Genomic DNA, 56,112 nt, shown 5'->3' with positions numbered 1-56,112 from the left:
AAGGCGCTGGTCAGCGTCAAGAACAATTACCAGGCACTGTACGACAATAACCCGACCATGGTATTCAACTTGGACATGGAGGGGCAGATTATCTCGGTAAACCGTTTCGGCGCCCGCCAATTGGGGCTGGGCGTCGAAGAATTGCAAGGCTGCTCGATATTCAACTTCGCCCATCCGGAGGACCTCGGCAATTGCAATCAATTTCTGCAAATATGCCGCAACCATCCAGAACAGGTGCACAAATTGGAAAGCCGTATCGTCTGCCGCAACGGCAATACGATTTGGGTCAGAGAAACCGCACGCCTAGTCAAGGACGAAAACAATCTGCCGCATTTACTGCTGGTGTGCGAAGACATTACCGAAACCCGCCGGCTGTCGGAAAAAATCGCCTATCAGGCCAGCCACGACGAATTGACCGGCCTAGTCAACCGCCGCCAATTCGATATCCATATTCAGAACCTGGTACTACAGGCCCAAGCCGACAATAGCAACCATGTCCTGTGTTACCTCGACCTGGACCAGTTCAAAATCGTCAACGACACCTGCGGCCATTTGGCCGGCGACGAACTGCTGCGGCAACTCGGTGAAGTGTTGCGGCAACAGGTGCGGAAGATGGATATCCTGGCGCGGCTGGGCGGCGACGAGTTCGGCATCCTGATGTCTTATTGCTCGCTGGAGCAGGCCGTGGTCACCGGCGAAAAACTGCGCAACGCGATTTGCGATTTTCAGTTCGCCTGGGAAAACCGTAGTTTCAGCATCGGCGTCAGTATCGGCGTGGCGCCGATCAACCGCTCCAGCGGCAACGCGGTGGACGTGCTGAAAGAAGCCGACGCCGCCTGCTATGCCGCGAAGGAGAAAGGCCGCAACCGGGTGCACGTGTTCAGCCCGGACGACGAGGAATTGACCTTGCGCCAGGGCGAAATGCAATGGGTGGAAAAAATTCGGCTGGGTATCGAACAAAACCGCTTCCAGCTATTCGGCCAATTGATCGTGCCGGTGACCCATAACCACGAGGCCTTGCATTTCGAAACGCTGATCCGCTACCGCGACGACCAGGGCAAAATCATCCCTCCGGGCGCGTTTTTACCCGCCGCGGAACGCTACAACATGGCACCGCCGTTGGACCGCTGGGTCATCGCCACCTTGTTCGAGTATTTGGCAACCACGCCCGATTTACTGCGCCGCCTGGAAATGTGTTCGGTCAATCTGTCCGGCCTGTCGCTATCCGACCAAACCATGCTCGGATTCATCGGCGAACAATTCCAAAAATGGCGGATCCCGACCGAGAAGATCTGTTTCGAGATCACCGAGACCGCGGCGATCAGCAACCTGTCCTACGCTCGACAATTCATGGAGTCGCTGCGCGGCAAAGGTTGTTCGTTCTCGCTGGACGATTTCGGCAGCGGCTTATCGTCGTTCGCTTATTTGAAAAACCTGCCGGTCGATTATCTGAAAATCGACGGCTTATTCGTCAAAGATATCCTGGAAGACCGGGTGGATCTGACCATGGTCAAGTCGATCAACGAAGTCGCCCACGTGATGGGCAAGAAAACAATTGCCGAGTTTGTCGAAAACGAGTCTATCTTTGATCTACTGCAAACCCTGGGCGTCAATTACGCACAAGGTTACGGCATCGCCAAGCCGGTGCCTTTACGGGAACTATGAGATTACTTATGTCGGGTGTTTTAAGGAAACGGCTGTTCAAACCGGGTTTGTGGCTGACGTTGATCGGCCAGGCAGCGCAGGCGGAGCAAAGCCTGAACGAATTGCTGGATATGTCGCCGGCGGAGTTGGCCAATATCTCGGTAGCGATCGCCTCGGGCACGTCCAGACCCATCGCCCAGTCCGCAGCCGTGACCAGTGTCATCACCGCCGAACAAATTGCGGCGATGGGCGCCACCGAATTGCACGAAGTGCTGGAAACCGTGCCCGGCATGCACGTCACGATCCAACCGGTGACCAACGATTACAGCTATACCATGCGCGGCATCCGCAACGAAACCAATTCCGAGGTGTTGCTGATGATCAACGGCACCCGTTTTTCGGTACCTTACCAAGGTACGCACATGGCCGGCATGATCATGCCGGTGGAAAACATCCAGCGCGTCGAAGTAATTCGCGGCCCCGGTTCGGCACTTTATGGCGCCGACGCCTTTGCCGGCGTAATCAATATTGTCACCAAAAAAGCCGCCGATATCGATGGATTCAACGTCGGCGCGCGCGGCGGCAATGCCGATACCAAAAGCGCCTGGGGCCAATACGGCGGCAAATGGCAGGGTTGGGACGTGGCCGGTAGCTTGCAGTACAGCCACAACGGCGCCGACCCGGACCGGATTATCCAAGCGGACGCGCAAAGCCAGATCGACCAACTGCTCGCTACGCACGCGTCACTGGCGCCGGGACCGATGCAGACCCAAAACAAACGCTGGAACGGCCATCTGAATCTGCAACGCAAACACTGGGACTTGGGATTCTGGGCCTTTAACGAATCGGATTACAGCTTTAGATCGGGCGCTTTCGGCGCATTGGACAATAAAGGCAAAGGCAACGGCAGCAACTATCTTGCAGACATTCGTTATTCTACCGAGGATGATATCCAGGATTGGGAATTGCAAGCCCACGCCAGCTTCTTGCATACCGATGTTGCGGCCGACATCTACGGCTTTCCGCCGGGATCTATCCTGCCGCTGGATGCCAGTGGCAACGTCACCGGCCAACCGGCTTTGATTAACGCCTTCGTGCCGTTTCCGAACGGCTTACGTTTCGTTGCCGGTTTCAAAAACACGGTACCCAGTTTCGAACTCACCAGCATATATAAAGGTTTTTCCAACCATATCATCAGGATGATCGCCGGCTTCCGCTACGAGGAACTCAACACCCGGGAAGCCCGTAATTACGGTGTCGGCATTACCAATCTCGGCGGTCCGCCGCAAAATCTGACGGGGACGCCTTTCACTTTTCTGGACGACCACCACCGCGACATCTGGTCCGCCGCGTTTCAAGACGAATGGCAATTCGCCACTGATTGGCATTTGACGACCGGCTTGCGTTTCGACCACTATTCCGACTTCGGCAGCACGCTAAACCCTAGGGCAGCGCTGGTTTGGGATGTCAACGAACAATTCACCAGCAAATTGCTTTACGGCCAAGCTTACCGGGCGCCGAGCTTTTTGGAGCAATACCAACAAAACAGCACGCTATTTCTAGGCAATCCGAGTTTGAGTCCGGAAACCATCGCCACCACGGAATTGGCGTTCGATTATCATCCGAGCAAAACGCTCAGAACGGCATTGAATTTGTACCATTATGAAATCCACGACCTGATCAGCGGCCCGATCGCCAGTTCGGCCACGTTGACCGAGCAAAACACTTCCGGCCAGGACGGCTACGGCAGCGAGTTCGAGTGGGATTGGAAATTTCTGCCGGATTGGAATTTACGCGGCAACTATGCCTGGCAGTTTGCCCGCAACGAGGCGACCCACACTCGAGTCAGCAACGTTCCGGAACACCATGTGTATTCGGCATTGGCCTGGAATTTTTTACCGAAATGGCAAATTCAGACCCAGATCAACTGGATCGGCCACAGGCTGAGCAACCCCGGCGATAGCAGACAGTTAAAAGATTACGAAACGGTGGATCTGACGCTGAACGCGAAAAAATTGCTGGGGTATCTGGATTTGACAGCCTCTGCCCGCAATTTGCTGGATGCTCGCGGCACGGAACCGGCCACTGCCAGCTATCCTAATAACCTACCAATCAGTGGCCAGACGTTTTACTTCGAGGTAGGTTTACACTATTGATTTACAACACATCCTGGCCGGCATAGTTTTTATGGACGGCATCCAATAAACTGGCAACGAGTTTGCGACTCAACCAAGCTTCACCGGCGGCGACAGCCCGAATCATGCGATTGATATAAACCGCAAGGCTGCCGCTGTTTTGGTAGCCCTTAGCGCCGGCCATGATGCAGTTCACCACTATATCGTTCGCTAGATCCTCCCCGATAATCACGATATTGCTGGCCGGACTGGCGTTTAGCAACAATCCGGTGTATTCCGCGGTATCTGCGCCGCGTAGCGAATAATTCAACAAAATCAGCCCGGGCTTATCCAGTTCCGCGGCATTTAGTGCCTGTATTTCGTCGATATAAAACGCCACTTCGGCTTCGGCCATCAGCAGCAACGGCTCGATTTGTCCGGCATTGTCGATTACGTGTATTTTCATGGCGATTAGTACTAGCGTTGTGCCGATGTAGGCGCCGAGTTTGTTACTCAACCGGTCCAATGGAGGTTCGCAACGGGCCTAACTCCCTTTACTCGTTATCGGTTGACGATATCGACATGAATCCGTGCATTCCGCGCTTCGAATCGGCCGCCAACCAATCTTTTAAGTATTGCAGTTCTTCGGTAGATTGCAATTCGTCAAGGCTTTTTTTATTTCTGAGCAATCGGAATGCGGCGGAAAGCACTTTGTATCGATCGCCGACGATACCAGCACGCCGCAAGCCGACGATATTCAACCGGTAATGCTTGGCCGGTCGGCCACCAATCAACGTGAACGGTATCACATCCATATTGATGCCGGTCGTACCCTGCACAATGGCGTACGCTCCGACCCGGCAAAACTGGTGGACCACCACGGCGCCGCCCATGAATACGTTAGACCCAACCTCCACGTGGCCGCCAATCGCGACATTGTTAGCGAAAATGGTTTTATCGCCAATCCGACAATCGTGAGCGACGTGGCTGTTATTCATGAAGTAGCAGCCTGATCCGATTACAGTGGCCGCGCCGGGCTTTGTGGCTCTGTGGGCGGTGAAGCCCTCCCGAAACACATTACCATCGCCGATTTCCAACCATGATTCGGTCTCGGCACGGAAGCCGGTATCTTGCGGCAACCCACCCAGCACCGCATGAGGATGCAAAATGTTATCCGCCCCCATTTTGACTTGAGCATGCACTACGGCATGAGCGCCGATTCGACTTCCGGAACCGATACGAGCGCCGGCTTCGACCACCGCAAACGGTCCGACGCAGACGTTTTCCGCTAAAATCGCGCCGCTTTCGACGTAGGCCGTTGGATGGATCAAATTAGTCATGTTTAACCTCTGGGATGGTGTTGGCGATGAAGTTCTTTCAAGCGCTGCTGAGCGATATGCGTATAAATCTGCGTCGTCGACAGATCGGAATGGCCGAGCAACAACTGCACCACGCGTAAATCGGCACCGTGGTTCAACAAGTGCGTCGCAAAGGCATGGCGCAGGGTATGCGGCGACAACTGTTTATCGATCCCCGCCTGCTTGGCATAACGTTTGATAATATGCCAAAAAGCTTGCCGTGTCATGGCACCGCCGCGTGCGGTAACGAATAAATAATCGCTTTGCCGCCCGCCCAATAACGCCTGCCTGGCGCCGCTGATGTAACGCTCCACCCAATCCATCGCTTCTTCGCCGACCGGGACTAAACGCTCTTTATCGCCTTTGCCGATAACCCGCAAACATCCCTGGCGAAAATTGATCTGCGAAAAACTCAAACCAACCAGTTCTGACACGCGCAGCCCGGTCGCATACAAGATCTCCAGCATGGCTCTATCCCGAAACCCCAGATTGTTCGCGATTTCAGGAGCTTGCAGCAATGCTTCAACATCGTTCTCGGACAACGAACCCGGCAAATACCGGCCTAATTGCGGCGCGTCCACCAATTGGGTCGGGTCGGCGGCGATCGTTGCCTCACGCAACAAATAACCGTAGAACCGTTTCAAACAAGATAATTTGCGCGCCGTCGAGCGGCTCGAAATACCGGCTTGCCGTTGGCTGGCCAGAAAGGCGCGGACATCGCTATCGTCTGCCGCCGGCAATTCCTTATGCTTCAACCACGCGGCAAATTGTTTCAAGTCGCTGCCGTAGGCGGCCAGCGTGTTATCGCTCAAACCGAATTCCAACCACAACGCATTCAAGAAAGCTTCTATGGTCTGGGCCGAATTCATAGTTTCGAATCGCACAAACGGCTTTCGTAATCGAGCAACCGGCTTTTTAACGCGACGAATTCGCCATCGGCTTGGCCCATAAATCCGCCAATTCCGTTACTGGCGACGACACGGTGGCAAGGAATAATGCCGGCATAGGGATTCCGTCTACAACCCGCAGCAACGGCACGAGGCGCCGAGTCCAAACGTTTTGCCAACTCGGCATAAGTTAAAGTCCGGCCGACCGGTATTGCCGACAAGGCATGCCAGACACTGTTGCTAAACTCGCTACCCTGGCTTAATAATTCGAGCTGCAATTCGGTGCCGTCGGGATCCAGCAGATATTGCTGAACCCGCTGCGCTAGACAGGTGGTATCTTTGCTCGCCGCAAGCGGCTCCAAACACCAGGAGGCGTCGACGATAACCGAACCGCGCAGGGTTAACGCCAATTCGACATCGAACACAGGAACGCCTATTTTGCAAGGCTCCCCGTTTGCAATTGACTGCCAAACAATGTGCAAGGTCATGGTTCACTCGAAATGGACGGCAAAAAAAAGGCGGCTTGGTAGCCGCCTTTTCTGCAACCGATCCGATTGCCAGCAATCGGATAGCAACGGCTTAAGAAAGTCTTTCTTTAATCCGCGCGGCTTTACCGGCCAGATCGCGCAGATAATACAACTTGGCACGGCGCACATCGCCGCGGCGTTTGACTTCGATGCTGCCAACCGCTGGGCTGTGGGTCTGAAACACACGCTCGACACCCACGCCGTGGGAAATTTTTCTGACGGTAAATGCGGAGTTCAAACCGCGATTACGCTTGGCGATAACGATGCCTTCAAAAGCCTGCAATCGCTCGCGGCTACCTTCGGTCACCCTGACTTGAACAACCACGGTATCGCCCGGACCGAATTCAGGGACGTCTTTTTTCAGCTGTTCCGCTTCCAATTCTTCGATAATTTTACTCATAACCACACCCTATTAAACAACTTCGTTTCTAAATTCTTTCAGCAAAGCATCCTGCTCTGCGGTCAATTTCAGTTTTTCCAGCAAATCCGGCCGCCGTAACCAAGTTCTGCCCAAGGCTTGCTTCATTCGCCAACGCCGGATTGCCGCATGGTTGCCGCCCAGTAACACCTCGGGAACATCGCCAAGTTCGCCTCGTTCCGGACGCGTGTAATGCGGACAATCCAATAAGCCATCGGCATGGGAATCCTGCTTGGCCGACTCTTCATCCCCAAGCACTCCAGGTATCAAACGGCTAATTGCATCTATCACAATCAACGCCGCCAGTTCGCCGCCGCTGATTACGTAATCGCCGAGCGACCATTCATCGTCGCACACGCTTTCGATAAAACGTTCGTCAACACCCTCGTAGCGTCCGGCAACCAGAATTAAGCGTCGACTCAAGCTGGCTTCCTGCAACAGGGGCTGCGTTATCAGGCGCCCTTGGGGGCTCAAATAAACGACTTTGGCGTCGTCAGCCGGCAGACTGCGTTTTGCATCGTTTACCGCATCCAACAAGGGCTGGTACTTCATTACCATGCCGGGACCACCGCCGTATGGCCTGTCATCCACCGTTTTGTGCCGGTCGTGCGCGTAATCGCGCGGATTCCAAACCGATAAACCAACCAAACCTTTTTCTATGGCTTTACCGGTCACACCATAGCCGGCCGCGCCGAAAACCATGTCCGGAAAAAGGCTCACAACATCGAAATGCATGTCGGCCTAAAAATCGGGGTCCCAATCGGCGACGATCAACCCGGCAGCCAAGTCGACTTTCAAAATCGTAGCAGGTTGCAGAAACGGTATTAGCCGTTCGGTTTGGCCGTCGACGACGACCAATACGTCGTTTGCTCCGGTCTCGAGCAAATGATCGACGCTACCTAACCTGTAGCCTGCTTGGTTTTCTACTGATAGGCCTATCAAATCGGCCCAGTAGAATTCACCCGCTTCAGGCTCAGGCAATTGCTGCTTGCGAATCAAAATTTCCGAGCCCATCCACTCGGCGGCAGCATCTCTGTCGCCAATATTTTCCAGCTGGGCAACAATCAAATTGCCTTGGCGGCGACCGCCAACGACTTTCAATTCATGGCGTTGGCCGTTTTTTTGTAACAGCCATGGCGAATATTTCAGGATATTTTCGCGGGGATCGGTAAAAGAAAACACTTTTACCCAGCCCTTTACACCAAAAACGCCGGATATTTGTCCGACGTTCAGATACTCCCCTGACTGCAAGGTTTAAGCGTTACGCGGCGGCTTTGGCAGCGTCTTTGATCAGTCTGGCAACGCGGTCGGTCGGCTGAGCACCATTGGCTTTCCAATATTGAACCCGCTCAGTATCCAAAACCAAACGTTGCTCTCCGCCACGCGCCAACGGGTTAAAAAAACCGACCCGCTCGATATAGCGGCCATCACGGCTGCTTCTGCTGTCGGTTACGACAACATGATAAAAAGGACGATTCTTTGCGCCGCCTCTGGACAAACGAATGCTTACCATTTGAATACCTTAAAAAACATTGAATCAAAAAATTTAATCAAACTATTCTACGCGATTTTACGAATAAGTGAAGGACAAATTGCGAAGATCACATTCTCAGGCCGCGCATGTTGCTTTTCAAACCGCGCATCATGTTGGCGATATTGCCTTTGCTGAACTTCTTCATCATCTTTTCCATCATTTGATGCTGTTTCAGCACGCGGTTTACCGCCTGCAAATCCAAACCGCAACCGTCGGCAATACGCTGCTTGCGAGTACCCTTAATCAAATCGGGAAAACGCCGCTCCTGTTTGGTCATCGAATTGATCACAGCAATCTGATGCGCCAAATCCTTGTCGTTGACCTTTTCTCTGATGTCTTTCGGCACACTATTCATGCCCGGCAATTTGTCCATCATCGCCCCTAAACCGCCCATATTTTGCATCTGCACTAACTGCTCCTTCAAATCATCCAAATCGAAGCTTTTGCCTTTCTGCAGTTTCTTGGCCAATTGCTCGGCTTTTTTCTTGTCGACTTTTTGCTCGATATCTTCGATCAGCGACAACACGTCACCCATACCCAAGATACGCGATGCCAACCGGTCCGGATAAAACGGCTCCAATGCATCGGTCTTTTCGCCGACACCGATGAACTTGATCGGTTTGCCGGTGATGTGACGTATGGACAATGCCGCACCGCCACGAGCATCGCCGTCAGCCTTGGTAAGGATTACACCAGTTAAAGGCAGCGCATCATGGAAGGCTTTTGCAGTATTGGCCGCGTCTTGACCGGTCATGCTGTCGACGACAAACAAGGTTTCGATCGGCTTGATCGCAGCATGCAAAGCCTTAATCTCGGCCATCATCTCGTCGTCGACATGCAGACGGCCAGCCGTGTCTACGATCAAGACGTCGACGAATTGGCGCTTGGCTGCATCCAATGCGCGATTGACGATATCGACCGGATTCTCACTGGCTTCGCTGTCGAAAAACTTCAGACCGATGTCATCGGCCAGGGTTTGCAACTGTTTGATCGCCGCCGGCCGGTAAACGTCGACGCTAACCACGCCGACTTTTTTCTTTTTCTTTTCCTTAAGGTGACGGCCCAGTTTGGCGACCGTCGTAGTTTTACCTGCGCCCTGCAAGCCTGCCATCAACACGATGGCCGGCGGATTGGTGCGCAGGTTCAGCTCCTCATTGGCAGCCCCCATCACTTTGACCAGCTCCGATTGCACCACCTTGATCAGAGCCTGGCCCGGCGTCAAGCTGGCTTGCACTTCTTGTCCGAGCGCGCGCTGAGTAACCTGCTCGATAAAATCGGTCACTACCGGCAGAGCGACATCCGCTTCCAGCAAAGCCATCCGCACCTCGCGCATGGTTTCCTGAATATTGCTCTCGGTCAGTCGGCCTTGGCCTTTTATTTTTTTTAGTGCGCCACTCAGGCGATCGGATAAATTATCGAACATAGATACGTCTTGTTTAGCTGGTTAATTACGACTCGTTCCGGCTCAAGCGGAGTTAGAACAATACTCGAGCTTAGTTTAACATAAGGCCTACGCAACGCCTTTTGATAATTGTTTCTCGCGGAACTCATGAATATCGCAATCGCCGGCATCTTCTCGGTTTTATGTTATCTAACCTCGGCCACCTTGATCGGCAAGGACCTTTTTGCCAGACAAGACCGCCGACCGCTGCCAATCCGCTTGGCGTGGATCGCCACGGCTTTGCACACGGTTTATGCCGCGACGATTTTTCTGGGGGAACAGCCTTTTAACTTCGGTTTTTTCAATGCAGCCACTTTAGTTGCTTTGGTAATTTCCTGGTTTTTGCTGTTTGCTGCGTTAGATAAGCCGGTCGAAAATCTCGGCGTTGCTGTGTTCCCGTTAGCGGCCGCATTGATCGGCCTGGATATGATTTTTCCGGAAACGAATCATCCGTTAGTGACGCACAACTGGCAGATGGGCGTGCATATTCTGACTTCGATCGTCGCCTTCAGCCTGCTGAACATCGCGGCGATTCAAGCCATCCTGCTGGCGATCCAGGACCAGCAATTGCGCAGCCATAACCCCAAAAAACTGATGCTGGCGCTACCCCCCTTGCAGGCCATGGAAACGTTGCTGTTTCAGATGATAGGCACCGGCCTGTTTTTCCTGACTGCAGCATTATTGAGCGGTTTCGTTTTTATTGAAGACATCTTTGCCCAGCATCTGGCCCATAAAACCATCCTATCGATTTGCGCCTGGCTAATCTTTTCCGGACTGTTGCTCGGGCGACTGCGTTACGGCTGGCGCGGCAGTACCGCGATCCAGTGGACACTGGCCGGCTTCGTGCTGCTGTTGCTGGCCTATTTCGGCAGCAAACTAGTGTTGGAATTGATATTGAAAAAAATCTGAGCGCCGCAAGCGAACATCAAGCGTAAGTATCGATTCTGCCTGAAGTCTGCACGGCGACTGAATCAATCAACTTCAGCGCTGCTTCTCCCTGTGCCGCCTGGACTTCCTGACCTTTTTTGACGACCGCTACCGCTAGATTTTGTTTGGCCGAGGCCTCCTGTAGCACCGCTGCAAGCAAGCCTGATTTGTTAACACCGGTTACCGAATCGACCATCTGACACCACCACGAGCACTGTTGATATGCCAAGGTTATCGCCCGATTGCGGCGTTTCTTTAATCCGGACCGGTCGCTCTTAGCTCCGCCAACCGTTGCTTCAACGCCAGCGCCGGCTCATGGCCCGGTTGTTGTTGCAACACATAATCCAGCATTAGGTCCGCGCCGTCGTAAATACGGCATTCTCCATACAGCGCCGCCAGTTTCATCTGCACCAGCACGTCTTGCGGAAACTGCTCGATATACGCTGCGTACGAATCGATGGCAGCAACCACGTCATGCTGTAAACGTTGGATTTCCGCATAAAGCGGCAAATACACCGGATTCAATTGCGACAAACACTCCAAAGCCAACCTTGCCGTTTGGTCATCTTCGTGGTTCACGCCGATCGCAGCAATCCTGGCCAAAGCTTCTTCCAATAATCCGCCCCCCAAATCGACTAGCCGCTGGTAGGCATCCAAAGCATCTTCGGGTCTATCTTGCAACTCCGCCAAATAGCCTTCGATCAGAAAGCGGTAACAATCTGCCTCCTGTTGCCGTTCGTGTTTGCCCAGCGCGGCAAGCAAATCCTGCAACTCCGCCAGTTTGCGGTGTTTGAACAGCAAGCCGGCCCGATGCTTTACAGCAGCCAGATTACTGTGGCTTTTAGCCCGCGCCATATGTTTGGTATTGCGATCGGTCAACACTTCCATATAACGCCGTTCCATCTCGGCGAATGCATCCGCAAACTCGGCTGACAACAATCCGCCGCCGAATTTTCGGCGCCACAATTTAACTCGACCGTAGCTCCGGTCTTTTTTCGCCTGTTCGAGCATCAGGGCGAAATCGGGATGCTCTGACTGCTCTTGCCGGCGAGCCGACACCCGGTCGATCGCAGCATCGATTAAATTCAACAATTTATTGGCGCCTTCGGCATAGGCGTCGTAATAGACGTTGCCCAATTGCCTGGCTTCCTCGGCACTCCATTCCTCATCGTCGAACGGTTTGGCCAATTTGATAAAACTGCGGATACCGAATTTTTTGACCAACCGGCTATATTGCCGGTGCTCGCGTTTAAATTTTTTCTCTATTTGGTCGAGGCTTTTCTTGTCTTTGAAACTAACGACCGTACCCTCGCTTTGATACATCGCGTCATTAATTTGGCGGGCATTAGCAGCCAGCTTGGCTATAGCCCTGACTTGGTGTTGCGCCCGTTTCAATTCGGCATGAACCTTATCCAAGTCCCGATTTAGATCCGAGATCAGCGCCAGCCTTTCCGCCAGCACGGCGCCGACATCGACCGGTTCGGCGTCCAGTTGCAACAAATCTAACGGCCGATACTCCACGGCCTCTATTTTCGCGGCGCCTTCGGCCACATTGACGATGCGGCAACCGTTACGGCTCAGTAAATGAGCCTGCCGTCCCAACGATTGGATCGCCTGGGCAAAATCGCAACTGGTCGGAGCCAGATAGCCGCCGTTGGTTTCGACTTGCAACGAGGTCAAATTAAAGCGAGGCCCGGCCAATTGCTCGTCGCTGCCTCGGGCATGGGTGAAGCCTTCGCGGGTGAAGCATAGGTCGACGCCACACAAAATAATCTGACTGAATCCGAACTCGTAAGCCATGTTCAACGCAGTATTGGTCACGGTAGGCCCGGCGCTGCTCAGATTATTGGAATTCAAATCGCTCTGCCAAGGGAATCTGGCGCCCAAGTAAAGCATGATGCCAGCCCACTGACTAACCAACGTCGGCACGGTATGGTAGGAACAAACGAATACGGTTTTTTCGCTGAAGTTCAGCATTTCCTTGCTGATATCGAAACTCAGATCGGTGGGGTCGACGGAAAACACGAAGTCCGGCTCGATGCCGGCGGCCAGCAGTTGCCTGGAAATGCGGGAGACGGCAAATACCACGCACTGCTGCCGATGTTGGATAACCCAGGGCAGAGCCTGATCGAGCGACGGTCCGCCGGCAAGAATTGCCACCGTTTTGCCGCTGAACGCCTTTGCCATCAATTTTGCCGGCAGGCGGTTGTCAGGCGCATTGGCGATTTGGCGAGCGATGAACGCCTCGGAGCCCAGTTCAGCACTGTAGCGCCAGTTGAATTGCGACAGCACCTCAGCGACGTGCCAACTCAATTCGGCATACTCGTCGATAAAATCGTCTTGCGCGCACAGCGCATTGACCGATTTGACCGCATCGATATAAAAATAATCGGCGGCTTTGAATTTTTGCAACATCCGCAGCCACTCTTCTGGACCGGCGCAAGCAATGCGCTCGTTCGCCTCGCCGAGCAGATCGTGAATGCGCAAGGCCTGCAACACGCGATCAGGCTCGATGAAGAGGTATCGCGTGCCCTTGGGCAAGGGCTTGCTAAGCAAGTACCGCAACAACAGGCCAGAATCGGTACCGACAATGATGTTGAGTTCGTTTTCCCTGAACAACAGATCGCCGAACTTGGTCTCGAATAATGCCGCCGCGCCAAGCTTATCGAACGCGTGGCGATTCAGATTGAAAAAATACCTGTCGCCGAACGCATTCGCCACCAACGGCCCCAGCGCTTGTTCATCCGCCAAATCGATCGTCTCTGTCATGCCTCACTGCCTGGTGGACCCGGTTTATTGCAACAATTTCAAGACCCCTTGCGAGACCTGATTCGCCTGCGCCAACATCGCCGTGCCGGCTTGTTGCAGAATTTGGCTACGGGTCAGGTTCGAAGTTTCCGAAGCGAAGTCGGCATCCATGATTCTGGACCGCGCCGCGCTTTGGTTTTCGATAGACGATTGTAGATTAGCAATCGTCGTCGTGAAACGGTTTTGAATCGCACCGAGGTTGGAACGAAAAATATCGATCTTGCCGATGGCAGTATCGATCGCGTCGATCGCGGAACGAACGAATTCCGAAGTGGCGTCGCTGCCGATGGAACGATTGGTGCCGAATAATTCGTTGACGCCGGAAATACTCAGCAAATTGGATACGGTAACCGAAATCTGGTTGTCGGAAGCGGTGTTGGCCCCGATTTGGAAGTTGGCGCCTTGCAATGAACCGTTCAATATTTTCTTACCGTTAAACTCGGTATTGGTGATGATCCGTTGCAATTCGTCGCCCAATTGTTTGAACTCGGTTTGCAGTTTTTGCCGGTCGCTACTGCTGACCGCCGCCCGGTTCGCCGCCTGAATCGCCAAATCGCGCATCCGCTGCAGGGTTTCCGTCAGCGTACCCATACCCGCCTCGGCGGTTTGCGCCATGGAAATGCCGTCGTTGGCGTTGCGCATGGCAACCGTCATACCGCGGATCTGAGAAGTCATCCGATCGGCGATCGCGAGTCCGGCCGCGTCGTCCTTTGCACTGTTGACCCGCATACCCGATGACAGGCGCTCCATTGATGTTTGCAAAGTATCGTTGGTCCTGCTCAGATACTTCTGACTGGTTAACGAAGCGATATTTGTATTTATGACCATTGATGATGGCATGATCGTTCTCCCGATAAGTCTCTAATGAGTTTGGCATTATTGCCGCCTACCAGGATTATTCACCTTCCATGCCAAAAAGTTTTTATATAAAAATAACAATAACTTAAATTAAATTTACAAAACACCATCCCGCCCAACTCAGACTAAAGCGCAATTTCTTGCCGCCTCCGGCCGGCTTGTCAGTCAGATTCTTGACGCTATCCGTACCGGCAACAATTTGCCGAAGACCGAAAACGCGGCAAAGGGTCGAGACGTAAAGTAATGGACGAGATCAAACACTCTCAATCGTCGCAAGGCAACCGCCGGATCACCCACTCCGCCAATGCCGCCCCTTGCAGTTAGGCACTGGATTGCAACCCGGCAATCACGCCAGACCGGTTGGCAACATTCTGGTTTTGGCTAACTTACCTTCCGCCAGCGCAAATTTGCCGAGGAAGTATTCATACACCCGACCCACCACGTCCTCATGCTGACTGTTGATGGTTTGGATGTTGTTGATTTGATCCAGCAACGCAGATAATTTGCTTACTTCCAAATCCAGCCGGGAAAAGTAGTTATCTGGCAAAGCGCCTGTCAGGGCTTTGTTTTTCTTTTCGATGTCGTGCAACGCGGTATCGATTTTGACGGCAATATCTTCCTGCTTGGCGTATTTGAGGATGTAGCTCCAGCGCGAATCTTCCGGCAGATAGAACACGCTTTTCATGGTGTAAAACGCATCGTTATCCACGTATTGTTCCCCAAATTCGGCAATGATTTCCTTGCGCCGCGCTTCAAAAGTATCGCTGACGAATTTCAGGAAGATCAAACTCAGCACAACGTGCTTGTATCTAAGACTGAAGCGGAAATTGGATAACCGTCGCCCCATTCCGTAGCGCGTCCAGATAGTCCGCCCAAGTCTGCATCATCCGCCGGCGTTCGTCCAGATATTGCGCCCGGTTATAGGCGGCCCTGACTTGGTCGCGCGGCGAGTGTGCCAATTGCCTTTCTATTGCATCCGGCGACCAGCCCTGTTCGTTTAGCAGCGTCGATGCGGTGGTTCTGAAGCCGTGGGCTGTCATGACGTCGGAATCGTAGCCAAGCGATTTCAAGGCGGTGCGTATGGTGTTATCCGACATCGGCCGACCGTCGCCGCGGCTGGATGGAAAGACATAGTTACCGCTGCCGGTTAATGGCCGCACGCTTTCCAGGATTTCGACGGCTTGCCTGGATAACGGCACGATGTGGTGAAAGTCGGTTTTTGATATGTACGGCCGCCATTCTCGCGTGGCTAAGTCCACGTCCTCCCAAAGCATCTGCCTGATTTCCCCCGGACGCTGAAATAGCAACGGCGACAGCCTAAAGGCCGCATGAACGGCGAATGTGCCGCGATAGTTGCCGATGTCCCGCAACACGAACTGCTTGGGATCGATGATCGCGGCCCGGTGGACGACTTTTTGCGCCGGTATTTGTTTGGCAACCGGTTGGGCCGGATCGTATTCGGCGTAATTGTGGACAATGGCATAGGCAAAGATCGAGCTGATTTCCGCATGCAAGCGGTGAGCGGTTTCGAGCTGCTGCTTGTCGATTAGCGGCTTTAAAACGGCAAGGATGTTGGCCGGCTTTACGTCGCCGACCGCTTTATCCCCTAACAGCGGAAATGCCAGGCGCTCTATTCGGCTGGTTTTCTTTTTGTGCGTGGTGGCGCTGGTGAGATGGGCAATCGATGCCAACCAATGGCGGGTGATGTCGGCGAAGCTGTCGAGGATGGGCAGCCCTTGCTTAACGCGATCGCGGTTTTGCTTTTGCAATTGCTTGGCGGCTTTCGCCTCGTCCCGTAGTGCAGCCGGGTTGATACCGCTGGCGATTTGGATTCGTGCTTCTTCTGATTTGCGCCTAGCGGCTTCCAGGGTAACGCCAGAATATATGCCTAGCGACAAACGGTTCCGTTTGCCATCGAATGAAATGACGAAATGCCACAGTTTGGTACCGCTAGTTTTAACCAACAGGAACAAGCCGCCGCCATCGTTGATGAAATAGTCCTTTTCCTTCGGCTTGGCTGCCCTGTAGACCGCGGCTTTATTGAGTTTTTCAGCGATAGTGTGTCATCGAGCGTGTCATCGGAAAAGGCATTTTTCAGAGTGATACACTGGATGACACACTTTTGAGTGTATGCCGCCGCATTTCGTTGTACTTCGTTGAACAATAAAAAACCCGCGAACCCAGAAGATTCGCGGGTTTTTGTACTTCGTTGCATTCTATTGAATGCTCAAATGGTACCGACGGCCGGACTTGAACCGGCACGACTTGCGTCACCACCCCCTCAAGATGGCGTGTCTACCAATTTCACCACGTCGGCATTAACACTTATTGCGCGGCCGGTTTTTCGACTTCTTTGATCGCCGGCGCTTCGGGGATTTTGGCGTCGACTACGCCCGGCACTGCAGCCGGAACCTCGGCAGCGCTCTGCGGTAACGGCAGTTCCGACTTAGCGGGTTCTGCCGCTGCCGGAGCCGACTCCAGGACGATGTCGGTCTTTTTGCCTTGATAACCGCCCATCACCGCCAGACCCAAGCTGGTTATGAAAAACAGGGTCGCGAAAATTGCAGTGGTTCTGGACAGGAACGATGCAGAACCCTGGGCGCCAAACACCGAACCGGATGCGCCGCCGCCGAAAGTTGCTCCTGCATCCGCGCCTTTTCCTTGCTGCATCAACACCAAACCAACGATGCCTATGCCCAGGAAGATATGAATAATTATTATAATTTGGTACAACATAAAGACCTTAATCGGATGGAACTAAACCGAATGGCAAATTTGCAGGAAGCCTTTGGCATCGAGAGATGCGCCGCCCACCAAACCGCCATCAATGTCCGGCTGCGCAAACAAACCTTTGGCATTATCAGGTTTGACGCTACCGCCGTATAAAATTTGTACTTTCTCGGCAATGGCAGCATTTCTGTCCGCGATGCGTTTGCGAATGTACTGGTGCACTTCTTGCGCTTGCTCATCGGTAGCGACTTTGCCGGTACCGATCGCCCACACCGGTTCGTAAGCGATGACCGCTTTTTCAAACGCTTCGATGCCGGCTTCGGCAATCACTGCGTCCAATTGTTCGTCGACGACTTGGAAGGTTTTGTCTTGCTCGCGCTCTTCCAGGGTTTCACCCACGCACAATACCGGCACCACGCCTTTGCTCAAGGCTTGAGCGAAACGCTTGGCGACGGATTCGTTGGTGTCGCCGTAGTAGCTGCGGCGCTCGGAGTGGCCGACCAGGGCGTATTTGCAACCGACATCGGCCAGCATCGCCGCGGACACTTCGCCGGTGTAGGCGCCGGCCGCTTGGTCAGCGACATTTTGCGCACCCAATGCGATTGGCGAGGATGCCAACACCGTGCGGATATCTGACAGGTAGACGAATGGAACGCACACGGCAACTTCTTGCTCGACGTTACCGAGGCCGTCGGCCAAGGCTTGCGCCAGCTTTTGCCCCTCTTCCCGAGAGCCGTTCATTTTCCAATTCCCCATAATCAAAGATCGACGCATTGCACCCTCCAAGCTAAATAAGACCGCATATCATATCGGGATAAGCCCGCTTATTCAAGCCGCAATGGCCTTCTTCACGTCTGCCGCCAACTGGTTGGCGTAACGGGTGACATCGTCTTCGTCGACACCTTCCACCATCACCCGGACTAGTGGTTCGGTGCCGGACGAACGCAACAACACACGGCCTTTGTCGCCGAGTTTTTTCTCGACCGCCTCGACCGCTTTCTTGATGCTGTCGATTTCCTCGATTTTGACTTTTTTCTCGGTTCTGACGTTGACCAGTACTTGCGGGTACTTCTTCATACCGGATTTGAGGTCGTGCAGGCTTTTGCCGGTACGCTGCATTTCCGCCAACACCTGCAACGCCGCAACGATGCCGTCCCCGGTCGTGGTTTTGTCCAGACAAATGATATGACCGGAACCTTCGCCGCCCAACATGCCATTGTTCTCCGTCAGCATTTCCATTACATAACGATCGCCAACCTTGGCCCGCAGCAGTTGCAGGTTCAGCGCATTCAAGGCGTGTTCCATGCCCAGATTGGACATCAGAGTACCGACTACCGGCCCAAGCAATTTGCCTTCGTCGAGGCGGGATTTGGCAATGATGTAGATCAGTTCGTCGCCGTCGACGATCTCGCCCTTATGGTCGATCATGATGACGCGGTCGCCGTCGCCGTCCAGCGCGATACCCAAGTCGGCTCGGTACTCGAGCACCTTGGCAGCCAGATACTCCGGTTTGGTAGCGCCACACTCGTCGTTGATATTCAAGCCGTCCGGCTCGGCGCCTATCGTCACCACCTCAGCCCCGACCTCGCTGAACACATGCGGGGCGATATGGTAAGTGGCGCCGTTGGCGCAATCGATGACGATGCGCATACCTTTGAAGTCCAGATGCGGCGGCACCGTAGCCTTGCAAAATTCGATGTAACGTCCGGCCGCGTCGCTGATGCGCTTGACCTTACCCAGTTTCGCCGACTCAACGGTCGTGATCGGCGCGTCCAGATATTGCTCGATTTGGTGCTCGACTTCGTCCGGCAATTTGGCGCCGTCGACCGAGAAGAACTTGATGCCGTTGTCGTAGTAAGGATTATGCGAAGCGCTGATCACGATGCCGGCTCTGGCCCGCAGCGTTCTGGTCAAATAGGCGATACCCGGCGTCGGCATCGGCCCCAACATCCGGGTATCGACGCCTGCCGCCGACAAACCGGCTTCGAGCGCCGATTCGAACATATATCCGGAAATCCGGGTGTCTTTGCCTACCAAGACGAAGCCGCTGCCTTCCCGAGCGAACACCCTGCCGGTGGCCCAGCCCAGTTTCAACATGAAGTCGGCGGTTATCGGGTACTCGCCGACCTTACCCCGAATACCGTCGGTACCGAAATATTTTTTTGCCATTCTCAAATCTACCTTATTTAAACCAAAAAAAAGAGAGGCCGGAGCCTCTCTTGTTATTCCATGCGGAGTTATCAGCCCTGCTCGGCCGCACCGCCAATCGATTCATCGCCGCTTTTTTGATCCCAATGGTCGTTTTTCCGCTCATCGCTGGGCGACGGCGTATCGTCCCAACCTTTGGGTTCGCGGACCGGTTTTCTCGACATCAAGTCGTCGATTTGGTATTTGTCGATGGTTTCGTACTTCATCAACGCCTCTGCCATCGCGTGCAGGATATCCATGTTTTCTTTCAGAATCGTTTCGGCACGCTCGTAATTGCGGTCGATGATCGAGCGAATCTCTTCATCGATGGTATGCGAGGTTTCCTCGGCAACCGATTTATGCTGAGTCACCGAACGGCCCAAGAATATTTCGCCCTCTTCTTCGCTATAAGCCAACGGCCCCAAGCGCTGCGACAAACCCCATTTGGTCACCATGTTACGGGCCAGTTCGGTCGCACGCTCGATATCGTTGGACGCACCAGTGGACACTTCTTCCCAGCCGAAGATCAGTTCTTCGGCGATACGTCCGCCGTACAGGCTGGAAATCATACTATCCAACTTACGTTTGCTGGCGCTGTACTGGTCGCGTTCCGGCAGGAACATGGTCACGCCCAAAGCCCGGCCGCGCGGCATGATGCTGACTTTATAGACAGGGTCGTGGTCCGGCACCAAACGCCCAACGATAGCATGGCCTGCTTCGTGGTAGGCGGTCATTTTCTTCTCCTTCTCATCCATGACCATCGAGCGACGTTCCGCGCCCATGATCAATTTGTCCTTGGCTTTTTCCAAATCGACCATGCTGACCAAGCGCTTGTTGAAGCGGGCGGCAAACAACGCCGCTTCGTTGACCAGGTTGGCCAGATCGGCACCGGAAAAGCCCGGCGTACCTTGGGCGATGTATTTGACTTTGACGTCGTCCGCCATCGGCACTTTTTTCAAATGCACATTCAGAATCTGCTCGCGACCGCGCACGTCGGGCAAGCCGACGACCACTTGGCGGTCGAAGCGGCCGGGACGCAACAAGGCTTTATCCAATACGTCGGAGCGGTTGGTCGCTGCGATGACGATAATGCCTTCGTGGCCTTCGAAACCGTCCATTTCGACCAGCAACTGGTTCAAAGTTTGTTCGCGCTCGTCGTTGCCGCCGCCCAGGCCGGCACCGCGGGAACGACCTACCGCATCGATCTCGTCGATGAAGATAATGCACGGAGCATGTTTTTTTGCTTGCTCGAACATGTCGCGCACCCTGGAAGCACCGACACCGACGAACATTTCGACGAAATCCGAACCGGAAATGGTGAAGAACGGCACTTTAGCTTCGCCGGCAATTGCCCGGGCCAACAAGGTTTTACCGGTACCCGGAGGTCCGACCATCAGCGCACCGCGGGGTACTTTACCGCCCAAGCGCTGGTATTTGGCCGGATCTTTCAAGAAGTCGACCATTTCCTGAACTTCTTCCTTGGCCTCGTCGCAGCCGGCAACATCGGCAAAGGTCACTTTGTTCTGATCCTGGTCCAGCATTCGGGCCTTGCTTTTACCGAAGCCCATCGCGCCGCCGCGGCCGCCGACGCCACCGCCCTGCATCTGCCGCATGAAGAAAACCCAGACGGCAATCAACAGCAGAATCGGGCCGAACGACACGAATATCTGCATCAACATCGACGGTTCTTCGGGCGGCTGCACGGTGATTTCGACCCCGTTCGCCAACAAATCGTCGATCAAATGCGGGTCGTTCGGCATGTAAGTCTTGAACTTATCGCCGGTATGCATGCGGCCTTTGACCGTATTATCGGAAATCGCTACCTGTTGAACTTGGCCGGCTTTGACCGCGTCGATCAGTTGCGAATACGACAAATTGGCGTCGCTACGAACCGCCCGCGCCCCGAAATTGTTGAATACGGCCATCAATACCACCGCGATGACCACCCACAAAACCAAATTTTTAATCATATCGCTCAAGTTACGCGCTCCAGCCAGGAATGGCCAACATATTTAAAAACCGAGTAATTGTATCAGGAGTACTCGCACCCTACCGGCTCGAACTGCCTGGAATCAAGGCCTTTAGCCGGCTTATTTAAAACCTTTCGCCAGAATGTAGACTTCGTTGCTCCGCGCCCGCGAAGCCTTGGGTTTTCTGATGGCGACATTGTTGAATTGCTGTCGCACTTGATTATAGTACTCGTCGAAACCGGCGCCCTGGAACATTTTTATCAAGAACGTCCCGCCCTTTACCAAAATCCGCTGGGCGGCGTCCAATGCCAATTCCCCGAGATAGATGGAGCGCGGCTGATCCATTTCCCGGCTACCACTCATATTGGGGGCCATATCCGACAATAACAAGTGCACCGGCTCGCCATCAAGCACTTTGTACAATTTTTCCAGGACTTCGTCTTCCCGAAAGTCACCTTGAATAAATTCGACACCCTCGATCGGTTCGATCGGCAACAAATCCAGGGCAATCACTTTACTTTTCTTGCCGACAATCTTGCTGGCGTACTCCGACCAACCGCCGGGCGCCGCACCGAGGTCGACTATATTAATACCAGGCTTGATGATTTTGTCTTTTTCCTGAATTTCGATCAGCTTGAATACCGCCCGCGAACGGTAGCCCAGGGCCTGGGCTTTCTTGACATATTCGTCCTGGAAATGTTCCTGCATCCACTGCTGGCTACTTTTGCTGCGTGCCATATTTTCTATTCGTGTAAAATCGCTCGGTTTTAGAAGTCAAGGAAACTGCGTGAATCCCATCCAAAAGAAAAAACTCAAAGCCCAGGCGCATGCCCTGAATCCGGTGGTGATCGTCGGTCAAGCCGGCCTGACCGAAGCAGTGCTGAAAGAAATCAATGTCGCGCTAGATGCACACGAACTGATCAAAATTAAAATTCGCGCCGACCGGGATGAGCGCGCAGCGATCTCCGAACAAATTTGCGCTGAAACCCAAGCCGAGCTGATTCAATCTATCGGCCAAATTGCTGTGGTCTACCGGCAAAATCCGAAAAAATAGCCATCCGGGGAGGCAGCGCCTCCCCGTTCGACCCGGCTAAATATATTTGACCGAAATTATCTCGTACTCGACATCGCCGCCCGGAGCCTTAACCGTCACGACATCTTCGACTTCCTTACCGATCAACGCCCGCGCGATCGGCGATCCCACCGAAATCCTGCCTTCCTTAATATTCGCTTCGTCCTCGCCGACGATTTGGTAAGTCACAACCTTACCCGAATCCAGATCCTCGATTTCGACCGTCGCGCCGAATACAACTTTGCCGTTGGCGTCGGTTTTGGTCACGTCAATGATATTGGCGTTGGACAATTTGCCTTCGATTTCGGCAATCCGCCCTTCCGCAAAACTTTGTTGCTCCCGAGCCGCATGGTACTCGGCATTTTCTTTCAAATCGCCGTGCTCGCGGGCCTCGGCAATGGCCTGGATAATCCGCGGCCGAATCACGGTTTTCAATTCCTCCAGCTCGGCGCGCAGTTTATTGGCGCCAGCCACCGTCAGCGGAAATTTTTGCATCTACTGCTCCCCTTTTTCTTCATCCGTTAAAAGTGTTATGCAAATCTTGCAGGCAATTGACGTCGCCGGCATCGAGTTCGCCCAACGCGTAACAAGCCGCTCTGGCGCCAGCCATAGTCGTGTAATAGGTCACCTTGCGCTGCAGCGCTTCGCGCCGCATCGTGAACGAATCCGCAACCGCTTTCGCGCCGTCGGTCGTGTTGATGACCATCTGGATTTCGCCGTTCTTGATCATATCCACGGTATGCGGCCGGCCTTGATTGACCTTGAATACGTCTTTACAAGCGATACCGGCCTCGCGCAATACGCGGGCGGTACCCGGCGTCGCGACGATTTCGTAATTTTTGGCGATCAGCATATTCGCCAATTCCGGCAATTTGGGCTTATCGGCGTCGCGAATACTGATCAACACCTTGCCGCTATGGCTCAAATCCACGCCGCAAGCACGTTGCGACTTGGCGAAGGCTTCGCCGAAGGTTTTGCCGACGCCCATCACCTCGCCGGTCGATTTCATCTCCGGCCCCAACAATGGATCGACGCCCGGAAACTTGATGAATGGGAACACCGCTTCCTTGACCGAGAAATACTCGGGGATGCGTTCTTCGGTCACGCCCTGTTCCTTCAAGGACTTGCCGACCATGCAACGCGCGGCGATTTTCGCCAGCGGATAGCCGGTGGCTTTGGAGACGAACGGTGCGGTCCGCGACGCGCGCGGGTTGACTTCCAATACGTAAACAGTCTCGCCCTGAATCGCAAACTGGGTATTCATCAACCCGCGCACACCCAAGGCTTCGGCCATCTTCGTCACCTGCGCCCGCAACTGGTCTTGCAAATGGGCCGGTAAATCGTAGGGCGGAATCGAACAGGCCGAGTCGCCGGAATGCACACCAGCTTGTTCGATGTGCTCCATCAAACCGCCGATCAACACGGTTTCGCCGTCGTAAATCGCGTCGACGTCCATTTCCACCGCGTCGTCCAGGAAGCGGTCAAGCAGTACCGGCGAATCGTTGGACACACTGACCGCCTCTTTCATGTAGCGGCGCAAACCTTCTTCGTTGAACACGATTTCCATCGCCCGCCCGCCCAGCACGTAAGACGGCCGTACCACCAGTGGATAGCCGATTTCCTTGGCGCAATTGACCGCCTGCTCGACCGAACGCGCGGTCGCGTTGGGCGGCTGCAACAGATTCAAGCGTTCCAGCAGTTTCTGGAAGCGCTCGCGGTCTTCAGCCAAATCGATCGAATCCGGCGAGGTGCCGATGATAGGCGCACCGGCAGCTTCCAGTGCACGCGCCAGTTTCAGCGGGGTTTGGCCGCCGTATTGGACGATAACGCCCTTGGGCTTTTCCAGATCGATAATTTCCAGCACGTCTTCCAACGTCAGCGGCTCGAAATACAGGCGGTCCGAAGTGTCGAAATCGGTCGATACGGTCTCCGGATTGCAGTTGACCATGATGGTCTCGTAGCCGTCTTCGCGTAGCGCCAAGGCCGCATGCACACAGCAATAGTCGAACTCGATGCCTTGGCCAATCCGGTTCGGACCGCCGCCCAAGATCACGATTTTTTCCCGGTCCGACGGCTTGGCTTCGCATTCCTGCTCGTAGGTGGAATACAGGTAAGCCGTATCGGAAGCAAATTCGGCCGCGCATGAGTCGATGCGCTTGAACACCGGCCGAATGCCTTTTTTGTGGCGGACGTTGCGTACTTCCGACTCTTTGGTCTCCAACAATTTCGCCAGACGCTTGTCCGAGAAACCTTTGCGTTTCAGCCGCAGTAATTCGCCCGGCTCCAAGGTTGCCAGAGTCTTGGTGGACAGCGCCTTTTCGGTGGCGATCAAATCCTCGACCTGGGCCAGAAACCAGGGCTCGATTTTGCAGGCCTGGTGGATTTCTGCGAAACTCAAACCGCTGCGGAATGCGTCGGCCAGATACCACAAACGTTGCGGGCCGGGGTAGCGTAATTCGCGCAGGATAATGTCCTGTGCGTTCGGATCGGTCAAATCGGCCACTTCGTCCAGGCCATCGACGCCGACTTCCAGCCCGCGCAAGGCTTTTTGCAGAGATTCCTGAAAGGTGCGGCCGATTGCCATCACTTCGCCGACCGACTTCATTTGCGTGGTCAGCCTATCGTTGGCCTGCGGGAATTTCTCAAACGCGAACCGCGGCACCTTGGTGACGACGTAATCGATGGTCGGCTCGAACGAAGCCGGCGTCGCTCCGCCGGTGATTTCGTTGCGCAGTTCGTCCAACGTAAAACCGACCGCCAATTTCGCCGCGACTTTGGCGATCGGGAAACCGGTGGCTTTGGAGGCCAAGGCCGACGAACGGCTGACCCGCGGATTCATCTCGATCACGATCAAGCGGCCGTTATCCGGATTGACCGCAAACTGCACGTTGGAGCCGCCGGTATCGACGCCGATTTCGCGCAACACCGCCAGCGAGGCATTACGCATGATTTGGTATTCCTTGTCGGTCAAGGTTTGCGCCGGGGCGACGGTGATCGAGTCGCCGGTGTGCACTCCCATCGGATCGAAGTTTTCGATCGAGCAAACGATGATGCAGTTGTCGTTGCGGTCGCGCACCACCTCCATTTCGAATTCCTTCCAACCCAGAATCGATTCCTCGATCAATAGCTCGTTGGTCGGCGACAAATCCAGCCCGCGCTCGCAAATCTCGATGAACTCCTCGCGGTTATAGGCGATACCGCCGCCGCTGCCGCCCATCGTGAATGAGGGGCGGATGATGGTTGGATAACCGACCTCTTCCTGCGCGGCAAAGGCTTCTTCCATGCTGTGGGCGACCTTGGATTTGGCCACTTCCAGGCCGATCTTGCGCATGGCCTGATTGAACAGGTCGCGGTCCTCGGCTTTGTTGATGGCTTCCTTGGTGGCGCCGATCATTTCCACGCCGTATTTTGCCAGCACGCCGTGCTTGTCCAGCGCCAGTGCGCAGTTAAGCGCGGTCTGGCCGCCCATGGTCGGCAAAATCGCATCCGGGCGTTCTTTTTCGATAATTTTTTCGACGGTTTGCCAGTCGATCGGCTCGATGTAAATCGCATCGGCCATGTCCGGGTCGGTCATGATCGTCGCCGGATTGGAGTTGACCAGAATCACCCGGTAGCCTTCTTCGCGCAGGGCTTTGCAGGCCTGGGTGCCGGAATAGTCGAACTCGCAGGCCTGGCCGATGACGATCGGTCCGGCGCCCAGTAATAAAATCGATTTTATGTCGGTTCTTTTTGGCATATCACTCTATAAAAAACTGGGCTTAACGGGACTGGTCCATCAGCACGATGAAATCGTCAAACAAGGACTCGACATCGTGCGGCCCCGGACTGGCTTCCGGGTGGCCTTGAAAACTGAAGGCCGGTACGTCGGTGCGTGCAATACCCTGCAAGCTGCCGTCGAACAGCGACACGTGGGTGGCTTGCAGATTGGCCGGCAGACTATCCGGACTGACCGCAAATCCATGGTTTTGGCTGCTGATCATGACCCGGCCGCTAGCCAAGTCCTGGACCGGGTGGTTGGCGCCATGGTGGCCGAATTTCATTTTCTCGGTTTTCGCGCCGCTGGCCAGCGCCAACAATTGATGGCCCAGGCAAATGCCGAACACCGGTACTTTTTTCTCCAAAATAGCTTTGATCGCCTCGATCGCGTAATCGCACGGCTCCGGATCGCCCGGGCCGTTGGATAGAAACACACCGTCCGGATTCAGTGCCAACACCTCGGCCGCCGGAGTTTTCGCCGGCACTACCGTGACCCGGCAACCCCGGTTCGCCAATAGCCGCAAGATATTGCGTTTGACGCCGAAGTCGTAAGCAACGACATGCTTGACCAAATCCGGCGCGACTTGATGCCCGGCACCCAATCGCCAGACATTTTCGGTCCACTCGTAGGCTTGGCCGGTGGTGACTTCCTTGGCCAAATCCATACCCTGCAGCCCAGGGAAATCGGCGATTGCCCGGGTCGCCGCTTCGATATCGACAGTTTCGCCGGCCATGATGCAACCGCGTTGCGCGCCTTTATCGCGCAGCAAGCGGGTCAGTTGGCGGGTATCGATATCAGCGATTGCCACCACATTGTGCCGTTGCAGATACTCGGGCAGGGTTTGTTGCTGGCGCCAGCTGCTAGCCAACAACGGCAAGTCGCGAATCACCAAACCGCTGGCGAACACTTTTGTCGACTCGTCGTCCTCGGCATTGGTGCCGACGTTGCCGATATGCGGGTAAGTCAAAGTCACGATTTGTCTGGCGTAGGAAGGATCGCTGAGGATTTCCTGGTAACCGGTCAGCGCCGTGTTAAATACCACTTCCCCGACGGAACAGCCATCGGCGCCGATCGACACGCCGTGAAACGCAGTCCCATCCTCTAATACCAGTAATGCGGGTTTATTCAAGATTGGCCACCTTAGATGTAGAAAACGGGATAAGCCTTGCGGCCGATCCCGTTCCGGAGAGATAAAATCAGCGAGATTTTACGAAATTATGCTTGTTTGGTCATTAACAATTTTCCGAAATGGTGCACACCGGCAACCCCGAACCGCCAGTCCCGATAACCCGGCGCGAACCGGCATTCAATCCAACGGTTCCGATACCAAAATGCCTTGCCGAGGATCGTGGGCAATTAGCAATGCCTTTCAATGTTCGGATTTTTCCAGTTCGGCTCTTAACTTTTGCTGTTGTTCAGAGTTCAACAGCTTATACAGCTGGTTGTCGAGTTTGGCCTTGTCCAAAACGGCTTGTTTGTGAAAATCCAACGACTTTTCGATTAGGTCCAGGCTTCTTTCTTCGCTAAAGTCGGCGGAAAAACTGAGCTTACGCAACTCATCGTGCATCGCCCTGCCCCGGTCCATCTTGTCTTTGCCCTGACTAAACCGGGTCTGCAACAAACTTTTGATCTCCGCCCGTTGCGCATCGCTCAGATTCAACGACCGTAAGAAATGCGGCAAATGCTCGCCGGCGGCAAATTCGCCGTGGCGAGCAGGATGCGGGCCGCCATCGCAGCGAGGTTCGCCGTGGCGGGGGCCGGCGGCAACGGCAAGCGGTAACAGCCCTACAATCAATAACAACTTTTTCATGGCAACTCCTTCAGTTAAATACAGGGAAAAACGGCAAAGCCGGTTAGCTTTTTGCCGGAATCCAGTATTGCAAACAGGGAGTTAACTGCCGTTAGCGCAAAGTAAAATCAAGTAAAAGCGGTTGGCGGAGCTAAGCCGGCAACCGCTATGATGCCTTATCGAATTTTGGTGGAGGTCAAGCAGATGAACAAAGTGTTGATTATCGACGACGATGAGGAATTGGCCGGCCTGTTCAGCGAATACTTGCAACAGGAAGGCTTCGCAGTCGATATCGCCATGACCGGCCATGCCGGCCTGCAACAGGCGCTATCCGGCAAACACCAACTGGTTATCCTCGACATCATGCTACCGGACATCAAGGGCACCGAAATCCTGGCGCGAATCCGATTAGAAAGCCGGGTACCGGTACTGATGTTCACCGCCAAAGGCGACGATGTGGATCGGATCATCGGCCTGGAATCCGGCGCCGACGATTACGTACCGAAACCTTGTACGCCACGCGAACTGGTCGCACGGATCCGAGCGATTTTGCGCCGAACCCAATCAGCTGCAACGTCTCGCCAGCAAGGGCCGATTCTCGCTGGTCCGCTGCAAATCTGGAGCGAAAAACGTAAAGCGACATGGTTTGAGCAGACCTTGGAACTGACCAGCACCGAATTCAATTTGCTGGAGACTCTGGCCCACTATGCCGGCCAGGTGGTCAGCAAACAAACCTTGTCGGAAAAGGCCTTGGGCCGACCGCTGGCCCGCTTCGACCGCAGCATAGACGTGCACATGAGCAGCATTCGGCAGAAACTGGGCAGCCAGGCCGACGGCCGCTCCTACATCCAAACCGTGCGCGGCCAAGGCTACCAACTGATTAAGGATTAAGATGGGCCGCTTGTTCTGGAAGTTTTTTTTCGCGTTCTGGCTGGCCTGGCTGACGGCGGGCATCGGCGTCGGCACCATTTTCTGGCTGCGGGAATCGCAGCAACAAGCGGAACGCGCCGATCAACCGAATGGTATCAACGTCAGGCATATCGCTTCGATGGTCAGCGTTGCCGCCAGTTTGTTGCCGCGCAGCGGCGTCGCCGGTTTGCGCGATTTCATCCATGCTTTGCGCCAGGAACGGTTTCCGCCGATTTACGCAGTAGATGAACAAGACCGGGAACTGTTGGGCCGCGAAGTCTCGGCCGAGATTTTGCAACAAGCGCGGACCTTGTACGCGGAAGGCAAGTATCCGGACGCGATCCGCATGGTATCTGCCGATGACGGCCGCCGTTATCTGTTATTCGTACCGTCGCCGGAAAACGGCTTCGCCGACAATTTAAGAATGGCCCTGCCGCCCAATCCGCCGGAGCTGCTAGGCTTGGCTGGCCCCGGCCAACGCCCGCCGCCCGACCGCGACAATCGCCGCCCGCCGCCGCGCACGCCGGCGTCGCCCATTGCACCGCTGCTGGCCGGCAGCGTCGCCAGTCTGGTTTTTAGCGCGCTGCTGGCGTGGTACTTCGCCAAACCGATCCGCAATCTGCGCAATGCCTTTCAAGCCGTGGCCCAAGGCCGGCTGGATACCCGCATCGGCCTGGGCATGGGCCGGCGCCGCGACGAATTAAGCGATTTGGGACGGGATTTCGACCACATGGCCAAGCAAATCGGCAATTTGGTCGGCGCCCAGCAACATTTGCTGCACGACGTGTCGCACGAATTACGCTCGCCGCTGGCCCGGATTCAAGCGGCGATCGGCCTGGCCCAGCAGCAACCGGAAAAGTTGCCGAACACATTGGAGCGCATAGAGCGCGAGTCGCAACGCATCAGCGACTTGGTCGGCGAACTGCTAATGTTGTCGAGACTGGAAGCCGGAGTCGACAAACGGAGCTTCGAATCGGTAAATATCGCCGATCTGTTGGCGGATATCGTCGAGGACGTCGGCTTCGAAGCGCAGCGAAACGGAATTTTGCTGGACTATGCCGGTATCGGCGATGCCCGCGGCTATTGCCTGCCCGAATTGCTGCACCGAGCCGTCGAAAACATACTCCGCAACGCGGTACAGCACTGTCGCCGCGACGGCCGAGTGTCGTTAACCGCCGATTTCGAGCGCAATAATGCGCGCTTAAGAATCTGCGTGGACGATATGGGGCCGGGGGTTCCCGATCGCGACTTGGCGGCTATATTTCAGCCGTTTTTCCGCAGCGGCAAACCGGCCAAGGCTCAAAGCACCGGCCTGGGCCTGACCATCGCCCAACGCGCGATCGAAGCGCACGGCGGCCGGATCGGCGCCGAAAATCGCGATAGCGGCGGTTTGCGCGTCACGATCGATATCCCGTTCCCCAGTCGGCAACCCAGTTGAGGTATTTATGGCTATGCGCAATTTCGGATTCCGGCGTCGGCTAGCGGCAGGCGCAATACTGATAGCGTTGGCGTTCGCTGCGAGCGCCGGCCCTCACCACCACCGCGCACACGGTTTCGGCCGCCACTTTAATCCCGGCTTCGGATTTTACTTGGGGGTACCATTGTTTCCGAGACCGTATTTTCCGCCCTACCCTTACTACCCTGCCTATCCATACTACCCGTACTACCCACGGGAAATCATTACGGTTCCGGCGCAACCGCCGGTTTACATCGAGCGCGAACGTCCGGCCACGCCCAGCGCACCCTTGCCGGAAGGCTATTGGTATTACTGCGACAATCCGGCGGGCTATTACCCTTACGTCAACCAATGCCCCGGCGGCTGGCGCCAAGTCACGCCAACGCCGCCGAACTGAGTGGAGGCGCTTCATGAAACGTAACAGCGTTATCGGCTTGGTCGGCGTCGCTTTGCTAAGCGGCGGCTGCGCCCACATGCCTTCCGGACCGAGCGTGATGGCCTTGCCCGGCAGCGGCATGTCGTTCGAGCAATTTCGCCAGGACGATTACCTTTGCCAACAGTACGCAGCCGGGCAAGTTGGCGTCACACCGAATCAAGCCAGCGCGGATAGTCAGATTGGCAGCGCCGCCGTCGGTACGGCAGTCGGCGCCGCTGCCGGCGCGGCTTTGGGCGGTGGCAGCGGTGCCGCGATAGGCGCCGGTAGCGGATTAATGGCGGGGACCATCGCCGGCAGCGGCGAAGCCCGCCGCGCCGGCTATGCCACCCAGCAAAACTACGACAATGCCTACGTTCAGTGTATGTACGGCAAAGGCCACAAGGTCCCGGTATCCGGGGAGTTTTCTTATCAATCCCCTGCGCAAAGCGTTACTCCACCAAGGATTCCGCCGCCACCGCCCGGCTCGCCGCCACCTCCTCCCTACCACTAATGCGCCGGTAAACGAGTGGCGACGGCGGATCGCGGCTACAACGAGCCCAAGTAAGCGGCCAACGCTTTGATATCGTCGTCGCTCAACGATTGCGCCATCGCGTTCATTTGCGGCGCCTTGCGCGCACCTTTCTTGAAGTCGGCCAGTTGCTTGGCCAAATATTGCGGCTGCTGGCCGGCGAGTTTGGGCACCATTCCGGTTCCCTGCGCGTTATTGCCGTGGCAGCCCAGGCACATGCCGGCTTTTTCCTTACCCTGGCCGATCAGCGTGGCGTCAACACCGCCGCCGGCCGACTTGCCGGGCAAACTGGCGTAGTAAGCCGCCAGATTCTGCATGTCGGCTTCAGATAAACCGGCCGCAATCGGCTTCATCACTTCGTTTTCACGCTGCCCCGACTTAAATTTGTTCAATTGGCTTTCGATATAGATTGCGCTTTGCCCGGCCAAACTAGGCCACTGCGGGCTGTTACTGACGCCGGCGCTGCCGTGGCAACCCTGGCAAACCGCCGCCTTGGCTTTACCGGCATTGATATCCGCCGCATTCGCTCCGGCGGCAAACAACCCCAGCATGACGATTAATTTGATGTTGTAGTAGTTATTGTTCATCCCGATCACCCTTGGTTGGCTTGTTGTACAATCCGATCAGCGCTTTCGCACCGGCGGGGAAGACTCATCATAGTCAGGCCGTTTTAAGTAAGCAAACCTAAAATCCCGTAAACCCCATCCCTAAGGAATAGGCCATGTCCTGGTTGCTATCGCTTTTCAATCAAGATTCCGTACCGCACACATTGCTGATCATCAGTCTGGTAGTCGCTAGCGGCCTGGTGCTGGGCCGCCTGTCGCTGGCCGGCATTCAGCTCGGCATCGCCGGCGTGTTGTTCTCCGGCCTGATCTTCGGCCATTTTCATCTCAGCATTAACCCGGAAGTCATGCACTTCCTGCGCGAGTTCGGCTTGGTACTGTTCGTTTATGCCATCGGTTTGCAGGTCGGCCCCAGCTTCGTCAGCGCCTTTTTCCGTTACGGCCTGCGCTTGAACGGGCTGGCCGCCGCCGTGGTTTTACTGGGAGCGTTGATAGCGGTACTGATCAGCATCGTCGGCGACATTCCGATGCCGGTCGCGGTGGGCCTGTTTTCCGGGGCGACGACCAACACGCCATCGCTGGCTGCGGCTCAGCAAGTCTTGGACACTTTACCCAATATCGGCCCGGAGACCCTGAAAATGCCGGGCTTGGGTTACGCCGTGGCCTATCCGTTCGGCATAGCCGGAATCATTCTGGCGATGCTGTTGAACAAACGCCTGTTCAAGATCGATATCGCCCAAGAAGCCAAACTATTCGACGACAACCAGCAGCAGCAAGCGCACGTGCCGATCTGGAAGGATTTGAAAGTCGAGAACCCCAACCTGAACGGGTTGATGCTGAGTCAGATTCCGTTTTTCGAAGGCATGAACGTCGTCATGACCCGAATTCTGCATAACGGCCAAGTCGACGTCGCCGGCCAGGACAGCCGCCTGGCGCTGGGCGACACGATTCGACTGGTCGGCGAGCGCGAACCGCTGGAGCAGTTGAAAATCCTGATCGGCCCGGAATCGGATATCGACCTGAAACAAATCGCCACCAATCTGCACAGCAAACGCTTAGTGGTCACCAACAAGGCGGCGATCAATGAAACCATCGGCAACCTCTGCCTGCTGTACGGCGTAACTATTTCACGGATTCACCGGCCGGACGTCGAATTTTCGCCGACCAGCCACGTGCATGTGCAATTCGGTGACGAGTTGCACGTGGTCGGCAGCCAGGATGCGCTGACCAGCATCGAAAAAGCGTTGGGCAATTCGCTGGAGGAACTGGACCACCCGCAAATCATGCCGATCTTTATCGGCATCTCGCTGGGCGTGTTGTTGGGCAGTTTTCCGCTATATCTGCCCGGCATCCCGTCCGCGGTCAAACTGGGCATGGCCGGCGGACCTTTGCTGGTGGCGATCATGCTCAGCCGGATCGGTAATTGGGGCGCGATGACTTGGCATCTGCCGAAAAGTTCCAACATCATCTTGAAAGACATCGGCATCGTGCTGTTTTTAGCCTGCGTCGGGCTGCATTCCGGCGACCAATTTGTCGAAACCCTGGTCAAGGGCGACGGCTTTTACTGGATGGCCTGCGCCGCACTGATTACGCTGCTACCGCTATTGATCGTCGCTGCAGTCGGCCGCGTCTTCTATAAATTGAATTTCCTGTCGCTGTGCGGGCTGTTGGCCGGCAGCATGACCGATCCGCCGGCGCTGGCCTTCGCCAACAATTTAAGCCCGTCGGCTGCGGTGTCGATGGCTTATGCGACGGTGTATCCGCTGGTGATGATTTTGCGCATCATAGCCGCGCAATTGATCATTTTGCTGGTGGCCTGAGCAGGGATTCGCTCAGCGCATGCTTGGCCAGCTCAGCGCCGCAATACCGGCCCCTGCCGAAAATCTGGCGCCGTGCGATGGCGAACTCTACCTGTTGCGCGGCTTTTACTCGAGCAATACCGCCGATCGTTATTTTCAAGATCTGCTACACGGTCTGGCATGGCAAACCGAGCAAATCCAAATCTTCGGCCGCTTGCTGACAGTGCCGCGGCTGATGGCTTGGTACGGCGACTCGGACGCCCATTACCGCTATTCCGGCGTCGGCCACGCTCCGCTGCCTTGGAGCGGAGCCTTATTGGCGATAAAAGCCGACCTGGAATCGGTTTGTCAGCATCGCTTCAATAGCGTGTTGGCCAATTTATACCGCAACGGCCGCGATTCGATGGGCTGCCATGCCGATAACGAGCCGGAACTGGGCGCCAATCCGTTGATTGCCTCGCTCAGCTTCGGCGATAGCCGCCTGTTCCGCCTGCGCCACAACCGCAGCAAACAGCGGCTGGATATCGAATTAGCCCATGGCGATTTGCTGGTTATGGCCGGCACGCTGCAACACCATTGGCGCCACGAACTGCCGAAAACCCGGCAAATCAAACAAGCGCGGATCAATTTGACGTTTCGGCGGATTTTGCCAGCCAATTGAGCCGAGCGATGCGCAAGGCATTGATCTTATCGACCAGCATACGGCTCAATGCGGGCTCAGACAGCTCGCTACCGAGCCGGGTAGCGTCGCCGTCCAGTTTCACCAGATAGTCGCCGTCGTCGCTGAATACGCTGACCTTATCGCGATTGTCGCCGCGGCGGTGGGCGATAAAGCGCGGCGGCGCGGCATGCTCGCCCCACAACACGCCTTGCCAAGCACTGCTGCATTGCCTGCCCTCGACCATGCCTTGCAAAGTATTGAACACATCGGTCTGTTGAAATTGCCGGTCCTCGTCTGCGTGCCCGCTAGCGGACACCGCCAGCAGCGGCACTTTGGCCGAGGCTCTGTAATGGCCGAAGTGTGCGGCTTCTTCCTGTTTCAACGGCGTCATCGAATGGTGGTCACCGACGATCAGCAGCATGCCGTGGCGAAAAAAACCGGCGTCTTGTAATCGCTGATAGAAATGACCCAATTGTTTGTCCGCATAGCGAAACGCGGCCTCTTCCGATTTTTGTTTGGTTTCCGGATCGAGATAAGGATGGTGGGTGCTGACGGTTTTGATGAACAACAGCAACGGTTGGTGTCCAGCCTTGGCGATTCTATCCAGCGCCCGAAGGTAAAGAGCTTCGTCGGGCGCGGCGCGAAAATGAAACCGTTCCCAACCCGCATAATCGGGATGGTCGTGGCCCTCGACGTAATCGAAGCCGATACTGTTGGCCCAGACTCCGGTATTACCGAATTCGAGATCGGCGCTGGTCAAAAATTCGCTGCGGTAGCCGCGCGCTTTTAGCCGATGCGGCAACGATTGTTCGACAGCGTAAAATCCGGCGAAAGACGCGCTGCCGCCGTCGGAATAGCTCGACGGCGAATAGATCGGCGGCAAGCCGGTCAACAGGGCGATTTCGCCGTCTTCGGTGATGAACCCGTTCGCATAGAAGTTACGAAACGCCAGATGGTTTGCGGCAATGGCATCGAGTTGCGGCGTCCAATCACGAATCCCGGAAAAGTAGCGGCTTTGGTAGGCGGACAGCGATTCCACCATCAGAATCACAATGTTTTTGGTTTGCGCCGGCTCGGCATGGCAACTTTGCGCTTCGTCGTAGCGAAAGCCGCGGATAAACTCGGCGCTGTACGGCTCAGCCTCGGAACGTATGGTCAGGTTGTAATCGAAAACGTTTTTATAAATCCAGGCGTGGGCGTAAACGTCGTTGTCGGTGAAACCGGAAATTAACGGCAGCCCGGCGATAGCAAACAGCGGCAGTTTGCGGTTGCGTTCGGCGGGAAGGCGGTAAGGTACCGAGACCAACGCGGCAATCGCAGCCAACAGTATCAGCAAGATTCCCCACAAGGCCCAATCCGGCAATCCGTAAATTTGCTGAATGTACTTATGCGAATAGCCGGCGTATTTGATCGCATCGCCGACGGCCAAATGGGTATCGAAATTGGCGATAACCAAATAATCGATCCAGTAAATCCCGAACAAGACCAATGCCAGCAAACGTAAGATCGCCGAAACGACACGCCGGACACCTGGCCAGCAAGACAGGTACAGCAGCAACAGCAATACCGCATAGACCACTGCATCGTTGGCCAACACCCGAGCCCATCCCAAGAAACGGGTGCCAGTGTATTCGTAGATGAAACGATCGACGAATAGGCCTTTTAGCAGTAACGGCGCCAATAGGAAGGCTAATACGCCCAAGCGCTTGGCCATGCCGGGCTATACCGCGTGCTTACGTTTTAACAGATGAAAGATATCCACTTCTATAAAGCCGAACGCGACTATCCATAACAGCGCATCGTAGCCGTCCAACCAGGCGCCGCGCGCCAACCAAATTCCGGCCATCGCCAGCAGACCGGCAAAAGTGGCAATCGTCGCCAGCCAAAACAGCCGCTCGTGGCGGCGTACGTAGTCCGGCCAGCGGACTTCGGTTTCCAAGATGGCAATCAATCCAAACCAAAGCGCGGAGTTGGCGATATCCAGCCATTCGTTGTCGCGCCAATAACTACCGAAAACCAAACCGATCACCACGATCAAACTGCTGCGCAAATGGCGCATCGCTGTTTCGCCCAGCGGCAACTCGACGTTATTCGCTTCCAGTTCGTAAATCACCAGTAACACCAGCCAGACCAAGGCATCGGTAAAACTGGTCAGCGTATCGGTAAAGCCGTAAATTACGGCATTCAGCGCCAGCAATGCCAGAATCGCCAATTTGAATTTAGGGTATTGGATCGCGGAAGTATTGAACATGATCGACAGGCCTGACATGCCGAAAAAGGCAACGTGAAAATTGTGGCAAATCAAAAGGGCTTTAGCGGCGCTAGAGCCCTGTAGTGGCGGAGCCGTTTATTTGACGAAACAAGCTTTCTCGGCTTCGGCTTCCGCTTCCTTCAAGCGGCTGCGCAAATCCTTGGATTGCTTAGGGTCGCGGAACGCGGCGCCCGCTTCTCCGGCGGTTTTCTGCATCTGGCTGAAGGTTCTGGCCGCTTCGTATTCGGCGAAACTCAATTTCTCGGCGATCTTGTCGATCTTGCAGCCGCAGGCGTACTGGCTGATGTAGGTCAAGCCGCCGTGTTTGGCGACGCATTCCAAAACATAATCAACGCGGTCGCGAGTCGGGTAGTCGTTGACCATTGGCGCAGGCTCGGCGGCAGCTGCTTCGGCATCCGGTTTGGCGCTCTCTTCGGTGACGGCGCAACCGCTAAGTAAAACCAAGGCGCTGAGCATCGGGATCAAAAAGTTTTTCATGGTGCTGGCTGTTTCGTTGTAGTTAAAAAGTTACTGTTCGGCGGCGAAATCGACAATTTGCTTCAATTGTGGGTTCATTTCGCTGGCAAATTTGTTCAGCGCCGGATTGTCGGTATCTTCCGGCAACAAATGGGTACGCACGATGGTTTTGCCCTCGAACTGATAGGTGACGACATTACACGGCATGTAAGCGATGGCGTGCGGCGTGATGTCCAGTACCGTTTTCGCCAAGGTCAAATTGCAAAATTGTAGCGTGTCGTATTCGGGAAAATTCTCGGCGCCGCGTTCGCGAATCACCTTGCCGACCCGGCTATGGCCGGTGATCCGAAAGTTATGCTCGGCAATCGCCACCTGCAATTCGGCCAGCACCTCGTCATAAGGTTTGCCGGTCTCGACCTGGTAATAGGTTACCGTCTCGGTGTGCAGTGCGGGACCGGCGCAGCTTGCAATCAGCGGTAAGCTTGCCAAAATGACGGCTCTATTAAACATCGGCAAAGCTTACCATCATGAACGGGCAAAACAAAGTAAGCGGCGTGGTGCTGGCCGGCGGCTTGGCGCGGCGGATGCATCAGCAAGACAAAGGCCTGATTTTGTTCAACAACCGGCCGCTGGTCAGCTATGCGCTGGCGGCGTTAGCGCCGCTTACCGACACGTTGGTGATCAGCGCCAACCGTAACCAGGAACTATACCGCGGCTTCGGCTACCCGGTCATCAGCGACGCCAGCCCCAATTTCGACGGCCCGTTGGCCGGCATTCTGGCCGCATTGCAAACTGCACCAGCGCACGTTTTTCTGACCGCGCCGTGCGATTCTCCTTTCGTCCGCACCGAACATTTTCAAAAGCTGCTGCAGGCCTTGTGCAGCAGCAGCGCCGACGTCGCGATAGCTTTCGACGGCGAACGTTTACATCCGGTGTTCTCGGCCATGCGGAGCCATTTACAAGACGATTTACAGGACTACTTGCAGCGCGGAGAGCGTAAATTGCAAGCTTGGTTCCGGCGCCACGCCTTGATCGAAGTCGATTTCTCCGCCGAACCCGAGGCTTTTGCCAATATCAACACGCCCGCCGAATTGCAGGCGCTGCAGTCGGATGAAGGATTCGGCTGAACGGCATTTCCAGGTGCGGAGTGATCCGGATTACCCCTACAACCAGTGCAGTATGCCTTTTCCGCCGGCTTGTGCTAACGTTGATATTTTGAACGCCACGGTCCGGAATTGAAATGAAACGCAAACTGATCCATTCGCTGATGCTGACTCTGTCCTTGCCGGCCTGCATAGCTCAATTCCAGCCCGCCTTGGCGGCGACTACGGCAGCCGATCAGGATAAATTACGCATCCACACCGGCATTCCGCGCCGTGCCAGCGATTCCCTGTTTTCTTATACAGTGGAATGGCGCATCGACGACGGCGAGTTGTACCGCTCCACCGGCTTGAGTTTCTTGAATGCCTCGAAATTGGACCACGATAATCCGCAAGCTTACGTCGCCAAAAAAATTTGGACCGCAATGAAGGACGGCATGGTCCAACTCGATCCGAACTGGCGCGGCGTAACTGTTATCCAACCCAAGGACCAGCCGGAGCTGGTTATCGCCAACAAAGCCGGCTACTCGCTAACCAACATCACATTCCGCGATTACTCCAATCAGGCTTTGAATTACGAGCTTGCCGACAAAACTTTTAGTGCCGACGGCGTGCAGGTGGCTGTTGATCTGGTCTATACCGCCGACGTGGAATATTTGGACGATTTCACCTCGAAAAAAGCGCAAACCGCCTCCCAAGGCGAAATTTCGATCGCGATCGACGGCCAAAATCCGATCAAGATAAAAACCGACGGCAAGACCACCCAGGAACTGGAGCAAGAACTTGCCGGCAAACTCAATGCCGCAAAATTGGCCCAAACTCCGTTGTATCCGGGCATGGTCAGTACCGATACCCGCAACAACAAACCGTTCGACGGCAGCGAGCTTCAGCTACTCAACCTGCCGGCAAAATCGATCGCTATCGATGTCAGCGACCCTGCTTTAGGTGTTTTGACCAAATTCAAATTCAAAGATGACAACCGTGCGCTGCAGGTGGCCGAACCGAGATTCATGCTAGCGTTGCTGGGGCTGGCAACCGGACTGGCGTTGTTTTATTTTTGGCGCAACAGCAACAGAAAACGCTCCTGATCAATGACTTAGTTGCCATCGTCCGCAATATGGCTGGCTTTGCCGGCAAACCGCTATTCTCGATAGCGAGCTAAGCGGACGGCTTATCTGTTTTTTTCCAAAACCAGAGGCCAAGTCCGACCACGCCGGCAACCAACAGCAACATCAAAATCGGATGTTGGTAGAAAGTGTCGAAAAACGCGCCGGTGGTTTGCGATGTCGCTCGGTAATACGGTCCCATACTTATTTCCCCTCTAACGCCGGCAAGCAGCGAAGTTGTTGTTCGATTAAATGCCCAGCAAGGCAGCGCCATGCTCAACGGAGAAGTTACCGCGCAAACAGCCGTTGTCCAGTCTTAAACCGATAGCGCCTGGATATACGGCCGCAGTAGTACAAAATCCCGACTTGTTTGGCCGGCCGGTTTCGGGCAATAAAAAACCAGACCCGGCGGTTGCCGGGTCTGGTCCGTGGCCGCATCGAGTTAGCGGGATTTAATGCGGCGAATGCCTAGCGCGCCCAACAGTGCGGAACCCATCAGCAAGAATGCCGGGGGCAACGGCACCGGAGTAGTGGTTGCCAATACCCGGAATTGTCCGTCCCAAGCCGCCGGGCCGGAAAAGTTCAGGCGAAAACTATTTACGCTGGAAAACACGGCAGGATTGCTGAATGCGTCGAACCCCAACCAAAAATTTCCCGGTCCGCTGAAACTTTTCACGCCGCTAGACGAAGTGCCATTGGCGACCATCTCGACTTCAACGCCCAAATCGATACTTAAAATCTCCAACAAAATCGCATTGCCGTGAGCAGTAAAATTAACCGGATCGAAATTCCAAACGATGGACGCGGTACCGGCCGAGGTGCCGCCGTTGGTAATTTTCAGCACATTGCCGCCCGAAACGATTTCTTCCTTATTGGCGTAGGTCGTACCGCTGGCTAAGGCAATAAAGGTGCGCGAGGCATTGGTCAAATCGGTACCGGTCAATTGGTTGACGGTAGTCGGACTACCGACCGAATTGCCCCGATCAATCGCCGTCTGAGCATGGCTAAAGTTATCGATCGTTAAAACGCTGGCGTTTGCGAACGGCGAGATAGACAGCGAACAGAGCAGCGCTAAAGCTTGCGTGCTGGATTTCAAGGTTTTCATAAACATGGTCGATTGTCCTAACATTACACTGAGAATGGATTGCTACTTCACGCTTTGGCCGACAACGTTTTTTTCGGCGAACCGAAGCCGCGAGCCAACAAACCGATCGCTAACAGCGCGATAACCGAAGGCTCGGGCACGCTATTGCCATTGGTAGCCAACAATCTAAACTGTGCATCCCAGGCGTCGGTACCCTGGAATTTGAGTTCCAGGCTAGTCAGATGGCCGAACACACTGGCATCGGAAAACTGGCTGAAGGCGATGATGTGTTGGCCCAGTCCCAAATCGGTAAATCCGAATATCGAACTGCCGTTGGCAATCAACTGCACTTGGTGGCTCAGATCCATAAATTCGGTGGCAAGCACGAATGCACCGGCCAGCGATGCCAAATCGATCGTGTCAAAGCTGTATAACACGCTGGCGAAACCGCCGTTCGTACCGTTACTGACCGTCAGAAGACCGGCTTCAACCACCACTTCGGAGGTATCGCCGTTAACGAACGGGGTTGCAACCAAGGTACGGGTAATTCCGCTTAAATCCGAACCGGAAATCGGCAACGGGCCGTCGCTACCGTTATCGATGGCTTGAAAATCGGAAAAATCGTCGATTAGGGTTGCGGAAACGGCATTTCCCGCCAACAGAGCCAACGTCAGGGCCAATAAAACCAGGCGTAATCCAGGCAAAAACTTGTTCACTTTATTCATCCTTTGCATCAGTCATAAAACATTGAGTGGGACGGAACGAATTCCTTAACCCGGATTAAGCACGCCTTGTGCCACTACTGCTAAAATGTTTCGAATCAATTATTTGATATTCTTCACAATGATTTTTCGACGCTGGCTAGACTGACAGTTCTGGCAGCCGGAATGACACGCATGGCAGCGCTGGCAGCATTGCCAATCCGGCCGCCAGCCAATAGACTGGCATCTCAGCCAAGTAAACTGCCCCAACACCCGCCATGAGCCAGTTATTCACTCCGTTTTCTTTAGGCCCGTTACGCTTGCCGAACCGGATCGTCATCGCACCGATGTGCCAATATTCGGCCGCCGACGGTATTGCCTCCGATTGGCACTTAATGCATCTCGGCAATCTGGCAATGTCCGGCGCCGGCCTGCTGATCATCGAAGCCACCGCAGTCGAAGCCCGCGGCCGCATCTCACCGGCCGACCTCGGTCTCTGGTCCGACAACTGCGCGGCAGCACTAGGCAAGATTGTGGATTCGATTCGGCGATATTCGCCAATGCCGATTGCGCTGCAACTCGCGCATGCCGGGCGCAAGGCCTCTACCGCAGCACCTTGGGACGGCGGACATCTGCTGGGCAAAAACGACGGCGGCTGGCCGACCGTTGCCCCTTCGCCGCAGGCCTTCATGCCGGGCGATCCGCCGCCGGTCGAACTGAGCTCAACCGACTTGGCGCAAATCGAACAGGCTTTCGTATCGGCGGCGCAACGGGCGCAACAGATCGGCGTCGACGCGATCGAAGTCCACGCCGCTCACGGCTATCTGTTACACCAGTTTTTGTCGCCGCTGGCCAACCTGCGGGATGACGAATTTGGCGGTTCACTGGAAAACCGGATGCGCTTTCCGCTGGCGGTGTTCGCAGCGATGCGTGCCGCGGTTTCCGAGCGGATACCGATCGGAGTCAGGATTTCGGCGACCGATTGGGTGGCCGGCGGTTGGGACGTCGAGCAAAGCATCGTGTTTGCCAACGAATTGAAAGCTCGCGGCTGCGCCTTCATTCACGTCTCCAGCGGCGGCCTGTCGCCGCAGCAGAAAATCCCGGTGGGCCCCAACTACCAAATACCGCTGGCCGAAGCCATTCGCCACGCCAGCGGGCTACCGACGGTTGCGGTCGGCTTGATTACCGAAGCGGAAGCGGCCGAAGCCATCGTTGCAGAAGGCCGGGCCGATCTGGTCGCGATCGCCCGCGGTATTCTTTACGATCCGCGCTGGCCCTGGCATGCCGCCGCCAAACTCGGCGCCCGGGTTGAAGCTCCGCGCCAATATTGGCGCTGCCAGCCGAAACAATTTAAGGAACTGTTCGGCGACATCCGCTTCCGCCAACGCTAACGCATAAGCCGGCAACCCATCGTTTTGCCGGACGCCAAAACTACGAAATATCGTACGATTGGCGATATTTCGTCCCGCTCGGCCCGCTGCCGTCGCTACTGAATCGCCACTCCCGCCTTGCTTTACAATAAAAACAATATCATTTCAATGAATTGCAGCATCTTGATTCGATTAAATCCGCAATGGCACGGCTCTTGATCGATTCGGTAAAAAAGTCGCCGGAAAACGGCAAATACAACCCCTTTACCGACAGAGCTGACCATGAAAAACGAACCCACTCTTTTCTTGAATCCAATTCCGACCCTTTCCGGTCCAGACGGCATTCTCGCCTCGCAATGGCTAGAGCCGGCCTCCTGTTGCGCCGCGCCCGACACTTGCGAACGGTTAAACCAAAACTTCGCCGAGATTGCCGAATTGCAAAAGGCGCTGGCGCTGAGCCAACAACAATTGGCCGACGCCAGGCGGCAACTCGAGACGTTACAAGCAGACCGGAGTGAATTAAGCCAAAAATTGCAAGAAGCCGGCGAAAATTATCGCCAAGCTTTACATGCCGCCCACCACGATGCTCTGACCGGACTGGCAAACCGCACGCTGCTGCAGGATAGGTTGCAACAGGCCATGGCGCTGGCAAACCGCCAGCGCTCGCATCTGGCATTGTTGTTCATCGATCTGGACGATTTCAAAGCCGTCAACGACACCTTAGGCCATGCGGCCGGCGACCGCCTGTTGAGCGACGTCGCCAACCGGCTGCAAGCCTGCATCCGCAATTGCGATACCGCTTGCCGTTACGGCGGCGATGAATTTTTGGTATTGCTGACCGACATCGAAAATTCGGCACAGTTAAACGCGGTAATCGACAAAGTCTACGAAAACCTGATCGCGCCCTACGCCTCGGCCATTGGCTACCTGACGCTGGATGTCAGCATCGGCACCGCGATTTACCGCCGCGGCAAACAATCCTGGGACGATTTGATCAGACAGGCCGACCAAGCCATGTACCGGGCGAAGGCCGCCAAGGTTTGAGTCGGCCCGAGACGCGAGGCCGGACTAGTCCAACCGCCGCAACCCGACGAATTTGTTGCCCGGCCTCAGTTCCATTTCGAAATAACCCTGAATGCCGTTTTTGGTGAGATAACGTTGAATATTACCGGCCGGAAACTGTATGCGGCGGCCGTCGTCGGCGACCGCGCTGGCCGTTTTGGCCTGGCCTTGGTAAACGGCCAGAAACTGGCCGTAACTGAGAGCGAGTCGGAAGCGGATAAAGTGGTTTGCCATAAAAAAGCCGAACCGGGACGGCCCGGCTCAACTGACCTGGAGACTAACGGGCGTTTTGCAAAGCGGCGATGCGCTCTTCCAAAGGCGGGTGGCTCATAAACAGACGTTGCACGCCGCCGCCGTTAATACCGAATGCCGCCAACTCGCCGGGCAATTGAGCGGGTTCGTGCGCACGCTGCAAAGCGCGCAAGGCACTGATCATTTTCTGCCGGCCGGCCAATTGGGCACCACCAGCATCGGCGCGGAATTCGCGGTAACGCGAGAACCACATCACCAGCATCGAAGCCAAAATCGACAACGCAATCTGTGCGACCATTTGCGTGATGTAGTATGCCGGGCCGTAACCACGTTCGGTTTTGAACACCGCCCGGTCAACCACATAACCGATGATCGTGGCGAAGAAATAGACGAAGGTGTTGACCACGCCCTGCATCAACGCCATCGTCACCATATCGCCGTTGGCGACGTGGCTGATCTCGTGGCCGACCACCGCTTCGACTTCGTCGGCATTCATGCTCCTCAACAAGCCGGTACTGACCGCCACCAAAGCATTGTCGCGATTGGCTCCGGTAGCGAAGGCGTTGGCTTCCGGCGCGTCGAAAATACCCACTTCCGGCATGCCGATACCGGCCATTTGCGCTTGCCGCGATACCACGCTGACCAACCACTGTTCGGTCTGATTTTGCGGCTGTTCGATCACATGCACGCCCATCGCGCTTTTCGCCGACCATTTCGACATGAACAACGAGATCACCGAACCGGTCATACCGATCACGGCGGAAGTCGCCAGCAAACCTTCGATGTTCAGATGTACGCCTTGAGCGTCCAGCGCACCTTTCAAGCCTAAAACGTTAAAAATGATGCTGATCGCAATCATGATGGCCACGTTGGTAGCCAAAAACAGCAATATTCTCATCATGGCGTAACTTTCCTGTGTTGTTATGGTGTGGAGGCGATTTGGGGCGCCGAAAGATTAAATTCAAGGCTATAGAGTGTTAACATCATTCAAAGTTTACTCAGAGGCAGGTAAAAATGAAAAGAATAAAGTCGCTGCTATTGCTCATGGTTACGAGTTTGCCAACGCTGGCCGCCAGCCCGGAACACGAGGCGGTATTGAAGCAATTGCGCTTGCCGCCGGGATTCAATATCCGGATTTTTGCCGACAATCTGCCGAATGCCCGGCAGATGGCATTGGGCGACAAGGGCGTCGTCTATGTCGGCTCTCGCCAAGGCAATGTTTACGCAGTGCAAGACAAAGACGGCGACGGCGTCGCCGAACAACGCTTCGTCATCGCCGAACAACTGAACTTGCCTAACGGCGTCGCTTACAAAGACGGCTCGCTGTATGTTGCCGAGATCCAACGCATCATCCGCTTCGACGAAATCGGCATGCGGCTGGCCAATCCCCCAAAACCGGTAACCGTGTACGACAAGTTTCCGACCGACCGCCACCACGGTTGGAAATATTTACGTATCGGCCCCGACGACAAACTGTACACCGCGGTCGGTGCGCCTTGTAATGTCTGCGATCCGGAAAAGCCGATCTACGGCTCCTTGCTGCGGATGAACCGCGACGGCAGCAATTTGGAAATACTGGCGCGCGGAATCCGTAACACCGTCGGTTTCGATTGGGAAACCCGGACCGGCCATTTGTTTTTTAACGACAACGGCCGCGATCACCTGGGCGACGACGTGCCGCCCGACGAGCTGAACGAATGGACCCCAACCAACCAACATTTCGGGTTTCCTTACTGCCATGCCGGCAATATTGCCGATCCGGAATTCGGCGCCGGTAAGGAATGTTACAAATACGCGGCGCCGGTCTGGCGCTATAAAGCCCACATCGCGCCGCTGGGCATGCGTTTTTATACCGGCAAGCAATTCCCGGACGTCTATTTCCGGCAATTGATCGTGGCTCAGCACGGCTCGTGGAACCGCAGCGAACCGCAAGGCTACCAGGTCAATATCGTCAAATTCCGCGAAGGCCAACCCTATAACGAACAGCCTTTCATCAGCGGCTGGCTGACGCCGAAGGGCGAGGTATTGGGCCGGCCTAACGACGTACTGCAACTGCCGGACGGCAGCTTGCTGATCAGCGACGACAGCCTGGGTGTGATTTACCGAGTGACTTACGGCCGATGAGCGACAAGCGTTTCGAAATACTGGATTGCCGCACCGTCTACCACGGTTTTTTCCGGCTCGAGCAATATACGCTGCGGCACACGCTGTTCAAGGGCGGCTGGAGCCAGCCGCTGACGCGGGAATTATTCCGCCGCGGCAACTGCGTGGCGGTGCTGCTGTACGACCCCGACCGCGACGAAGTCGTTATCATCGAACAATTCCGGGTCGGCGCGATTTTGCAGCCGCAACGGGCCTGGCTATTAGAGATCGTGGCCGGCGCCATAGAGGAAGGCGAAACCGCCGAGGAGGTCGCTTACCGCGAAGCGCGGGAAGAAGCCGGCTGCGAGATTCTGGATTTGATCGAAATCCAGCAGTTCTTCACCACGCCAGGCGGTGCCTCCGAATGGATCACGCTGTTTTGCGGCCGGGTAGACAGCAGCCACGTCGGCGGCATTCACGGCCTGGACGAAGAAGACGAGGACATCCGGGTCAGCGCGGTCAAGTTCGAGGATGTGTTCGCGATGCTGGAACGGCACGAAATCGAATCCGGTATTCCGATCATCGCCATTCAGTGGCTCTATATCCATCGGGATCGATTACGGGCGCGGTGGCTGCCCCGACCTGCGAAGCAACCGGCCTGAGGCCAAGCTGGGTATTTTCCGGCTAGCGCTAGCGGGATTTCAGCGACCCGCTCCGCCCCAACCAGGGATTGGCTTTTTCCTGCAGCCAAGCCTGGGCGAACACGTCGTTTTTTACGACCATGTCCAAAAATGCCGTCGTGCTGGCAATGACGGCGGCAACCTGCTTGTAGCCCTGGTCACGCCGAGTTTCTTCAGCGCGGGAGCCGCCAAACCAGGACTCGCCGCCGGCTTGAGGGCCGCCCATGCCGCCCCGGCGACGGCCGGCGGCCGGCGGCAGACCCTCCGCCATCGGCGCGTCGTTGCGCCGCTCGGCCGCAGCAAAACGACCGCCAAGTTCGGAACCGGCCAACACCTTATGCCCGCCGCCCTGTAACAGAAGCAGGTACTTGCCGCCGGCCGGCGCGTATTCCCACAAAGCGGTTCTGACCGGCGCCGAGCTGATTGCATACGGATCGTTGTCTTCGCTACCGGTGATGCTCAGCATCGGCAAGGACAGATTTTGAAACCGGCCCCGCACTTGGCCTTCGGCCAAATCGACCGACGGACTCAACACGATGGCCGCGACCGGTTGCAAATCGCCGCGGTCAGGCATATCGCCTGCAAACGCTTCTGCGGCGGCAGCGGAAACGGTTTGCCCGCCCAAATCGTAACCGGCCAAAACCACTTTGGAAAAATCGGCAGCGGCAAATCCCGGCACCCGCATCTCGGCTCTGAGTTTCAGTTGCCGGTAAGCCCAGTACAAATGCCCGAGCCGGCTTTTTAAACGATCCGGCGCAAAATATTGGTGGCCGACGTAATGCAATTCGCTGCTGCGCGCGGAACGCGATTGCCGCGGGCGTTTTTCGCCGAACCAAGACTCGCCGACCTGTTCGCGCGCCGGCGGGTTTTCCTCGTCCAGGTCCTCGGCCGGGCCGAGGCCGCCCGCATCCGGCGGATCGAATTTACGTTCCGCTTCCAACGCTTTCAAAGCCTGGGCTATTTCCACCGGCTGTACGCTGAATACCGCATAACCGGCCTTGGCCCAACTTTGCCGCCATAACCTGCCGGCCCCGGCGTCTTCGCCGATGCTGGGTAGATATATCACCAACGGGTAAACGCCCGCGGCTTTCGGCGCCAGCATTTCCACGTCCAGCTCGACGCCATCGTGCAACCAACGGTCGCGAACCGACTCCAGCTCGAAATTGCCTGCCGGCCGATAAGCTCCGCTTTGCATCGCCTCCTGCAATTTCTCGGCCTGCTCCTCCTGACCCGGCAAGCTCGGCCGAGTTGAACAGGCGCTTAGCATCGGCAGCAGCAGAATCGCCGGAATCAGGCGAAAGCACGGGAATAACCTCATCAAAATCGACATCGGCGCGAAACTCCGGCACGGGTAACGGAAAAATCCAAAAACATAGTCTCAAGTATGCCCAACTGAAAGTAAACCGACGTTCGCCGAATGTAAAAATTGATTAATCGAAACAGCGCCGTATCGGCCGGCGTTCAAACCGGTCCGCGTTATCGGCGGAGATTCCTATTCAGCGCTGGCCCGCGACACGGCCGGCCAATAAACCTTATTAATTACGCGGTAAATTTCACCGCCGCCCGCATCGTTGTACAATGCGCATTTCAAGTAAATTATCGGGTTGCGTATGGGGTTCGAACAATTAGCATCGCTGCGGGATCAACTGGCGCAACAAGCCGCTGCCGAAAAAGCGAAAAAACAAGAGAAGAAAAAGCGGCACCAAGCGCCGAGTCCGGATATCGATCCGGTCGTACAAACCATCGGCCAGTTGCAGAAACGTTTTCCGGCTATTTTTCCGAAAAGCCCAAATCCGAAAGTACCGCTCAAAATAGGCATCCACAACGACTTGATCGAACAGTCCGAACAACTCGGCATCGCCAAGGACGCTCTGCTTGAAGCCATCAAAACCTGGTGCACCGGCAACCGCTATTGGGCCTGCCTGGTCGAAGGCGCAATCCGCGTAGACCTGAGCGGTAACGAAGCCGGCCGCGTTACCAAGGATAATGCCACCCAGGCGCAACGGCTGAAATACCGGTCGCAGAAAAAAAAGCCGAAAAAGGCCGAAGCCAAACCTGCCCAGCAGGCTCCCGCCACCGAATAAACCTGCCCGGGCGCCGCCGGGATGGATACTTGCGCGAAGCGTACACCCACCGCGGTCGCACGGGTACTGCCTGAGCTGCATCCTTCGCGGTGTTGCCGGTAATGTGGTGGAATATTCCGATTGGACCGGCTACGCCGCATCGCACAAGCATTCCCAAGGACCGTATGCGGGAATTGGCGCACCGCCCGCAGGTTTCAACCTCTTCCCGCTAGCGGTCGCCGGCAATCGGGCCTTACTTCAACATTTACCGTCTGCGTACAGTAATTCCTGGCCACTACCCGCGGCTCAGCAAAGCGGACGCCAGGCTGATTTTTATAAGGCCTGCCGGTGTTTACCGGCATAACCCGTTTTCGGCCTGATACCCAATTACCTCGGCCGCTGCTAGTAATCCGTCCTTCGGCCATCAACGGCCAATTTGACAATCCCAATTGCCCAAATCATTGCTTTATTCAATAACCCTGGAATCCTAGGCAATATGTGCCATGATTTTTACGCCCGTCTCCATGACGATTGAGCTCGCCGCCAATCTTGGCTGACATTGTGAGTCGGCGTAGAGTTCGAAATCCTGGTAGTTCATTCACCTGAGCGGAGTAGTATATGAATAGCCCCTTAAAAATTAGTTTGGACGATCAATTGCTCACCCAGATTATCGATGTTTGGTATGCCAAAATGCGCGACGACTATCGAATCAATCGCTATTTTTACGATAGGCCGTTAGCCGAACAAGCAGCACCGTTGAAGCGGTTACTGAGTGCGTTACTGACGGTCCAGCCAGTCGAACCGCAGACGTTGTCCGAACTTGCGGACGCCGCATTTACGGCGGCTTTTGCCCGCGGCAACGCCAAACCGAGTTTGGTGAACAACCGCGACTTCGCCTTCTTGGGAACGTTGATGAACGGCAATATCGTCGGCGACGACTCAGAAGTACCGCGCCTGACCATGTTATGCCCGGCCCATTCTCATTTTTTAAGGCTCAATCCGATCGACGAGGTGTACGACGTGGCCGTGGAATTGTTGCAGGCGACTCTGGCGCAACTCAATGTCGGCAATGAAATTGCCGCACCTTTGATTCGCTTGGTGGCTTCCGGCAAAGACAGCGTGATGGGTCGGGGCGAACCGATTTTCGACGACGAGGAAAGATCGAGTCGTTTCAGCACTCACGGCTGAACGCCGCCCTCACCAGTCCGGCGCCGATCAACTTGCCGTTGCGGCGAGCTGATCTGGCGGCTGGGGCATAAAACCAGGCTCAAGCTGCGACAGCAGCGATTTCAGCGCGGCGCAGGTAATCCGTCAGCAAATGCTCAATGGCTGTGGCCGTGATCATGCCCATACTGAGCTTGCACCTTGATCACAAACGGATCGTATTCCTTGTCGCCCAAATCGGCGTAATCGATGTTGTCGTAGCTGTCGCCGGCCGTTGGCGGCCACGGCGCGGCAGCGAGCACGTAGGCCTGTAGCAGCTCGGTGCGCTCCGATAAGCCACCGGTTTCCCGTTCGATCAGCACCGGCAGCGCCAGATCCAGCCTGACAATCACATGCCATTCGGCCCCAGCCGCCGAACCGCGATACTCACGAACCGACGTTCCATCCGACTCAGTCGCCTCCTCGGCTATCAAACCCGCCAAAATCGCCGGATCAAGTAACAGCCCCAGTTTGCTCCAGGCCGGATGGCTGCCGAGCATTTTCAAATCGTCCTCCTGAAATTCAATTGCCCGGCGTTCGGCGTGATACAACTTGCGATGGATCAAAGACTTGCCGTCGCGCTGCCAGAGTTCGCCCAAACCAAGCTGCGGCCGCTCGATGACGATTTGGTCGGCATCGCGCCAAAACCGCCAAAGCACGGCCTCGGCCGGCAAAACTTCGGCTGCATGTGAATGCTCGGTAGACTGCATAGCGACCGTAGTCCGATATTCCGCGGCGGCGGCCGGCAATCTGTCAGCCGCCAGATCGACGGTTGCGCCGGCTGCAACCTGACGAACGGGCGCGTGGCCGCAAGCCGCCAAAATCGCCGACACGGCGACGGCGGCCATTATCGACCCTGCCTTAGGAAGCCTTGGTATGCGTTCGCCTCGAGCGCGTCCAACCCCTGCTTGTAGCTCGACAAGGCTCTTCCGAGAGCAGCCAAGCGGTTCGGCACGAACTCTGGAAACAGTTGCGGGACGGATTAATGGTTTGGATATCAAGGCTGGGTTTTGCGGCATAAAGTCTGTGACGGCGGGAGACAGGAGAAAAGCCGGGGACCGTCGAGCCGTCCCCGGCAATGAATGCAAATGGCGTTAGCGGTGGTCGTTCCAGCCCAGCGCGTCGGCCATGATGTGATAAATCGCGTTCTGCTCCAGCGTGCCGCGCACCAGGTAGGCGCCGGGACCGTCGGCATAAATCGCCACGTCTTCGCCGGCGTGGGTTTCCGAACCCATCGGCACGGTCGCTTCCTGCATGTAGTTAGGGTTTTCGGTGTCAACCGCGCTTAAATCCGGGCGCAGTTTGCTACCGGTATAGGCTGCCGCCGCGGTGCTTTCGTTGGCAGGGTTGAATTCCTTGCGCTGCTGGCCGCCGGTCCAGCCCGGGCCGTTGGCATAGGACAAGGTGGTGTACGGCAAGCCCAGCGCATCTTTCGCTGCGACGCCGTCGACGGCCGTTTTACCCAGAATCGGGTTACCGCGCGACGGGTAACCGGCAATGGTGAACACGTGACTGTGGTCGGCGGTAACCAGGATCAAGGTGTCCTTGTCGTTGGTCAGTTGCTTGGCTTTTTTAACCGCGTCGGACAGCGCAATCGCATCGGTCAATGCCCGGTAAGCGTTGCCGGCGTGGTGAGCATGGTCGACCCGACCGGCCTCGACCATCAGATAGTAACCTTTGCGGTTTTTTTGCAAAATTTTGATGGCTTTTTCGGTCATTTCCGCCAGCGAAGGCTCGCCCGCCGCGTCGTCCTTGCGATCCGCTTCGTAACGCATGTGCGAGCGTTCGAATAAGCCCAACAGGTGGTCGGTCTTGGCCGGATTTACCGCGTCGAATTGGGCTTGGTTCCAAACATATTCCGAGTTGTTGTATTTCGCCGTCCACTCGGCGGTCAAGTCGCGGCTGTCGGCCCGGCGGCCCTTTTGCGTCGGATATTCCGGGTCTGCGGCGGTATTAGGCATGAAGTAGCTGCGGCCGCCGCCCAAGGCTACTTCCAAACCGTCGCCGTAGGGGAACTCGAGCAATTGCCGGGCGATGTCTTTTACAGTAGCGCCGGCCGGCAGATTGCTGTCGGCCTCCCAGTCGCGGTTGGAACTATGGGCGTAATTCACCGCCGGAGTGGCGTGGGTGAAGCGCGCGGTGGTTACCACACCGGTGGCCATGCCCCGCTCTTCGGCGCGTTCGAGGATAGTTTTCACGGTTTTGGCAGCGGTGACATCCGCATTCGGCTCCAGCCGATTGATGGTTTGGTCGACCGAAATGGCACCATCGTTGGTTTTGATTCCGGTCACCATTGCCGTCGCGGTCGGCGCCGAGTCCGAGGTTTGCTGATTGGCGCTGGCAGTGACCGACAACGCGGTATTACCGAATCTTTCGAAACTGAGCCGGTTGAATTCGCCATCACGCCCATTCAATTGGCCTTCCAGGATGCGCGCTGCAGTGACGGTGGACACTCCCATGCCGTCGCCGACGAACAGAATCACGTTTTTGGCTCTACGCAGATTGGCTGCATCCCGTTTATTAGCCCTCACCGCCATTTCGCCGACCCGGAACCATTCGCTGGCCGACGCCGGCACCTGATTGGCGGGAACGTGATCGTGACGGCGCTGGTGATCGCCGCCGGCAAGCGCGGCAACCGAGAGCGCGAAACCGAAAGCGCCCAGCGCCGCGGCCAATTTGCTTGGTTTGGGTTTATTCATTGACTGGCCTCGAATGTGATTATCCAAACCCGCAGCTTAACCGCCGAACATGACAAATTCGTGAAACGGGTTGACTTATTTTGATATTTCAACTAATTTTGAAATATGGAAAATAAAACCGCCGTTACCGCCCTCGCCGCATTGGCGCAAGAGACCCGCTTATCGCTGTTCCGCGCCTTGATCCAGGCCGGGCCCGACGGTTTGGCGGCAGGCAAGATCAGCGAAATGCTGGGAATTTCGCCGTCGTCGTTGTCGTTTCATTTGAAAGAACTGGTCCATGCCGGTTTGATCGAGTCCCGCAACGAAAGCCGCTTCGTGATCTATTCGGCCAATTTCGCGGCGATGAACGAGCTACTGGCATTTTTGAGCGAGAACTGCTGCGGCGGAAACGACTGTTCGGCGGCCTCGGTCAGCCGCTGCGAGCCCCAAACATGAAATCCGGGCGATTGCCGGAGCGATCGCTCTTCACCATAACCCTAATCCAAGCTTTGTTTTCAATTCAGCACCCCGATCTATGATTAACGTTCTCTTTCTTTGCACCGGTAACTCCTGCCGCTCGCTGATGGGCGAAGCGATTTTCAACCATCTGGCGCCGCAAGGTTGGCATGCCATCAGCGCCGGCAGCAAGCCGCTTGGCCGGCTCAATCCCGGCGCCGTCGCCATGCTGGAGGAAAAAGGCATTGCCACCGCCGGCTACTACAGCAAGTCCTGGAACGATCTGCCGGTCACGCCCGACATCGTTATCAGCGTCTGCGGCAATGCCGCCAACGAAACTTGCCCAGCCTATCTGGGCCCAGTGCTGCGCAGCCATTGGGGCGTGGAAGATCCAGCCCATGCCGAAGGCACCGAAGCTGAAATCAAAGCCGCATTTGAAACGGCCTACGCCATTCTGCGCTATCGCATCGAACAATTTCTCGCTTTACCGTTGACCGAATTGCAAAACGACCCGGTACGGTTGAAAGCGGAAATGGACCGGATCGGCGTGTCTTTACCTTAACCACCAGGAGAATAGCCATGAGCAGCATTCAAATATTCGATCCCTCACTGTGCTGCAGTAGCGGCGTCTGCGGCGTGGACGTCGATCAGCAACTGGTCGATGTCGCCGCCGAAATCGCCTGGGCCCAGCAAAGCGGTGCCGCCATCGAACGTTTCAATCTGGCGCAACAGCCTTTGGCCTTTGCCGAAAATCCGGTTGTAAAAGCTTTCCTGGAGCGGTCGGGCGCGGAGGGATTACCGCTGGTTTTAGTCGACGGCGAAATTGCCTTGACCGGCCGCTATCCGAATCGAAACGAATTGGCACGCTGGGCCGCGCTCGACACGGCGACGGACAAACCGGAAGCGGCCTGCTGCAGCGGCAGCCGCTGCTGCTGATCGGGCGGGGACTGCCTTGAACTTTCTGCAGCAAGCGCCGCGCTTTCTGTTTTTCACCGGCAAGGGTGGCGTCGGCAAGACCTCGGTGGCTTGCGCCAGCGCCGTTCATTTGGCCGATAGCGGATCTAAAGTGCTATTGGTCAGCACCGACCCCGCCTCCAACGTCGGCCAGGTATTCGGCCTGGACATCGGCAATCGCATCGCCGCCGTTCCCGCCGTCTCCGGTTTAAGCGCCCTGGAAATCGACCCGCAAGCCGCCGCCCAAGCTTACCGCGACCGCATCGTCGGCCCGGTCAAAGGCTTGTTGCCGGATAACGTGGTCAAGGGGATCGAGGAACAGCTCTCCGGCGCCTGCACCACCGAAATCGCCGCCTTCGACCAATTCACCGGTTTATTAACCGATGCCGAGTTGGTAGCCGGTTACGACCACATCGTCTTCGATACCGCGCCCACCGGCCACACCATCCGCCTGTTGCAATTGCCCGGCGCCTGGAGCGGCTTTCTGGAAGCGGGCAAAGGCGATGCCTCTTGCCTGGGGCCACTGGCCGGCCTCGACAAACAGCGCGCTCAGTACAAAGCCGCGGTCGATGCACTGGCGGACAGCACCCGTACCCGCTTGATTCTGGTGGCTCGCGCCCAGCAATCCACATTGCGGGAAGTGGCGCGAACCCATCGGGAACTGGCCGAGATCGGCCTGCGCAATCAATATTTGCTGATCAACGCGATACTGCCGGCCGAGCAAGTCGCCGACGACCCGCTGGCAATGGCGATTCATCAACGCGAACAAACCGCATTGGCGAACATGCCCGACGTCCTCGCCGCCTTGCCTCGCGACACAGTGATGCTGCGGCCCTTCAACATGGTGGGATTGGCTGCGTTGCGCCACTTGCTAACCGGCGACGGCGCAGGCCTGGCCCCGGCCGCTCAGCCTTGCCGGCCCGACGCTCATCCCGGTTTGGCCGAATTAGTCGAAGAAATCGCCCAAGCAGGTCACGGCCTGATCATGCTGATGGGCAAAGGCGGTGTCGGCAAGACCACGCTGGCAGCAGCAATTGCGGTCGATCTGGCCCGGCGCGGCCTACCGGTGCATTTAACGACCTCCGATCCCGCCGCGCATTTGCAGGAAACGCTGGCCGGCGCTCTGGAACAGTTGACCGTCAGCCGGATCGATCCGGCCGAGGCAACCGAACGCTACCGCCAGCAGGTATTGGCTACCAAAGGCGCACGCCTGGACGCCCAAGGCCGCGCGCTGCTGGAAGAAGATCTGCGTTCGCCGTGTACCGAGGAAATCGCCGTGTTCCAGGCCTTCTCCCGCATCATCCGCGAGGCCGGCCGGCAATTTGTGGTGATGGATACCGCGCCGACCGGCCATACGTTATTGCTACTGGACGCCACCGGCGCCTACCATCGCGAGGTCGCGCGGCAAATGCAACCCGGTATTCACTATCTGACGCCGATGATGCAATTGCAGGATAGCCGGCAAACCAAAGTGCTGATTGCCACGGTGGCGGAAACCACGCCGGTGCTGGAAGCCGCCAATCTGCAACAGGATTTGCGCCGGGCGGGTATCGAGCCCTGGGCCTGGATAATCAATAACAGCATCTCCGCCGCCCATGCGACCTCGCCGCTATTGCGGCAACGCGCCAGTAACGAACTGGTAGAAATTGCCGCCGTCGCCAAGCGCCATGCACCACGCTACGCCGTGGTACCGTTGCTACAGGACGAGCCGGTCGGAATCGCCCGCCTGCAACAGTTGGTCGGCTCGGATCACTGAGATTTTTCGATGCCGGAACGAATTGCGACTGTTTTATTTCTGTGTACGGCCAACTCGGCGCGCAGCATCATGGCCGAGGCCATCCTCAATCGAGTGGGCAGCGGCAGATTCCAGGCATTCAGCGCGGGCAGCGAACCCGCTGGCAGCGTGCATCCGTTGACCATCGAGTTGTTGGAGCAGTTGGGTTACGACACGCGGCCGTTGCGCAGCAAACATTGGTCCGAATTCAGCGGCGCCGAGGCGCCACTGGATTTTGTGTTCACCGTTTGCGACAAAGCGGCCGGCGAACCCTGTCCGGTCTGGCCGAAACGGGCAAGAGCCCATTGGGGCGTACCGGACCCGGCACTACTCTACGGCTCGGAACAGCAACGCAAGAAATTGTTTTTCGAGGTTTACAGCCTGTTGAAACGCCGTATCGAATTGTTGTGCGCGTTACCGCTGCCGACGTTGGACACTCTGACCCTGACCCAAAGAATCGACGAAA

59 protein-coding genes and 1 tRNA gene (1 of these 60 only partly in view) are annotated in these 56,112 nt (G+C 55.9%); 23 read left to right on the top strand and 37 right to left on the bottom strand.

Annotation, left to right across the window (positions count from 1 at the left end):
- Together NP603_RS15560 and NP603_RS15555 are read left to right on the top strand one after the other, a co-directional pair.
- Positions 1-1,665: the 3' portion of an EAL domain-containing protein gene (locus tag NP603_RS15560; RefSeq protein WP_256611849.1), read on the top strand. The gene continues 696 nt to the left of window position 1, outside the view; the window shows 1,665 of its 2,361 coding nt (coding positions 697-2,361); the start codon falls outside the window, past its left edge; it ends in the stop codon at positions 1,663-1,665.
- An 8-nt stretch (positions 1,666-1,673) separates the two neighbouring features.
- Positions 1,674-3,800, top strand: a complete 2,127-nt coding sequence (locus NP603_RS15555) for a TonB-dependent receptor plug domain-containing protein (RefSeq protein ID WP_256611848.1) — start codon at positions 1,674-1,676, stop codon at positions 3,798-3,800.
- Position 3,801: 1 nt separating this feature from the next.
- Here the strand turns inward: NP603_RS15555 and NP603_RS15550 are convergent, their stop codons facing one another.
- The 9 genes from NP603_RS15550 to ffh all read right to left on the bottom strand — a co-directional run bounded on the left by NP603_RS15550 (position 3,802) and on the right by ffh (position 9,905).
- Positions 3,802-4,224: a response regulator gene (locus tag NP603_RS15550; RefSeq protein ID WP_256611846.1), complete on the bottom strand. Its 423-nt coding sequence runs from the start codon at positions 4,222-4,224 to the stop codon at positions 3,802-3,804.
- A gap of 88 nt (positions 4,225-4,312) precedes the next feature.
- The gene (lpxA, locus tag NP603_RS15545) at positions 4,313-5,098 is read right to left on the bottom strand and encodes an acyl-ACP--UDP-N-acetylglucosamine O-acyltransferase (protein ID WP_256611845.1); all 786 of its coding nucleotides are present in this window, start codon (positions 5,096-5,098) and stop codon (positions 4,313-4,315) included.
- Positions 5,099-5,100: 2 nt separating this feature from the next.
- Positions 5,101-5,985 (bottom strand): site-specific tyrosine recombinase XerD, encoded by an 885-nt coding sequence (gene xerD, locus NP603_RS15540; protein WP_256611878.1) that lies wholly within the window; start codon positions 5,983-5,985, stop codon positions 5,101-5,103.
- Positions 5,982-6,428: a methylated-DNA--[protein]-cysteine S-methyltransferase gene (locus NP603_RS15535; RefSeq protein WP_256611844.1), complete on the bottom strand. Its 447-nt coding sequence runs from the start codon at positions 6,426-6,428 to the stop codon at positions 5,982-5,984. Before NP603_RS15535 ends, xerD begins: the two co-directional genes overlap by 4 nt.
- Positions 6,429-6,582: 154 nt before the next feature.
- Entirely contained in the window at positions 6,583-6,930 is a 348-nt protein-coding gene (gene rplS, locus NP603_RS15530) for a 50S ribosomal protein L19 (RefSeq protein ID WP_054759399.1), read from the bottom strand.
- A gap of 12 nt (positions 6,931-6,942) precedes the next feature.
- Positions 6,943-7,683: a tRNA (guanosine(37)-N1)-methyltransferase TrmD gene (gene trmD, locus NP603_RS15525; protein ID WP_256611843.1), complete on the bottom strand. Its 741-nt coding sequence runs from the start codon at positions 7,681-7,683 to the stop codon at positions 6,943-6,945.
- Between the two features lie 6 nt (positions 7,684-7,689).
- Positions 7,690-8,199, bottom strand: coding sequence for a ribosome maturation factor RimM (gene rimM, locus NP603_RS15520; RefSeq protein ID WP_256611842.1), 510 nt, complete (start codon positions 8,197-8,199; stop codon positions 7,690-7,692).
- 10 nt (positions 8,200-8,209) lie between these two features.
- Positions 8,210-8,461, bottom strand: coding sequence for a 30S ribosomal protein S16 (gene rpsP / locus NP603_RS15515; RefSeq protein ID WP_256611841.1), 252 nt, complete (start codon positions 8,459-8,461; stop codon positions 8,210-8,212).
- An 88-nt stretch (positions 8,462-8,549) separates the two neighbouring features.
- Positions 8,550-9,905, bottom strand: a complete 1,356-nt coding sequence (ffh, locus tag NP603_RS15510) for a signal recognition particle protein (RefSeq protein ID WP_256611840.1) — start codon at positions 9,903-9,905, stop codon at positions 8,550-8,552.
- Between the two features lie 126 nt (positions 9,906-10,031).
- On the opposite strand from ffh, the gene NP603_RS15505 reads away from it, so the two are divergent.
- Positions 10,032-10,832: a cytochrome C assembly family protein gene (locus NP603_RS15505; RefSeq protein WP_256611839.1), complete on the top strand. Its 801-nt coding sequence runs from the start codon at positions 10,032-10,034 to the stop codon at positions 10,830-10,832.
- Positions 10,833-10,848: 16 nt separating this feature from the next.
- Here NP603_RS15505 and NP603_RS15500 read toward each other — a convergent pair whose 3' ends face one another.
- The 11 genes from NP603_RS15500 to rlmE form a co-directional block, all read right to left on the bottom strand.
- Positions 10,849-11,046 (bottom strand): hypothetical protein, encoded by a 198-nt coding sequence (locus tag NP603_RS15500; RefSeq protein ID WP_256611838.1) that lies wholly within the window; start codon positions 11,044-11,046, stop codon positions 10,849-10,851.
- A gap of 59 nt (positions 11,047-11,105) precedes the next feature.
- A complete protein-coding gene (locus tag NP603_RS15495) occupies positions 11,106-13,619 on the bottom strand; it encodes a motility associated factor glycosyltransferase family protein (protein WP_256611837.1) in 2,514 nt (837 codons plus the stop codon).
- A gap of 24 nt (positions 13,620-13,643) precedes the next feature.
- Entirely contained in the window at positions 13,644-14,498 is an 855-nt protein-coding gene (locus NP603_RS15490) for a flagellin N-terminal helical domain-containing protein (RefSeq protein WP_305891451.1), read from the bottom strand.
- Positions 14,499-14,862: 364 nt separating this feature from the next.
- Positions 14,863-15,363, bottom strand: a complete 501-nt coding sequence (locus NP603_RS15485; protein ID WP_371928877.1) for a type I restriction-modification system subunit M N-terminal domain-containing protein — start codon at positions 15,361-15,363, stop codon at positions 14,863-14,865.
- A complete protein-coding gene (locus NP603_RS22045; RefSeq protein ID WP_256611876.1) occupies positions 15,326-16,573 on the bottom strand; it encodes a tyrosine-type recombinase/integrase in 1,248 nt (415 codons plus the stop codon). The genes NP603_RS15485 and NP603_RS22045 overlap by 38 nt, the downstream gene beginning before the upstream one ends.
- Before the next feature lie 175 nt (positions 16,574-16,748).
- A tRNA-Leu gene (locus NP603_RS15475) sits at positions 16,749-16,833 on the bottom strand.
- Between the two features lie 8 nt (positions 16,834-16,841).
- Complete coding sequence (gene secG, locus NP603_RS15470) at positions 16,842-17,252, bottom strand: preprotein translocase subunit SecG (RefSeq protein WP_256611835.1); 411 nt, start codon at positions 17,250-17,252, stop codon at positions 16,842-16,844.
- Between the two features lie 21 nt (positions 17,253-17,273).
- Positions 17,274-18,020, bottom strand: a complete 747-nt coding sequence (gene tpiA, locus NP603_RS15465) for a triose-phosphate isomerase (RefSeq protein ID WP_256611833.1) — start codon at positions 18,018-18,020, stop codon at positions 17,274-17,276.
- Positions 18,021-18,074: 54 nt separating this feature from the next.
- Positions 18,075-19,415: a phosphoglucosamine mutase gene (glmM, locus tag NP603_RS15460; protein WP_256611832.1), complete on the bottom strand. Its 1,341-nt coding sequence runs from the start codon at positions 19,413-19,415 to the stop codon at positions 18,075-18,077.
- Between the two features lie 71 nt (positions 19,416-19,486).
- Complete coding sequence (ftsH, locus tag NP603_RS15455; RefSeq protein ID WP_256611875.1) at positions 19,487-21,403, bottom strand: ATP-dependent zinc metalloprotease FtsH; 1,917 nt, start codon at positions 21,401-21,403, stop codon at positions 19,487-19,489.
- Positions 21,404-21,523: 120 nt separating this feature from the next.
- On the bottom strand, positions 21,524-22,141 hold the full coding sequence (gene rlmE, locus NP603_RS15450; protein ID WP_256611831.1) for a 23S rRNA (uridine(2552)-2'-O)-methyltransferase RlmE: 618 nt from the start codon (positions 22,139-22,141) through the stop codon (positions 21,524-21,526).
- Positions 22,142-22,190: 49 nt separating this feature from the next.
- On the opposite strand from rlmE, the gene yhbY reads away from it, so the two are divergent.
- Positions 22,191-22,457 carry a ribosome assembly RNA-binding protein YhbY gene (yhbY, locus tag NP603_RS15445; RefSeq protein ID WP_256611830.1) on the top strand — a complete coding sequence of 89 codons (267 nt, stop codon included), beginning with the start codon at positions 22,191-22,193 and terminating at the stop codon, positions 22,455-22,457.
- 36 nt (positions 22,458-22,493) lie between these two features.
- Here the strand turns inward: yhbY and greA are convergent, their stop codons facing one another.
- The 4 genes from greA to NP603_RS15425 all read right to left on the bottom strand — a co-directional run bounded on the left by greA (position 22,494) and on the right by NP603_RS15425 (position 28,042).
- A complete protein-coding gene (greA, locus tag NP603_RS15440; RefSeq protein ID WP_064020763.1) occupies positions 22,494-22,970 on the bottom strand; it encodes a transcription elongation factor GreA in 477 nt (158 codons plus the stop codon).
- A gap of 19 nt (positions 22,971-22,989) precedes the next feature.
- The gene (gene carB / locus NP603_RS15435; RefSeq protein WP_256611829.1) at positions 22,990-26,211 is read right to left on the bottom strand and encodes a carbamoyl-phosphate synthase large subunit; all 3,222 of its coding nucleotides are present in this window, start codon (positions 26,209-26,211) and stop codon (positions 22,990-22,992) included.
- Positions 26,212-26,233: 22 nt separating this feature from the next.
- Complete coding sequence (carA, locus tag NP603_RS15430) at positions 26,234-27,361, bottom strand: glutamine-hydrolyzing carbamoyl-phosphate synthase small subunit (RefSeq protein ID WP_256611828.1); 1,128 nt, start codon at positions 27,359-27,361, stop codon at positions 26,234-26,236.
- 240 nt (positions 27,362-27,601) lie between these two features.
- Complete coding sequence (locus NP603_RS15425) at positions 27,602-28,042, bottom strand: Spy/CpxP family protein refolding chaperone (RefSeq protein ID WP_256611827.1); 441 nt, start codon at positions 28,040-28,042, stop codon at positions 27,602-27,604.
- A 147-nt stretch (positions 28,043-28,189) separates the two neighbouring features.
- Here NP603_RS15425 and NP603_RS15420 point away from each other — a divergent pair, with 147 nt between their 5' ends.
- The 4 genes from NP603_RS15420 to NP603_RS15405 all read left to right on the top strand — a co-directional run bounded on the left by NP603_RS15420 (position 28,190) and on the right by NP603_RS15405 (position 31,312).
- On the top strand, positions 28,190-28,912 hold the full coding sequence (locus NP603_RS15420; RefSeq protein WP_371928875.1) for a response regulator: 723 nt from the start codon (positions 28,190-28,192) through the stop codon (positions 28,910-28,912).
- Between the two features lies 1 nt (position 28,913).
- Positions 28,914-30,368 (top strand): ATP-binding protein, encoded by a 1,455-nt coding sequence (locus NP603_RS15415; RefSeq protein WP_256611826.1) that lies wholly within the window; start codon positions 28,914-28,916, stop codon positions 30,366-30,368.
- 163 nt (positions 30,369-30,531) lie between these two features.
- Complete coding sequence (locus tag NP603_RS15410) at positions 30,532-30,783, top strand: hypothetical protein (protein WP_256611825.1); 252 nt, start codon at positions 30,532-30,534, stop codon at positions 30,781-30,783.
- 13 nt (positions 30,784-30,796) lie between these two features.
- Complete coding sequence (locus NP603_RS15405) at positions 30,797-31,312, top strand: glycine zipper family protein (protein ID WP_256611824.1); 516 nt, start codon at positions 30,797-30,799, stop codon at positions 31,310-31,312.
- A gap of 35 nt (positions 31,313-31,347) precedes the next feature.
- Here the strand turns inward: NP603_RS15405 and NP603_RS15400 are convergent, their stop codons facing one another.
- Positions 31,348-31,917: a c-type cytochrome gene (locus NP603_RS15400; RefSeq protein WP_256611823.1), complete on the bottom strand. Its 570-nt coding sequence runs from the start codon at positions 31,915-31,917 to the stop codon at positions 31,348-31,350.
- Between the two features lie 134 nt (positions 31,918-32,051).
- Here NP603_RS15400 and NP603_RS15395 point away from each other — a divergent pair, with 134 nt between their 5' ends.
- Both NP603_RS15395 and NP603_RS15390 read left to right on the top strand, forming a co-directional pair.
- Entirely contained in the window at positions 32,052-33,713 is a 1,662-nt protein-coding gene (locus NP603_RS15395; RefSeq protein ID WP_256611822.1) for a putative transporter, read from the top strand.
- A 19-nt stretch (positions 33,714-33,732) separates the two neighbouring features.
- Complete coding sequence (locus NP603_RS15390) at positions 33,733-34,353, top strand: alpha-ketoglutarate-dependent dioxygenase AlkB family protein (RefSeq protein ID WP_256611821.1); 621 nt, start codon at positions 33,733-33,735, stop codon at positions 34,351-34,353.
- On the opposite strand, the gene NP603_RS15385 is transcribed toward NP603_RS15390, so the two are convergent.
- The 4 genes from NP603_RS15385 to NP603_RS15370 all read right to left on the bottom strand — a co-directional run bounded on the left by NP603_RS15385 (position 34,316) and on the right by NP603_RS15370 (position 37,591).
- On the bottom strand, positions 34,316-36,067 hold the full coding sequence (locus tag NP603_RS15385) for an LTA synthase family protein (RefSeq protein ID WP_256611820.1): 1,752 nt from the start codon (positions 36,065-36,067) through the stop codon (positions 34,316-34,318). The genes NP603_RS15390 and NP603_RS15385 overlap by 38 nt on opposite strands.
- A gap of 6 nt (positions 36,068-36,073) precedes the next feature.
- Positions 36,074-36,604: a hypothetical protein gene (locus tag NP603_RS15380; RefSeq protein WP_256611818.1), complete on the bottom strand. Its 531-nt coding sequence runs from the start codon at positions 36,602-36,604 to the stop codon at positions 36,074-36,076.
- A gap of 96 nt (positions 36,605-36,700) precedes the next feature.
- Positions 36,701-37,102, bottom strand: a complete 402-nt coding sequence (locus NP603_RS15375; RefSeq protein WP_256611816.1) for a hypothetical protein — start codon at positions 37,100-37,102, stop codon at positions 36,701-36,703.
- A gap of 30 nt (positions 37,103-37,132) precedes the next feature.
- Positions 37,133-37,591: a DUF302 domain-containing protein gene (locus tag NP603_RS15370; RefSeq protein ID WP_256611815.1), complete on the bottom strand. Its 459-nt coding sequence runs from the start codon at positions 37,589-37,591 to the stop codon at positions 37,133-37,135.
- A 17-nt stretch (positions 37,592-37,608) separates the two neighbouring features.
- On the opposite strand from NP603_RS15370, the gene mobA reads away from it, so the two are divergent.
- Positions 37,609-38,208 (top strand): molybdenum cofactor guanylyltransferase MobA, encoded by a 600-nt coding sequence (mobA, locus tag NP603_RS15365; protein WP_256611814.1) that lies wholly within the window; start codon positions 37,609-37,611, stop codon positions 38,206-38,208.
- A gap of 113 nt (positions 38,209-38,321) precedes the next feature.
- Positions 38,322-39,269 carry a hypothetical protein gene (locus NP603_RS15360; RefSeq protein WP_256611813.1) on the top strand — a complete coding sequence of 316 codons (948 nt, stop codon included), beginning with the start codon at positions 38,322-38,324 and terminating at the stop codon, positions 39,267-39,269.
- A gap of 70 nt (positions 39,270-39,339) precedes the next feature.
- Here NP603_RS15360 and NP603_RS15355 read toward each other — a convergent pair whose 3' ends face one another.
- From NP603_RS15355 to NP603_RS15345, 3 genes are all read right to left on the bottom strand, one after another.
- The gene (locus NP603_RS15355) at positions 39,340-39,567 is read right to left on the bottom strand and encodes a hypothetical protein (protein WP_256611812.1); all 228 of its coding nucleotides are present in this window, start codon (positions 39,565-39,567) and stop codon (positions 39,340-39,342) included.
- Between the two features lie 162 nt (positions 39,568-39,729).
- The gene (locus NP603_RS15350) at positions 39,730-40,398 is read right to left on the bottom strand and encodes a hypothetical protein (protein WP_256611811.1); all 669 of its coding nucleotides are present in this window, start codon (positions 40,396-40,398) and stop codon (positions 39,730-39,732) included.
- Positions 40,399-40,439: 41 nt separating this feature from the next.
- Positions 40,440-41,087, bottom strand: coding sequence for a PEP-CTERM sorting domain-containing protein (locus NP603_RS15345; RefSeq protein ID WP_256611810.1), 648 nt, complete (start codon positions 41,085-41,087; stop codon positions 40,440-40,442).
- A 263-nt stretch (positions 41,088-41,350) separates the two neighbouring features.
- On the opposite strand from NP603_RS15345, the gene NP603_RS15340 reads away from it, so the two are divergent.
- Together NP603_RS15340 and NP603_RS15335 are read left to right on the top strand one after the other, a co-directional pair.
- Entirely contained in the window at positions 41,351-42,463 is a 1,113-nt protein-coding gene (locus NP603_RS15340; RefSeq protein ID WP_256611809.1) for an NADH:flavin oxidoreductase/NADH oxidase, read from the top strand.
- Between the two features lie 261 nt (positions 42,464-42,724).
- On the top strand, positions 42,725-43,486 hold the full coding sequence (locus NP603_RS15335) for a diguanylate cyclase domain-containing protein (protein ID WP_256611808.1): 762 nt from the start codon (positions 42,725-42,727) through the stop codon (positions 43,484-43,486).
- Between the two features lie 24 nt (positions 43,487-43,510).
- Here the strand turns inward: NP603_RS15335 and NP603_RS15330 are convergent, their stop codons facing one another.
- Positions 43,511-43,738, bottom strand: a complete 228-nt coding sequence (locus NP603_RS15330) for a DUF2835 domain-containing protein (protein WP_256611807.1) — start codon at positions 43,736-43,738, stop codon at positions 43,511-43,513.
- Positions 43,739-43,781: 43 nt separating this feature from the next.
- On the bottom strand, positions 43,782-44,657 hold the full coding sequence (gene htpX, locus NP603_RS15325) for a protease HtpX (RefSeq protein WP_256611806.1): 876 nt from the start codon (positions 44,655-44,657) through the stop codon (positions 43,782-43,784).
- 113 nt (positions 44,658-44,770) lie between these two features.
- Here htpX and NP603_RS15320 point away from each other — a divergent pair, with 113 nt between their 5' ends.
- Entirely contained in the window at positions 44,771-45,880 is a 1,110-nt protein-coding gene (locus NP603_RS15320) for a PQQ-dependent sugar dehydrogenase (protein WP_256611805.1), read from the top strand.
- Positions 45,877-46,500 carry an NUDIX domain-containing protein gene (locus tag NP603_RS15315; RefSeq protein WP_256611804.1) on the top strand — a complete coding sequence of 208 codons (624 nt, stop codon included), beginning with the start codon at positions 45,877-45,879 and terminating at the stop codon, positions 46,498-46,500. The genes NP603_RS15320 and NP603_RS15315 overlap by 4 nt, the downstream gene beginning before the upstream one ends.
- Positions 46,501-46,528: 28 nt before the next feature.
- Here NP603_RS15315 and NP603_RS15310 read toward each other — a convergent pair whose 3' ends face one another.
- Positions 46,529-47,848: an alpha/beta hydrolase gene (locus NP603_RS15310; protein ID WP_256611803.1), complete on the bottom strand. Its 1,320-nt coding sequence runs from the start codon at positions 47,846-47,848 to the stop codon at positions 46,529-46,531.
- Positions 47,849-48,128: 280 nt separating this feature from the next.
- Here NP603_RS15310 and NP603_RS15305 point away from each other — a divergent pair, with 280 nt between their 5' ends.
- Together NP603_RS15305 and NP603_RS15300 are read left to right on the top strand one after the other, a co-directional pair.
- Positions 48,129-48,602 carry a ProQ/FinO family protein gene (locus tag NP603_RS15305; protein ID WP_256611801.1) on the top strand — a complete coding sequence of 158 codons (474 nt, stop codon included), beginning with the start codon at positions 48,129-48,131 and terminating at the stop codon, positions 48,600-48,602.
- 597 nt (positions 48,603-49,199) lie between these two features.
- Positions 49,200-49,769, top strand: a complete 570-nt coding sequence (locus NP603_RS15300; protein WP_256611800.1) for a hypothetical protein — start codon at positions 49,200-49,202, stop codon at positions 49,767-49,769.
- 134 nt (positions 49,770-49,903) lie between these two features.
- Here NP603_RS15300 and NP603_RS15295 read toward each other — a convergent pair whose 3' ends face one another.
- Both NP603_RS15295 and NP603_RS15290 read right to left on the bottom strand, forming a co-directional pair.
- Positions 49,904-50,632: a hypothetical protein gene (locus NP603_RS15295; RefSeq protein ID WP_256611799.1), complete on the bottom strand. Its 729-nt coding sequence runs from the start codon at positions 50,630-50,632 to the stop codon at positions 49,904-49,906.
- 246 nt (positions 50,633-50,878) lie between these two features.
- On the bottom strand, positions 50,879-52,483 hold the full coding sequence (locus tag NP603_RS15290; protein ID WP_256611798.1) for an alkaline phosphatase: 1,605 nt from the start codon (positions 52,481-52,483) through the stop codon (positions 50,879-50,881).
- Between the two features lie 105 nt (positions 52,484-52,588).
- Here NP603_RS15290 and NP603_RS15285 point away from each other — a divergent pair, with 105 nt between their 5' ends.
- The 5 genes from NP603_RS15285 to NP603_RS15265 all read left to right on the top strand — a co-directional run.
- Positions 52,589-52,918: an ArsR/SmtB family transcription factor gene (locus NP603_RS15285; protein WP_256611797.1), complete on the top strand. Its 330-nt coding sequence runs from the start codon at positions 52,589-52,591 to the stop codon at positions 52,916-52,918.
- A 79-nt stretch (positions 52,919-52,997) separates the two neighbouring features.
- Positions 52,998-53,480 carry an arsenate reductase ArsC gene (locus NP603_RS15280; protein WP_305891450.1) on the top strand — a complete coding sequence of 161 codons (483 nt, stop codon included), beginning with the start codon at positions 52,998-53,000 and terminating at the stop codon, positions 53,478-53,480.
- A 17-nt stretch (positions 53,481-53,497) separates the two neighbouring features.
- Positions 53,498-53,854: an arsenite efflux transporter metallochaperone ArsD gene (gene arsD, locus NP603_RS15275; protein WP_256611796.1), complete on the top strand. Its 357-nt coding sequence runs from the start codon at positions 53,498-53,500 to the stop codon at positions 53,852-53,854.
- A 16-nt stretch (positions 53,855-53,870) separates the two neighbouring features.
- A complete protein-coding gene (gene arsA, locus NP603_RS15270) occupies positions 53,871-55,628 on the top strand; it encodes an arsenical pump-driving ATPase (protein ID WP_256611795.1) in 1,758 nt (585 codons plus the stop codon).
- A gap of 9 nt (positions 55,629-55,637) precedes the next feature.
- On the top strand, positions 55,638-56,112 hold a 475-nt coding region (locus NP603_RS15265), incomplete at its 3' end, for an arsenate reductase ArsC (protein WP_256611794.1).

Source organism: Methylomonas aurea (genome assembly GCF_024505045.1).
GTDB classification, from domain to species: domain Bacteria; phylum Pseudomonadota; class Gammaproteobacteria; order Methylococcales; family Methylomonadaceae; genus Methylomonas; species Methylomonas aurea.
This window is presented reverse-complemented; position numbering and strand designations above follow the sequence as displayed.

What these genes read in the sequence shown, in the direction of transcription:
- NP603_RS15555 (WP_256611848.1), top strand. Translation starts at nt 1,674, where the DNA reads ATGTCGGGTGTTTTAAGGAAACGGCTGTTCAAACCGGGTTTGTGGCTG.
- NP603_RS15550 (WP_256611846.1), bottom strand. Translation starts at nt 4,224, where the DNA reads ATGAAAATACACGTAATCGACAATGCCGGACAAATCGAGCCGTTGCTG.
- lpxA (WP_256611845.1), bottom strand. Translation starts at nt 5,098, where the DNA reads ATGACTAATTTGATCCATCCAACGGCCTACGTCGAAAGCGGCGCGATT.
- xerD (WP_256611878.1), bottom strand. Translation starts at nt 5,985, where the DNA reads ATGAATTCGGCCCAGACCATAGAAGCTTTCTTGAATGCGTTGTGGTTG.
- rplS (WP_054759399.1), bottom strand. Translation starts at nt 6,930, where the DNA reads ATGAGTAAAATTATCGAAGAATTGGAAGCGGAACAGCTGAAAAAAGAC.
- trmD (WP_256611843.1), bottom strand. Translation starts at nt 7,683, where the DNA reads ATGCATTTCGATGTTGTGAGCCTTTTTCCGGACATGGTTTTCGGCGCG.
- rpsP (WP_256611841.1), bottom strand. Translation starts at nt 8,461, where the DNA reads ATGGTAAGCATTCGTTTGTCCAGAGGCGGCGCAAAGAATCGTCCTTTT.
- ffh (WP_256611840.1), bottom strand. Translation starts at nt 9,905, where the DNA reads ATGTTCGATAATTTATCCGATCGCCTGAGTGGCGCACTAAAAAAAATA.
- NP603_RS15505 (WP_256611839.1), top strand. Translation starts at nt 10,032, where the DNA reads ATGAATATCGCAATCGCCGGCATCTTCTCGGTTTTATGTTATCTAACC.
- NP603_RS15500 (WP_256611838.1), bottom strand. Translation starts at nt 11,046, where the DNA reads ATGGTCGATTCGGTAACCGGTGTTAACAAATCAGGCTTGCTTGCAGCG.
- NP603_RS15495 (WP_256611837.1), bottom strand. Translation starts at nt 13,619, where the DNA reads ATGACAGAGACGATCGATTTGGCGGATGAACAAGCGCTGGGGCCGTTG.
- NP603_RS15490 (WP_305891451.1), bottom strand. Translation starts at nt 14,498, where the DNA reads ATGCCATCATCAATGGTCATAAATACAAATATCGCTTCGTTAACCAGT.
- NP603_RS15485 (WP_371928877.1), bottom strand. Translation starts at nt 15,363, where the DNA reads ATGGGGCGACGGTTATCCAATTTCCGCTTCAGTCTTAGATACAAGCAC.
- secG (WP_256611835.1), bottom strand. Translation starts at nt 17,252, where the DNA reads ATGTTGTACCAAATTATAATAATTATTCATATCTTCCTGGGCATAGGC.
- tpiA (WP_256611833.1), bottom strand. Translation starts at nt 18,020, where the DNA reads ATGCGTCGATCTTTGATTATGGGGAATTGGAAAATGAACGGCTCTCGG.
- glmM (WP_256611832.1), bottom strand. Translation starts at nt 19,415, where the DNA reads ATGGCAAAAAAATATTTCGGTACCGACGGTATTCGGGGTAAGGTCGGC.
- ftsH (WP_256611875.1), bottom strand. Translation starts at nt 21,403, where the DNA reads ATGATTAAAAATTTGGTTTTGTGGGTGGTCATCGCGGTGGTATTGATG.
- rlmE (WP_256611831.1), bottom strand. Translation starts at nt 22,141, where the DNA reads ATGGCACGCAGCAAAAGTAGCCAGCAGTGGATGCAGGAACATTTCCAG.
- greA (WP_064020763.1), bottom strand. Translation starts at nt 22,970, where the DNA reads ATGCAAAAATTTCCGCTGACGGTGGCTGGCGCCAATAAACTGCGCGCC.
- carB (WP_256611829.1), bottom strand. Translation starts at nt 26,211, where the DNA reads ATGCCAAAAAGAACCGACATAAAATCGATTTTATTACTGGGCGCCGGA.
- NP603_RS15425 (WP_256611827.1), bottom strand. Translation starts at nt 28,042, where the DNA reads ATGAAAAAGTTGTTATTGATTGTAGGGCTGTTACCGCTTGCCGTTGCC.
- NP603_RS15420 (WP_371928875.1), top strand. Translation starts at nt 28,190, where the DNA reads ATGATGCCTTATCGAATTTTGGTGGAGGTCAAGCAGATGAACAAAGTG.
- NP603_RS15415 (WP_256611826.1), top strand. Translation starts at nt 28,914, where the DNA reads ATGGGCCGCTTGTTCTGGAAGTTTTTTTTCGCGTTCTGGCTGGCCTGG.
- NP603_RS15405 (WP_256611824.1), top strand. Translation starts at nt 30,797, where the DNA reads ATGAAACGTAACAGCGTTATCGGCTTGGTCGGCGTCGCTTTGCTAAGC.
- NP603_RS15400 (WP_256611823.1), bottom strand. Translation starts at nt 31,917, where the DNA reads ATGAACAATAACTACTACAACATCAAATTAATCGTCATGCTGGGGTTG.
- NP603_RS15395 (WP_256611822.1), top strand. Translation starts at nt 32,052, where the DNA reads ATGTCCTGGTTGCTATCGCTTTTCAATCAAGATTCCGTACCGCACACA.
- NP603_RS15390 (WP_256611821.1), top strand. Translation starts at nt 33,733, where the DNA reads ATGCTTGGCCAGCTCAGCGCCGCAATACCGGCCCCTGCCGAAAATCTG.
- NP603_RS15385 (WP_256611820.1), bottom strand. Translation starts at nt 36,067, where the DNA reads ATGGCCAAGCGCTTGGGCGTATTAGCCTTCCTATTGGCGCCGTTACTG.
- NP603_RS15380 (WP_256611818.1), bottom strand. Translation starts at nt 36,604, where the DNA reads ATGTTCAATACTTCCGCGATCCAATACCCTAAATTCAAATTGGCGATT.
- NP603_RS15375 (WP_256611816.1), bottom strand. Translation starts at nt 37,102, where the DNA reads ATGAAAAACTTTTTGATCCCGATGCTCAGCGCCTTGGTTTTACTTAGC.
- NP603_RS15370 (WP_256611815.1), bottom strand. Translation starts at nt 37,591, where the DNA reads ATGTTTAATAGAGCCGTCATTTTGGCAAGCTTACCGCTGATTGCAAGC.
- mobA (WP_256611814.1), top strand. Translation starts at nt 37,609, where the DNA reads ATGAACGGGCAAAACAAAGTAAGCGGCGTGGTGCTGGCCGGCGGCTTG.
- NP603_RS15360 (WP_256611813.1), top strand. Translation starts at nt 38,322, where the DNA reads ATGAAACGCAAACTGATCCATTCGCTGATGCTGACTCTGTCCTTGCCG.
- NP603_RS15350 (WP_256611811.1), bottom strand. Translation starts at nt 40,398, where the DNA reads ATGTTTATGAAAACCTTGAAATCCAGCACGCAAGCTTTAGCGCTGCTC.
- NP603_RS15340 (WP_256611809.1), top strand. Translation starts at nt 41,351, where the DNA reads ATGAGCCAGTTATTCACTCCGTTTTCTTTAGGCCCGTTACGCTTGCCG.
- NP603_RS15335 (WP_256611808.1), top strand. Translation starts at nt 42,725, where the DNA reads ATGAAAAACGAACCCACTCTTTTCTTGAATCCAATTCCGACCCTTTCC.
- NP603_RS15330 (WP_256611807.1), bottom strand. Translation starts at nt 43,738, where the DNA reads ATGGCAAACCACTTTATCCGCTTCCGACTCGCTCTCAGTTACGGCCAG.
- htpX (WP_256611806.1), bottom strand. Translation starts at nt 44,657, where the DNA reads ATGATGAGAATATTGCTGTTTTTGGCTACCAACGTGGCCATCATGATT.
- NP603_RS15320 (WP_256611805.1), top strand. Translation starts at nt 44,771, where the DNA reads ATGAAAAGAATAAAGTCGCTGCTATTGCTCATGGTTACGAGTTTGCCA.
- NP603_RS15315 (WP_256611804.1), top strand. Translation starts at nt 45,877, where the DNA reads ATGAGCGACAAGCGTTTCGAAATACTGGATTGCCGCACCGTCTACCAC.
- NP603_RS15310 (WP_256611803.1), bottom strand. Translation starts at nt 47,848, where the DNA reads ATGTCGATTTTGATGAGGTTATTCCCGTGCTTTCGCCTGATTCCGGCG.
- NP603_RS15305 (WP_256611801.1), top strand. Translation starts at nt 48,129, where the DNA reads ATGGGGTTCGAACAATTAGCATCGCTGCGGGATCAACTGGCGCAACAA.
- NP603_RS15300 (WP_256611800.1), top strand. Translation starts at nt 49,200, where the DNA reads ATGAATAGCCCCTTAAAAATTAGTTTGGACGATCAATTGCTCACCCAG.
- NP603_RS15295 (WP_256611799.1), bottom strand. Translation starts at nt 50,632, where the DNA reads ATGGCCGCCGTCGCCGTGTCGGCGATTTTGGCGGCTTGCGGCCACGCG.
- NP603_RS15290 (WP_256611798.1), bottom strand. Translation starts at nt 52,483, where the DNA reads ATGAATAAACCCAAACCAAGCAAATTGGCCGCGGCGCTGGGCGCTTTC.
- NP603_RS15285 (WP_256611797.1), top strand. Translation starts at nt 52,589, where the DNA reads ATGGAAAATAAAACCGCCGTTACCGCCCTCGCCGCATTGGCGCAAGAG.
- NP603_RS15280 (WP_305891450.1), top strand. Translation starts at nt 52,998, where the DNA reads ATGATTAACGTTCTCTTTCTTTGCACCGGTAACTCCTGCCGCTCGCTG.
- arsD (WP_256611796.1), top strand. Translation starts at nt 53,498, where the DNA reads ATGAGCAGCATTCAAATATTCGATCCCTCACTGTGCTGCAGTAGCGGC.